Origin of the sequence: Nitrospirillum amazonense, assembly GCF_007828045.1 — a bacterium.
GTDB lineage: Bacteria > Pseudomonadota > Alphaproteobacteria > Azospirillales > Azospirillaceae > Nitrospirillum > Nitrospirillum amazonense_C.
This window is the reverse complement of sequence record NZ_VITN01000021.1, coordinates 1-57,671: the sequence shown is the minus strand read 5'-3', so window position 1 is coordinate 57,671 and position 57,671 is coordinate 1. Positions and strand designations below refer to the sequence as shown.

Here is a 57,671-nt window from a genome sequence, read left to right as displayed (position 1 = left end):
TGATCAACGACAAGCCGGCCGCCCGCGCCATCCAGGACGCGGCCGCCTGCTCCCGCGACGGGCCGCCGGACCAGCACATCGCCCAGGGCAGCAAGACGGTCTTCATCAACGGCAAGCCCGCCGCCCGCATCGCCGACAAGCTGGAGTGCGACGGCTCCATCATGGACGGCTCGCACGACGTCTTCATCGGGCGCGAGCCCGGTACCTACATGTCCATCCATGGCGAGGTGCCGGACTGGGCCAACACGGCGGCCGAATACCTGATGATCGGCGGTTCGCTTCTGGCGCTGGGCGCTGGTGCCGCCGGCGCCTTCATGGCGGAAGGGCTGTGCGGCCTGGCGACCTTCGGCGAGACCACGGTCATCAGCATGGCGGGGGGTTACGCCGGCTCCAAGGTGGGCGGCGCCATCGGCCAGGCGGTGGGCGGAGAGCGGGGACGCATCATCGGCGAAGCCCTGGGCGGTGCGGCCGGCGGCTTTGCCGGCGGCAAGCTGGCCACCCGCTACACCGCCGGCCACCCGGTGGACGTGGCCACGGGCGAGCTGTTCACCCAGGCCACGGATTTCGAGGTGGCGGGCGCCCTGCCCCTGGTGTGGTCGCGCACCTGGATGTCCAGCTCCACCCTGGTGGGGGAACTGGGGTCCGGCTGGCACCACCCGCACGACATGGTGCTGTACCGCTGGATCAACGGCGGCGGCTGGGCCGCGCGCCTGGCCGACGGGCGCCTGGCCTTCTTCACCGACGCGGCCCCCGGCCGCCCCAGCCTGAACGTGGTGGAACGGCTGGTGCTGCATACGGACGGCCAGCGCTATTGGCTGGCCACCTATGGCGGGCTGGCCTACGTCTTCGGCGACCGCGACGATCAGACCGGCCTGCGCCACCTGGCGCACGTCGTCGATCCCAACGACAACGCCATCCTCCTGCGGCGCGGGCCGGGCGGCCGCCTGACCGGCATCCAGGACAGCGCCGGCCGCGCCTTCGCCGTTACCACGGACGAGGCCGGCCGCATCACCGCCGTCGATGGCCCCGACCCCGCCGGCGGCGACCAGCCCCTACGCCTGGTCAGCTACACCTATGACGCCGCCGGCGACCTGGTGGAGGCACGCGACGCCCGGGGCAACGCCTGGCACTACCGCTACGACAACCACCTGCTGGTGGAGGAGACGCGGCGCGGCGGCCTGCGGTTCCAGTTCGTGTGGGACGACGTTGCGCTGGGCCGCCGTGCCCGCTGCGTCGACACCTGGGGCGTGCACCTGTCCGGCGAAGCCGGGCTGTACCGCGCCCGGATGCTCTACGACGTCCAGGCCCACACCACGGTGGTGACCAACGGCCTGGGCGCCGTCACCCGCTATCGCTGGAACAGCCTGGGCCTGGTGGAGGAGGAGGTGAACCCCCTGGGCGGCGTCACCCGCCATCGCTACGACCCCGCCGGCAACCTGTTGGCCCTGACGGGGCCGGACGGCGGCACCCTGCAACTGACCTACGACGCCCTGGGCCGCCTGGTGCAACGGACCGAGATCGACGGCGCCGTCACCCACCTGGCGTATGAGGGCGGGGACATCCCGCCCGACCTGGCGCGGCCTGGCCTGGGGCTGCCCAAGCGGGTGACCCGGGCCGACGGCAGCGAAGACAGCTTCACTTACGACCGGCGCGGCAACCTGGTGACCCACACCGACGCGCTGGGCCATACCACCCGTTATACCCGAGATACCCGTGGCCTGCCGCTGGCCATCCAGGATGCGCTGGGCCTGGTGGCGCGCTTCACCTGGTCCCCCACCGGCGACCTCCTGGCGCAGGGCACGGCGCGGGCCGCCCGCCGCCGCTATGCCCATGACGCGTTGGGCCGGGTGGTGGAGATGCGCCGGGGCGAGGATGCGCCCGTGCGGCTGGAGCGCGACGCCAACGGCAACGTCACCACCGTCCACCGCCCCGACGGCGGCACGGTGACGCTGGAATACGATGCCGAGGATCATGTCACCCAGCATCGCGACCCGCTGGGCCGCGTGACCCGCTGGCGCTATGACGGCCTGCCCTATCCGGTGGAGCGCACCGCCGCCGACGGCTCAGTCTTCCGCTATCATTACGATAGCGAACTGAACCTGGTGGCCCTGCATAACCAGAAGGGAGAACAGTACCGGCTGGACTATGACCTGGCGGGCCGGCTGGTGGGGGAGACTGGCTTCGACGGCCGGCGGCTGGATTATCACCGTGACATGGCCGGCCTGGTCACCGCCGCCGTGGACCAGGGTCGCGTGACGCGCTTCAACCGCGACCCCGCCGGGCGCCTGTTGGAGACGCTGTACGCCGACGGAAACAGCCATCGCTTCGGCTATGATCCGCTGGGCCGGCTGCTGTCCGCCGAGACGCCCGACACCCGCGTGGCCTTCACCTATGACGCCGCCGGACGGCCGACGGCGGAGCGGCAGGGCGACCAGGAAATCCGCTTCCAACGCGACGCCCGAGGCCGGCGTGTCGCCACCATGCTGCCTGATGGGCGGCGGCTGGAGGTGGCCTGGGGCCCGGACAATATGCCGGCGGCCGTGGGGCTGGACGGCAAGGCCCTGGCCCGCTTCGCCCGCGACGCGGCGGGGCGGGAGGTGGAGCGCCTGGCCGGCAACGTCCACCAGATCCAGGCCTTCGACCCCCAGGGCCGCCTGGTCCGCCAGGAGGGCCGGCGACGGCCCAGCGGCGGGAGCGGCGGTGAGGCCGTCTACACCCGCGCCTATGGCTATGACGGCGCGGACACCCTGACCGCCATCGAGGACGCGCGGCGGGGGGTGAAGCGCTATCACTACGACGCCTGCGACCGCCTGCTGTCGGTGGAGGGCACGACCCCCGAGAGCTTCGTCACCGATCCGGCCGGCAACATTCTGGCCTCGGGCCCCGACGCCGCCTTCTGGGGCGGTGAGGCGCGGGGCGACCGGCTGCTGGTGCATGGCGACGCCAAGTTCGAGTACGACGCCTGGGGCAACCGGGTGAAGGAATGGCGCGCGGCCGGCGGTGCCGTGACCGTGGACTACCGCTTTGATGCCGGCAACCGCCTGACGGCGGTGGAGGAGACCAGCCGCCGGGGCACCACCCTAACCCGCTTCGGCTACGACGCCTTCGGCCGCCGCGTGTGGAAGGAAAGCGCACACACGGCCCCCATCCCGGCCAACGACACGGGCGCGGCCCCACCCGCCGCCGCCCAGCGCACCACCTTCCTCTGGGACGGCGACACCCTGCTGGCCGAAAGCGCCCCGGTGGAGGTCAAGGCGGCGGACGCAGCACCGGCACCCGCCGACCCCCTGGCCACCGTCTATGTCTACGAACCCGGCACCTTCCGCCCCCTGGCCCAGTTGCGCCGGGCGGAACCGGGGCAGCGGACCCAGGCCTACCACTACCACCTGGACCATCTGGGCACGCCCCAGGAACTGACCAACGATAATGGCGATGTGGTGTGGGCCGCCGACTACAAGGCCTGGGGCGCGCTCGCCCGCCAGATGGTCGCCACCGTCCCCAACCCCCTGCGCTTCCAGGGCCAGTACCACGACCCCGAAACCGGCCTGCACTACAACCGTCACCGCTACTACGCCCCGGCCCAAGGCTGCTTCATCACCCAGGACCCCATCCGGCTGAGGGGCGGCAGCAACATCGCCGCCTACGCCCCCAACCCGGTGCAGTGGGTGGATCCGATGGGGCTGGCGTGTGGGTTGGACGGCGAAGCGGAGCAGATCGCGGCAGCACGGGCGCGTCAGGCGCAAATGCTAGAAGACGACGTGGGTTACAATATTAGCCCCACGGCCTGGGACCAATATCCTACTATTGGTCGTGCAGGCACTTTCGTCACCGATCAGGAAGGTGCCATGAAGTATTTCGGCGATGTCAGCGGTAAGCAAAGCATCACCATCCCCCGCGCCACTGCTGTGCAAATGGAACAGGATATGGGCCTTAACCCCGGGTCTCTGCAAGACGGCTTCAAGGTCCGCCAAGTGTCGGGGCTACAGGATCTAGCTCCCCGTAGCCCATTGGAAGGTAACGATTATTTCCGCGGCGGTGGGAATCATTTGCCTGGCGGCGCACCGGAAATGGTTGTTAATTCGGTTCCCACCACGGACAATAGCTATGTTTCCACCCTGCTGAACGTGAGTGTCGGGCCATGACCTTCCCCGTTGACAAGATCGTTGTCACCGAAATCGCCGGCAAGCGTGCTGTGGCCAAGGCATCAACAGGGCCGCAGCAACAAGCCCTGTTGAATCTGGGCTTTGCCCAGGCCACGACGGAGTTTGTGCGGCCCATTGCCTCAAATGACGACCGAATCGAGCTGGTGAACGCCCTAATCACCATCGGCGCCCTGTTTTCCGGCGGCCGTGATTGGAGCCCTGAGGAGTTGGTGGCGTATTACAAGGATAATGGTCATGTTAAACAAAGTTACCAGACCATAAATTGGCGATCTAAAAATGAGTACATCATCCGCCAGGCTTAATGTGGCATTACATATGCATTTTGATTGAGTGTTCTGGAGTAGCGGTTAGTCACTATATTCATCTTCGTTTAAGCAAGAACCATGATGATAGAATTCGACCTGCATAAGAGAATATACTTCCAGAATCGGAAGGTCCCAGGTTGGTGCTATTCGCGCCGCTGAGTGATGTCGAAAAGACTTTTGGCCATCCCCAAAAGATTTTGGAACCGGGTACTGATTGGATTGTCTTAAGATAGATATAAAAGCAAATATCAATATCGAGGAAACTAGAGAAGAAATGTTCGATATTAAAACTGGGAATGTGATAATTGAAGAAACCAGCCTTCATAAGGACCAAGAATTAGACGCAATCACGGCTGGAGGAATATCATTCTTCAGGGAATTCGATATTGGGAATGGCTGGGTTCACAAAAACTCAGGTCCCTACATTTTTTACGGGAGAGAAATAATCACCTCAATGGCATTTCTTAAAAACAATCTGATGAGTATAAATATCTATATTGGCGACATAAGTGCAACAGATTCACAACAAATGAAACCGGAGCATGATGCTTTTTAGAAACTATACTCGGAAATCCGACAGAAAACGATAAATATCACCTTATATATAAATACCCATGGGGCGAAATTACCTCCTATTACGACCCTCGAGGGGGCGACTGCGCAATTGCAGTTTCCTGGACCTAATTCGAGAAAAAAAGATCGAGGTCGCGCAACATAAACGATGGAACACGCTGCTCCTTCCTCTCGGGAGCTATGACATCTTCTCAGGCTCACGTTGGATTGGCGATAAGACTTCAGAAAAATATAGTATATTAAATGAAAGCGGGATTAGAGCAATAAGCTGGGCATTTAGTTACTCGTGGAAATAGAGTCAGAATGTGCATAAATGAATGGCGCGCTGACATGACGTAATTCAATTTGATGTGGAGGCTGGTCCTATCGCCCCATGGTTCGGGCAGCCAGGCGGGGCTACGCAGTACCTGTTCCCAACATCGGCAGGTGGGATTGACGGCCTGCTAGCCGCTGGGAAAATTCGACCGATCACGGGGGTGGACTATGAGTAAAGAACGGAAATATATCGCGTTTAACAAATCTGAAGGCTATCCCGCTGGAAAGAAGATATTCTATGAGTGCCTTATTTGCGGAAGCGTAGTGGAATCCGTGCCTCTTCATTTTTCGGAATGCACTTGCGGTAATATTGAGATCGACAGAACCGGAGGCAGATTAACAATTGAAGACCCGGATAAGATGAAAATATTCGAGGATAAATAAAATGAATTTATGAATTTATCGACTGCGGCCTACAGTGTCTATTTGTGAAAATCTCAGCATGCGAGTTATGTGACACCCACTAAGATGTAAATCTATATCAGAAAACACCAACAACTACTTGGATAAATATTGCGTCTTCCGAGGATAATTTTCATAAATCAATTAATGCTGAATACGTGTCGATGTTTTGACGCATAGAGCTTTAATAAAATTGGCACATTAACAGAAAGGACATCCATGACATCGAAGGCAGTGTTGATCGGTGTCGCCATCATCGCCGGCGGCGTGATCGGGTTCGGATATACCCTCATCAAAAGCAGCCATCCCGACGTCGCCACCTTGCGCAAGAACATTACCGGCGGGATGATGGAGCAATGTGCCAAGGCGGCACGCGCCGCGCCGGGGATCAGCGAGCCCCAGGTCCAGGCCTATTGCGGCTGCACCGCCACCAAGCTGGACGCCGCCATGAGCGATGACGAGGTCAAGCATCTGGTGGACCTGGAGAATCAGGGCCAAACGGGCATGCCGCCGGAACTCGCCCCTAAGCTCGACCTCATCTCGAACACTTGTCGCAAGGAAGCGCAAATCTCAGACTGACGCTGACAAAGCGCCCATCCCGACGCCACACCGAGGCAGGGGTATCCATCGTCTGCGCGGCGAGCAGTCCAGCGGAACCGTGGCCGGACTGGTATTCCGGTTATGGTCCTGAGGAAGGCGCCTTGGTCCGGCTGGGCCGGGCCTATTGTCGGCAAGTGTAGAGGCCTTAAATGACATGATCATCGCCAACGCCCACGGTGTGAAAATCATCAAGGAAAACGACACGCTATATGCTCGATATGATCGAGGGGAAATCGTTCCTGAATTTGTGGACGTAGAGATCAACCAGGAGGAGGCTGATAGGATACTGAAAAGTGAAAGGGACGCATATTTCGTGATTATGCAAACCCAGAACGAAAATAGGCGACATGAGAAAGTAGAGGTGTGATGTCCCATGGATCCGCAGGCCACCATAGACGCCGAGCGCGGCACGATTGACCTGGAAAATGGACTATCGCTCCACAAAGGGCTGAGCCACGCCACCACCAAGGCTGCCGGCCTCCCCACCGTTGGAGAGCAGGACATGAAAACCGGCTGGGTGTACCTGTGGATCGGCCCCTACGACGTTGACGGCAACCAGGCCCACTTTTCCCTATCCTTCGCCCAGAGCGCGTTGGACCGGATCAGCTTTTCCTTCGGCCGGAAGGGCGTGCCGATGGAGGAATTAATCCGCATCCACGACGAGTACCTGCTGGGCAAATTCGGGCCGCCCACTGATCGGGAAAAGTGGATTACACGCTATGTTTTTCCCTGGGGCACCCTAGCTTCTTGTTACGACCTCAAGGGCGGCAGCAGTTCCATCATCATGACTTGGACATAAGGGTCCATCAGAAGGAATCGGACGATGAAGGGTACGGACATCGCCGTCAGCCGCGACCATCGCTTCAGCATCGGGGTGGAGCGGGATGGTGGCCGGTTCTATCTGTCCATCCCCGTCAGTAACCGCCTGGTCGATTACGAAGAGCACTATGAGATCAGCCAGGCCGAATTCGATCTCTATCGACAGGATCTATCGACTGCGCTGCTCTTGGTGGACCAGTGCCGGCGCCGCCAAGCCGATAGCCGGCTGATGACGCCACCCGGTGCAGACCGCGGTGTCGCGACGTAAGGGCGGGAAGGCGCCATGGATGGATTGATGACGGTGCGGAAGGGCGAAAGCGTTTCCTGGGTGCGCGAAGATGGTCCCCTCACCCTCTTGGTTCCCGGCGCCGATTCAGCCTACGCGCAGGGCGACCTGTTGTTCGTCCTGACCGCCAACCCAACTGACTTGCCACATAGGTTGAGCGTCTTCGGCCCAGATGGGATGCGGCTGGCGGAACTGCCCTCGCCACCGGGCTATGCCTTCCAATACCTGTCCCGCCACACCGAGGCAGGGGTGTCCATCGTCTGCGCGGCGGGCAATCCAGCGGAACCGTGGCCGGACTGGCATTTCGGTTACGACCCTGAGGAACGCGCCTTGGTCCGGCTGGGCCGGGCCTATTGAGGGACAGGCGCTTCATCGTCCTGAGAGGCCGAAGATGGACTACACCGTGACCACCGTCTCCCGGGGAGGCGTGTATCTGGAAAGCCGCGCCGGCAAGGCGGTGGCGGAGGGTGAGGGCCTCGCGCCCGGCGACCAGTTCCTGCCGGGCTATGTCGTCTACCTGAACGCCATCTTCATGCTGGACGCGGCCGGCGCCCGGCGGCCGGCCACCGGGGTCGAGAAGGAAAACATCGTGAGGGCCATCCAGAGTCATTTCGACATCCGGGGGACGCTCGTTGACTTCGAATAAGGCGGCGGCCATGCCGGACGAGGGGATTATCATCACCGAATTGGCCGGGAAGCGCGCGGTCGCCCGCGCGGTGACGCCCGCTGACTGGGAGGCCCTGGCCCTGTTGGGCTTCCTGTCGCAGGATGGCCAACTGTCGCGCGCCGTGCCCACGGAAGAAAGCAGGATCGCTCTCATCCGCGCACTGATCGACGTCGGCGCCCTGTTCAGCGACGGGCGCGACTGGTGTCCGGCGGAACTGGTCGCCCATTATCGGGAAGCCGGGCACATCCGCCAACCGTTCAGGGTAATATCCTGGAATAGTCCCAGTAGTTTTCGGATCCGCGAAGTGTGACGGCAACGGAACCGTATTTGATTCAAAACATTTAGCTCAAGCCCGCCCGACAAACCCGCCCCATCCGTCCAAAATCCCTGTACACTTGGGATACATAGTACGGAGAGCCGCCGATGCCCATGAGCAAGACCTGGATAACCGCCGCCATCGTCGCCGTCTGTGGCGCGGCCGGGTTTGGGGTCGCCTTCATGCGGTCGTCGTCGCAGCCGTCGCCCTCATCGGATGTGGCCGATTTCCGCGCCGCCATGTCGGCCAACTTCGCCGCCCAATGCTTTCAGGCGGCGCGGTCATCGTCGCCGGCCGAGGTGACGAACGCCAAGCTGCGCAGCTTTTGCGACTGCACCGCCACCCGCGTGAACACGGCGCTGAGCGATGCCGACGTGAAGGTGCTGGCGGAGCAGGAGCGCAAGGGCGTGACCGCCCCGCCGGCCCTGCTGATGGACAAGGCCAAGCCCATCGCCGCCATTTGCCGCAAAGAGGCTGGCCTGACCGGCTGAACCTGACCACCGGCTGAGCCCCAAAGTAAAGGAGGCGCCCCGCAGGACGCCTCCCCTCATACCCAAACGCTGAACGCCATTACCGCGCGGCGGCCGGCAGGGTGGCGTCGGGCAGGTGCACGGTCACCGTGGACGTGATGTCCTGGTAGGACGTGCCGGTCATCACCTTGTAATCACCGCCCTTGATCTTCCAGGCGTGCGCGGCGGTGTCGTAGGTGGCCAGCAGGCGCGGGTCCACGGTCAGGCTCACGCTCTGGCTTTCGCCGGCCTTCAGCGCCACCTTGTGGAAGGCGCCCAGGCGCTTCGGCGCTTCCCAACCGCCGGCGGCCGGGGCCACGTAGACCTGGGCCACGGCCTTGCCGTCCCGCGCGCCGGTGTTGCGCAGGGCCAGGCTGACCCTCAGGCCCTTGCCCTCAGGGGCGGCCGCCAGGTCCGACGTGGCGAAGGTCGTGTAGCTGAGGCCGTAGCCGAAGGGGAACAGCGGCTTCAGGCCCTTCTTCTCATACCATTTGTAGCCGATGGCGGCGCCGTCGATGGTGTAGTCGACGTGCGGATGCTCCGCCTTGTCCTTGCGGTCGCCGTCCACCACCTTGCGCGGCAGTTGGTCGATCGAGGCCGGGAAGCTGACCGGCAGGTGGCCAGAAGGGTTGACCTCGCCGGCCAGCACGCGGGCGATGGCCTCGCCCCCGCTGGTGCCCGGGTACCAGGCATCGACCACGCCGGCCACCTGATCCAGCCAGGGCATGACCACGGGGCCGCCATTCTCCAGCACCACCACCGTCTTCTTGTTGGCGCCGGCCACCGCCTTGATCAGGGCGTCCTGGTCATTGGGCAGGTTGAGATCGATGGCGTCCTGGCCCTCGCCCGTCCACTGGGTGGCGAAGACGATGGCGACGTCGCTGCCGGCGGCCAGCTTGGCGGCGGCCTTGGCGTCCTTGCCGTCGATGTAGGTGATCTTGGCCTGGGTCAAACCTTCCAGCGCCTTCAGGGGCGAGGACGGGTCATAGACCGTGGGGCCGGGAAAGACGGCGGGGCCCTCGTTGGGAATGATCAGGCCGTTGGCCGGGGCGCCGTAGGGGTAGACCTGGGCCGAGCCGCCGCCGGACAACACGCCCACGTCGGCATGGCCGCCGATGATGGCGATGGTCTTGACGGTCTTGGCCAGGGGCAGCACGTCGCCCTGGTTCTTCAGCAGGACGATGCCTTCCTCCGCGTCGGCCTGGGTGACCTTGGCGTGGGCGGCATAGTCGATGGTGGCCGCCTGGTCGCCGTTCAGCGGATGTTCGAACAGGCCGTTGGCGAACATGGCATGCAGCACGCGGCCGGCCATGTCGTCCAGGCGGGCGGCGCTGACATGGCCGTTGTTCACCGCCTCATCCAAGGCGTCCTTGAAATAGGGTGACTTGTCGAAGGGGTAGCCGGACTGCTGGTCCAGGCCGGCATTGGCGGCCGGCGCGGTGGAGTGGGTGGCGCCCCAGTCGGACATGACGAAGCCCTGGAAGCCCCAGTCCTTCTTCAGGACCTGATTCAGCAGCCAGTCGCTCTCGCAGGCGTAGGCGCCATTGACGCGGTTGTAGGAACACATGACGGAGCCGGGCTTGCCCGTCTCCAGCGCGATCTCGAAGGCCAGCAGGTCGGACTGGCGGCCGGCCGCCTCATCCACCTTCACATCGATGAAGTTGCGGCTGGTCTCCTGATCATTGAAGGCATAGTGCTTCAGCGTGGAGATGATGTTGTTGGACTGGATGCCCTTGATGGCATGGCCGACGATGGTGCCGGCCAGCAAGGGATCCTCGCCGCCGTATTCGAAATTGCGGCCGTTGCGCGGCTCACGCATCAGGTTGGTGCCGCCCGCCAGCTGCACGTTGAAGCCGGACCGGCGGGCCTCGTCGCCGATCATGGCGCCGCCGGCGAAAGCCATCTCCGGGTTCCAGGTGGCGGCGGTGGCCAGGCCGGACGGCAGCGCGGTGCGCAGGCGCGGGGTCGGGCTGGCCTGCGTGGCCACGCCGACGCCGGCGTCGGTCTGCGACTGGGCGGGGATGCCGAGCCGTGCGATGCCGGGGATGTAACCAGCGGAATCGGCCATGCCGCCCTCGATGCGCGTGTACGCCTTGGGCTTGAAGTCGGTGGAGAAGTAACCGAACACCAGCTGCAGCTTCTCTTCCCGCGTCATCACCTTCAGCAGGGCGCCGGTGCGCGCCTCGGGCGACTGAGCGGCATCCTGCCAGGGACCAGTGACCGGCGCGGCCGTGGCCGCCGGCGCATCGGCGGCCAGCGCGGGCCTGAATCCGGCATAGGTAAGCGTTGTCATAAGCAACGCAGTCGAGAGCAGCAGGTGATGTTTAACCGACATGGACGTTTCCAATTTTCGTTTAGTCGTCGAAGCGACATCGCCGATGGCGACATCGCTGGCGCGGACCTCCCCGGCGTACCCGGGTGGGTGCGCACCCCCTCTTCATACCAGCCCTGGCCAAATGGGCGAAGGCGATAATTCCGGGATATCGGATATCCCATGACTATTGGCGCGGCGGCCGTACACCCTGGCCCCGGTCCGCCCGCGCTTCCGGTGGGAACGGCTTTGCGGTAGAAGGCCCCACACTCCGCATAGGGGCGCCCCATAGAGGGGACCCATTCCCACCAGGGCCCAAAGCATGACCGGCGACAGCGAGCAGAAGACCACCCTTTACCAATGGATCGGCGGGATGGAACCCGTCGGCCGCCTGGTGGAGGCCTTCTACCATGCCATGGACACCCTGCCGGAGGCGCGCGACCTGCGCGCCATCCATCCGCCGGACCTGACCGAAACCAAACGCGTGCTGACGCTGTATCTGGCGCAATGGATGGGCGGGCCCGGCGACTATTCCGCCGAGCGCGGCCACCCCCGCCTGCGCGCCCGCCACATGGGCTTTTCGGTGGGTGAGGCGGAACGGGACGCCTGGCTGTTGTGCATGAAGCGGGCCTTGGATGAGACCATCCCCGACCCGCGCGGCCGCCAGGCCATCCTGGGCGCCCTGGCCCCGTTGGCCGACTGGATGCGCAACCAGCAGCCGGCGGGCCAGCAGCCGGCGGGCTGACGCTCAGCGGTCCGCGGGCGGCCGCACGGCCAGGTAGACGGTACTCCACAACTGGGCGGCGTTGGCCTCGTCGGCGTCGGCGCCACTGGCGCCGAAGGCCACCGGCTGGTACCGGCCGTCCTGGTAGGCCCACGACCAAAGTTCCGAATTCTGAAGACCGCGCGTGGCCTCGATGGCCCGCCACAGCGCCGCCTGGGCCTGGCGCAGCCTCTCCTTGGTGGCGCGGGGCAGATCCGGACGGCGCGCCTGCCGTTCCAAGCCTGTCGCCATCATCGCCTGCTGCCAGGACCAGACCACGCTGCCGTGATAGGCGTTGCGGGTGAAGCGGGCCTGGACCTCGGGCGGGGCGAAGACGGGGTTGGCCACCACCATGCCGGCGCCGGTCATCAGGCCCGCCGGGAAGGGGCGCATCAGCCCTTGCGCCACCTGGTCCAGGGTGCGGGCGTCGGGCCGGCGGAACAGCAGGCCGAAGCCCTCATCGGAATGCATCACCCGCACCGGCGCGCCGTCGCGGTCCAGGGACAGGGCATGGAACCGCACCGCCCCCCGTCCCAGCGCGGCGGCGGTGTCCGGCACGCCCAGGTCATGGGCGTAGGCCGCCACCTGCGCCTTCGCGCGGCGCTCTGGAATCGTGACGGTGAACAGGGGCGGCGCCTTGGCCCGCCACACCGCCGCCATGCCGGCGGCACGCGACAGCAGGGGGCGGTCGCCCGGGTCCATATAGGGGTCGAGCAAGCCGCTTTTCAGCAACGCGGCGCAGGCCTCCAGCGCGGCCGGCACCAGGACGGCATTGACGTCATAGGCATAGAGGCCGCCGCCCAGGCCGTCATTGCTGTCCCGCCACTGGCCCACCGGCAGGCCGTGCTTCAGGCGGATCATGTTGGAATAGCGCGGCTCACGCGCGAAGGCGGCGGCGTGCAGGATGACATAGCGCAGGTTCTGCACCAGATCGCGCCCCACCGGGCCCACCTGGTCGGTGCGGCCATCGCCGCTGGCCAGGAAAGCGGCCGCCCGTGCCCGGCCCTGGGCATCGTCCAGCAGCCAAGCCCGCGTTACCGCCGGCAGCATGAAGTCGCCGTCCACCATCTTGTAGTCGTAGACCGGGTCATCCGACGCGGTGGCCTCCCGCTTCAGATGGTCCAGGATAGCGAATTCGCCCACATCCTCCTCATGCGCCACCTCGCCGATCAAGGACAGGCGCGCGAAGACGGAGCGCAGGCCCGCCTCCACCGCGTCCCCCTGCAGGGCCGGCATCAGCAGCATGAGGGACATCATGGTGTCCCGCCCGAAATAGGTGTCGAAGCGCCAGGAGCCGGCCAGGAACTTCTCACGGTAGCTCAGGAAGGCCAGGGTGTCGCGGGTCGCCGTGTCTTGGGCTGCCTGGGCATTCAGCAGGGCGTCCACCGGCAGGGGGGTCAGTGGCGTCTCTCCCGTCAGCGCCGTGACGCGCAGGCCGATGGTGCCGTCCGGATCGGCCTTCAGCCCGGTTTCCGTCGCCTGCCCGTGCACCACCTCCACCGTCAGGCGGTAGCCGGCCTTGCCGTCCAGCCGGTCGCGCGCCCAGACGAAGCGTGCGCCATCGCGCACCAGGTCCGGGCTGATACTGTCGGGCACGGTGCGCAGGGCATCGTAATCGCGCAGGACGCGGACGCTGGACAGCACCGCCTGGCGGATGCCCACCGTGCCCGCCGCCAGGCTGGCCTGGAAGGTGATGCCGTGCAGGGGCCGGCCCTGGCCGTCGCTCTCCGTCACCGCTATCGGCGGGGTGGTCAGGGTCCAGTCGCCGGACCCCTGCCCCTGCGGGATGTCCAGCCACAGGCCGGCGCCGCTGTTACCGGCGGGAAAGGCCACGATGATGCGCGGGTCGGCGCCGGAGCGCAGCAACAGGTGGGCCGCCACGTCGCCATCGCGCACGAAGTGGTTGATGTTGCGCCCCTCGATGCGGCCATAGGACAGCGCGCCGGTATCGGCGAACGCGGCGGGCGCCCCCATCAGGGACAGGGCCAAGGCGATGGGGGCGAACAGGCGGGCGAAACGCGGCATGGCGGGCGGCACCTTCAGGCGTCGGGAACGGCGGCGGAAGGTAGATAGTCCGCGAACCGGTTCCGTCGAGGATGCGCCCCCCGGCGGGAGGGGCCTCGGGCGACATACCCCTTGCAGGCCTTCAGGCGGAGGAAGGATTACCCCAGCCCCAGAAATCGGCCGGAATCATCACCTTCCCGGCGTTGAAGATGCCCCGGTCGGCCCCCGGCTCGGCCAGGAAATAAGGTCCGTCCAGATCGACCACGTCGCACAGTTGCGACAGGACGAAGCCGGGGGCGGCCGCCAGGACCGATCCCGCCATGTTGCCCACCATGACGCCCAAGCCCAGGCGCCGGGCCTCCGCCGCCATGGTCAATGCCTCGGTCAGGCCACCGCACTTGTCCAGCTTGATGTTGACGATATCGAAGCGGCGGTACTGCTCGCGCAGTTCCTTCAGGTCCAGGATGCTCTCGTCCGCCGCGACGGCCAAGGGCGCGTCCCAGCCGTCCAGCAGGTGTTCACTGCCCCGGCGCACCGGCTGTTCCAGCAGCGCCACATCCTGGTCCACCAGCATGGCGGCCAGCGGTTCCAGATCCCCGGGCCCGAAGCCCTGATTGGCATCGACCGACAGCCAGACGTCCGGCCGGGCGCGGCGCACGGCGCGCACCCGTTCCGTGTCCGCTGCCAGGTCGCCCTCCAGCTTCAGCTTGATGGAGGTGGCGCTGGTGAAGGCTTCCAGGCGGCGTAGGATCTCCGCCGGGTCGTCGGCCGGCAGGGTGAAGGTCGTGACCTGGGGCCTGGGCTCCGGCACCCCCGCCAGCCGCCACACGGGCGTAGCCTTTTGAAGGGACTCCAGCTCCCACAAGGCGCAGTCCAGCGCGTTGCGGGCACCGCCGGGCGGCAGCAGGGACTGCAGGCCCCGGCGGTCCACCCCGGCCTCAAGGGCATCGCGCACCCGCTCGATCTCCCGCTCCATATGCGGCGGGTCGTCGTTCAGGTAATAGACGCCCGCCGCCTCGCCCCGGCCGAAGTGGGTACCGTCACCCACGGTGACGACCGTGGCGGGCATGGCGTGCAGCATGTAACCGGAGATGCGGAACGGCTCACGCATGCGCATGGCGTCCCGGCGATAGGTGACGGACAGGCTCACCGACTGACACTCCGAGCGGTTCGGGAGGCATGGAGGAAAAGCAGGATGGCGGCCCCGGCCAAGGGGGCGATGACCAGCGTCAACGACTGCCCGATGGCCAGGGGGTCGGCGAAGACATGGTCGGTGACATAGCCGGTCAGGGTGGCGCCGCCGCCCAGGCCCAGCATGATGTTGCCAAACGCGACGAAGGAGACGCTAAGGCCCCGCGCCCGGTTGGGCACGATCTCCTGCACCGCCGTGATGCCGATGGTGCCGGCGGCGCTGGAGAACAGGGTCCATAGGGTGACGGCGGCCAGCACCTGATTGGAGGAGGAGGCCAGCGCCACCAGGGCGAAGGGAAATGCCAGGACGGCGCACAGGGTGGCGACCCAGATGCGGCCGGAGGGGCCATAGCGCTTGACCGCCATGTCGCTGAGGACACCGCCCGCCACCGTCGCCACCACGCCGGCAACGACGACCAGGGAGCCCAGCGCCAAGCCCACCGCGTCCGGCGTCATGGCATAGCGGCGGCTGAGCAGGGCCGGCGCCCAGGCGATCAGGGCGAAGTCGCCCACCGACATGAAGGCGCAGCAGACGATGACCGGGATCAGCACGGTGCGCACCGTCGCCAGCTGGGCGAAGATCTCCCGCAGGGATGTCGCCTCTTTCTCACCCGCCAATGCCTCGCTGCGCCGCGCGGGCTCGCGGATGGGCAGCAGGGCCAGCAGCAGCGGCAGGCCCGCCAGGCCCAGCAGGACCAGGACGGCGCGCCAGGCGGCCAGGCCGTCAAGCAGGGGTATGCCCTGGAAGCCGCCGGCGGCCGCCAGGCCCAGCACGGCCCCGCCGATGGCGATGGCGACACCGCCGCCGATGGTCATGCCCATGACGAAGACACCGGTGGCCAGGCCCCGGCGTTCCGCCGGGAACATGTCGGCGATCATGGACATGGCGGCGGGGGCCAGCGCCGCCTCCCCCACCCCCACGATCAGACGGCCGGCGAACAGCACCCAGAAGGACGGGGCGTAGCCGCACAGCAGCGTGCCGATGCTCCACAGCCCCACGCCGGCGCAGATGACGGCGCGGCGCGGCAGCATGTCGGCCAGGCGGCCCAGCGGCAATCCGGCGATGGAGTAGATCAGGGCGAAGGCCACCCCCTGCAGCACCCCCACCTGGGTGTCGCTGATGCCCAGGTCGGCCCGGATGGGGTCGACCAGCAGGCTCAGGATCTGCCGGTCCGTGTAGGACAGGACGGCCGCCACGCAGAACAGGGCCACCGCCGACCACGCCGCGACAGGGCGCGGCCACGGTTGAAGGTCCCTGTTCGTTATTTTCCCGCTGGGGATCTCCCCGTTGGGAATTTCGTTGTCGGGGGGTGCGATCTGCATGATGGCATCAGCATCACACAGCCCGGCGGGTGTTTCAATATCGGAAACAGCGTGTCAAACCGTTTCCTCGTCCGTGGCCGGCGACAGCTTCCACGCCTTGGCCGCGGATTGGGCCAAACGCTGGATTCCGGGCCCGGCGCAGACCGACAGCACGCGGCATGTCTCCTCGCTCACCCGCACATAGACGTGGCTCATGCCGCTGTCGAAATAGACCGAATCGCCCGCCTCCAGCCGCAACGGCGCATAAAGGTCAGAGTGCAGTTCCATGGCGCCGGACAGGACGTAAAGGTATTCCTCCCCTGAATGGCGCACCATCCCGCCCATCTCCGCCACGCTGCGGGCCCGCACCTCGATGATGATGGGAACCATCAGCTTACCCAGCAGATCCGCCGCCGGATACTGGTGGGCGTGCACATCCGAGGTGGCGCCCGGCGACCGGCCGGCACGGGAAACGCTGCGGCGGCCGCCGGCGGGCGGCGGCTCGGCCTCCGGCCCCGGGCTGCTGACCAATGTGCCGATGTCCACGCCCAGCCCCTGCGCCAGGCGCAGCAGCTTGTCGTAGGTCATCTCCATCTTGCCGTTCTCGAGCTTGGAAAGGGTGGAGAAGGGCATGCCGATGCGGGCCGCCAGGGCGCGCAGCGTCAGCCCCTGCTTGATCCGCGCCGCCCGCAGGGCCAGCGCCGGATGCGCCCGGTCCGGTGCGGATTTGGCCATGCCTTCCCCTCCCTCATTGTCCAAGCCCGTCAGCCCCAACCCCACGTTCACGTTTCCCATCGGCGTTTCCGGGCGTTTCATCATCCAAGGTGCACCAGCCGCCTGGAGAAAACCAGCGTCGTGGCACAGAAGCATTCGTGCTGCAGAAACGCTGTTGCCAAATCTGAAACACATGCCATCATGGGCCCAACATAACGATCAGGGAGATCGGGAAATGAAGCGGGGAACCAGGGCATTCCTCTGCGCGGGCGTGGCGACTTTGGCCATCAGCGCCGGCGCGCGGGCGCAACAGGCACCGGATGCGGGGTCGCCAACGGCGGCACCGGCGGACGCGGCCGACATGCTGGCGGAGATCGTCGTCACGGCACAGAAACGGGTGGAACGCCTGATCGACGTGCCGCAGTCCGTCTCCGCCGTGTCGGCGGAGGCGCTGCAACAGGCCCATGCCGACCGGCTGGACGACTTTTTCACCCGCGTGCCCAGCGCGGCCCTGGTGGAAACCCAGGCGGGCCAGGCGCGGCTGATTCTGCGCGGCATCAACACCGGCGGCGTGGGCGCCACCGTGGCGACCTACGTGGACGAGACGCCCTACGGCTCCGCCACGTCCCTGGCCAACGGCGCCATCCTGACCCCCGACCTGGACCCGTCGGACCTGGAACGGGTGGAGGTGCTACGCGGTCCCCAGGGCACCCTTTACGGCGCCAATTCCTTGGGCGGCCTGGTCAAGTATGTGACGGTGGCGCCCAGCACGGACGCGGTGCACGCGGCCGCGGAACTGAGCACCGAGGATGTGGCCCACGGCGACACCGGCTGGTCCGGCCGGGCCTCGGTCAACGTGCCGCTGGCCGACACCCTGGCCGTGCGGGCCAGCGGCTTCTACCGCCGCGACCCGGGCTTCATCGACGATCAGCATGAGAAGGACATCAATGACGGCCGTACCTATGGCGGCCGCGTCTCCGCCCTGTTCAAGCCCACCGACGCGCTGAGCCTGCGGGCCTCGGTGGTATTGCAGAACCTGGACAGCAACGGCACCAACCAGGTCGACGTCGACCCCCTCACCCTGAAACCGGTGCTGGGCGACTACAGGCAGGCCCGCGTGGTCGCCCAGCCCAGCGATATGCAATACCGCGTCTACAACCTGACCGGCAGTTACGACTTCGGCCCGGTGCAGCTGTTATCCTCCACCAGCTACAGCTCGCTCTACCAAAACGCGCTGGAGGACGCGAGCGGCCTGTACGGCGACTTGTTGACGGGGGCCTTCGGCGTGCCGCTGGGCGCCTCCCAGGTGCAGCAGGTGCAGCAGCGCCGCCTGACGGAGGAAGTGCGCCTGGCCTCCACCGACACCGGGTGGCTGGAATGGACGGTGGGCGGCTTCTACACGCGCGAGCGCAACGCCATCAACCAGATCATCGACGGCGTGGACGGCGCCAGCGGCGCCCACATCGCCGACTTCTCCGGCCTGGCACTGGCCAACCTGGCCTCGCGGTATGAGGAATATGCCGGCTTCGCCAGCGGCACCGTCCACCTCAATGACCAGTTCGACCTGACCTTCGGCGGCCGCTACAGCCACAACGAACAGGACGCGGTGCAGGTCAGCAGCGGCCCGCTGGCCGGCGACTCCGACTACACCGCCCATTCCTCGGACGGGGTGTTCACCTATTCCGTGGCGCCATCGTTCAAGCCCAATGAGGACACCACGATCTATGTCCGGGTGGCCAAGGGCTATCGTCCCGGCGGCCCCAACGTGCTGCCGCCCGGGGCGCCGGACGCCGTCCCCCACCAGTTCGGCGCCGACACCACCACCAATTATGAGATCGGGGTGAAGTCGGAACTGCTGAACCGCAAACTGTCGCTGGAACTGACCGGCTTCTACATCGACTGGGACAACATCCAGCTGTTCAGCTCGGTCGACGACTACGGCGTCAACATCAACGGCGGCACCGCCCGCAGCCAGGGTATCGAGGCCTCGGTCACGATGCAGCCCCTGACCGGCCTGACCGTATCGCTGAACGGTGCCTTCGTCGACGCCACCCTCACCAGCGACGCGCCGCCCCTGGTGGGCGGGCTGAAGGGCGACCGCCTGCCCTACACCGCCCGCTTTTCCTCCACCCTGGCGGTGGAATACCAGCGACCGCTGAGCGAGACGGTGGACGGCATCGCCGGTTTCAGCTGGCGCTACACCGGCGACCGGCTGTCGGCCTTCGACACCAGCTACGGCCAGCGGCATCTCAGCGCCTACAGCCAAGTGGACGCCCATGCCGGCGTCACCTTCGGCGCGTACCGGATCGATGCCTTCGTGCGCAACCTGACCGACAGCCGTGGCATCCTGGATGTCGGCGCGGCCGGGTCGGCCCTGGATGGCAATGTCACCGCGGCCATCGTGCGCCCCCGTTCCTTCGGGGCCACGCTCGGCTATCGTTTCTAAGGCAAGGACAGAACACGATGTGGAAGGTTCGCCTCTTAGCGCTTCTCATGACCGCCCTGGCCCTGCCGGCCACGGCGCAGTCGCCCGCCGACCTCAAGCCGACCCCACCCGCCCAGGTGCCGGCGGCCAGTGAGGCGCCGGCCTCGGCCCCGGCGCCCGCGTCCACGCTGACCAAGGCGGACGTGGACACCTGGCTGGACGGCTACATGCCCTACGCCCTGCAGACCGGCGACATCGCCGGCGCGGTGGTGGTGGTGGTGAAGGACGGCCAGGTGCTGACCCAACGCGGCTTCGGCTATGCCGACGTGAAGGAGAAGAAGCCGGTGGACCCCGCCGGCACCCTGTTCCGCCCGGGCTCCATCTCCAAGCTGTTCACCTGGACGGCGGTGATGCAGCAGGTGCAGGCCGGCAAGCTGGACCTGGACCGGGATGTCAACGACTACCTGGACTACAAGATTCCGCCGGCCTTCGGCAAACCCATCACGCTGCGCCACATCATGACGCACACCCCCGGGTTCGAGGAGACGGCCAAGTACCTGCTGCTGAACGACCCCAAGCTGGCCAAGCCGCTGGGTGAGGCCATGAAGCGCTGGGTGCCCACGCGCATCTACGCACCGGGGCAAATCCCGGCCTATTCCAACTACGGCGCCTCGATGGCGGGCTATATCGTGGAGCGGGTGTCGGGCGAGCCCTTCGCCCAATACATCCAGAACCATATCTTCACGCCCCTGGGCATGCAGCATTCCACCTTCGTCCAGCCGCTGCCGGCCAACCTGGCCGGGGGCATGTCCAAGGGGTACGAGCAGGCGTCCAAGGACCCGCAGCCGTTCGAGATCATCGACATGTCGCCAGCGGGCGCCCTGTCCGCCACGGGGGCCGACATGGCGCAGTTCATGATCGCGCACCTGGCCCACGGCGGCCCGCTGCTGGACAAGGCGACGGCGGAGCAGATGTACGCCAACGCCAACACCCCCTACCCCGGCCTGCCGTCCATGGGGCTGGGCTTCTATCATGAGGACCGCAACGGCCACCGCGTCGTGGGCCATGGCGGCGACACCGACGTCTTCCATTCCGACCTGCACCTGTTCATCGACGACGGCGTCGGCCTCTACATGTCCTTCAACAGCGCCGGGCGCGAAGCTGCCGCCCATGTGCTGCGGGAGCATGTCTTCGTCGACTTCACGGACCGCTATTTCCCCCAGCCCAAGCCCGAGCTGCCCACGGCCCCCACCGCCAAGGAGCATGCCCAGGTCATGGCTGGGCACTATGTCAGCAGCCGCGGTTCCGAGACCAACTTCATGCGCCTGTTCAGCCTGCTGGGCGAGGCCCAGATCGTGGCGAACGACGACGACACCATCACCGTCTCCGCCCTGCTGGACGCCGCCCGGGTGCCCAAGCGCTGGCGCGAGATTGGCCCCTGGCTGTGGCAGGACGCGGAAGGCAAGGAGCGTCTGGCGGCCGTGGTGAAGGACGGCAAGGTGGTCATGTTCTCCATCGGCGCCTACGCCCCCATCATCGAGTTCGTGCCGGCGCCGGGCTCGCTGAATGCCGGCTGGATCACGCCGGTGATGGCGGTGGCGCTGGGCGTGCTGGCCCTGACCGCCCTGTCCTGGCCCGTCGTGGCCCTGGTGCGCCGCCGCTACCGCTACAACCCCGGCATCACCGGCCGGCCGCTGGTTCTGCACCGCGCCACCCGGGCCGCCGCCTGGCTGGTCCTGGTCTTCGTCCTGGGCTGGGGGATCATGCTGTCGGTCATCAACCACGGCGTGGACGCCCTGGACGGCCGGCTGGACATCTGGATGCGCCTGATGCAGCTGGTGTTGCTGGCCACCATCGCCGGCACCGTGGCCGCCCTCTGGAACGCGTACGACATCGCCACCCGGGGCGGCCGCCGGCCCTGGGCCACCGCCTGGGCGGTACTGGTGGCCCTGTCGTTGGTCTTCTTCGTCTGGGCCGCCATCAACGTCAAGCTGCTGACGGCCTCGCTGAACTTCTGAGTGTGTCAGGGCACTGAAGGCCGGCCGGGATCATGGTCCCGGCCGGCTTCTTTTTTGGTTCATCGCTGATTTTCAGGGCGCCGGGGCGGGAACGGACGATGGGTCGCCTTGGTTCGGCGCTTCCTGGCCGGGGCCGGTCCAGACGTCCCCCGGTTCCAGCGCGCGAAAGCGGTCGGCCGCGATGCCCGCCAGCGCCAGCGCCTGGGCCAGTTCCCGCGGCGGGGCCAGGCGTTCCTCATCCGACAGGGGAAAGGTGCCCCAATGCACGGCCAGCCCCTGGCGGGCGCCACAGTCGGCCAGGATGCGCACGGCCTCCGCCGGATCGCAGTGCTGCTGCTTCATGAACCAGCGGGGATCGTAGGCGCCGATGGGCAGTATGGCGACGGTGGGCTCACCATGGTGCCGTCTCACCTGGCGAAAAATGGCGCCGTCGCCATAGCCGGTGTCGCCCGCCACGTAGACCGGGCCCGCCGGCGTGCGCAGCACGAAGCCGCACCACAACGCCATGCGGCGATCACCCAGCCGGCGTGCCGACCAGTGATAGGCGGGATGGAAGCTGGCGGTGACGGCCGGGCCCAGCGCCACCGTGTCGCCCCAGTCGCCGGTTTCCACCGGCAGGGGCCCCACCTCGCGCGCCACCACGCGGTCATTGCCCAGGGGCGCCACGATGCGGGGGCGGTGGGCGGCCCACAGCCGGCGCAGGGTGCCCACGTCCAGATGGTCGTAATGGTTGTGGGTCAGCAGCACGGCGTCGATGGGGGGCAAGTCCTCGAAGGCGACGCCCGGACGGTTCACGCGGCGCGGCCCCAGCCATTGAAAGGGGCTGGCCCGTTCCGACCAGACGGGATCCACCAGCAGGTTCAGTCCCGCCACCTGGATCAGCACGCTGGCGTGACCGACCATGGTGACCGCGAGCCCCGCCACCCGCGCCGCCGGACGTACCTGCCGCCCCGCCACCGCCGTGGGCCATACCGGCCGCTTCCCGCCCCAGCGCCAGCGCAGAATTTCCCCCAGGCTGCGATCGGTCGGGGCTTGGCCGGGATTGAAAAAGCGGACACCGTCGAAATGATCCGTCACAGGACCGGCATAATAGGGATTCCCGGGCATTCGGCGTCCGCATCGTTGGGTGGCAAGAAGCTTCCCTTGTATCGGCACGGGCAGGCCTCGTTTCAAGGCGGCGCCCCTTCATTATTGTGCCATGTCAACGACATCCCCGAGCCGCGACGCCCACAGTCGCGCCACCTGCCGGCCTATTGGGATGCCCCCCGTGAGTCTCGACCCGACCGATCCACCCCCCTTGTCGCCCGTGCTGCTGGCCGGGCTGGCGGCGCGTGTCCTGCCGCCCCTGCCGCTGTTGGGCCGTCCGCTGGCCGGACCCGTGGCCGCGCGCCTGTCACAGATGGCCTTCGACCGCCTGCGGCGGCAACATGAAGCGGTGTTCCAGCGCCTGGCGGTGCTGGGGGAGCGGACCTTCCTGGTTGATCCCAGCGACCTGCCGGTGCGCTTCCTGCTGCGGCCGGCAGGCAATCGGCCCGGCCTGTGGCCCATCGCCGATGGCAGCATCCTACCCCCGGCGGCCGCCACGCTGCGGGCGCCCCTGACGGCGCTGCTGGCCTTGCTGGAGGGGCGTGTCGACGGCGACTCCCTGTTCTTCAGCCGGCAGCTGATGATCGAGGGCGACATGGAGGCGGTGCTGATCCTGCGCAATGCCGTGGACGGCGCCGGCATCGCGCTGGAGCGCGACCTGGCGGCCCGCTTGCCCCGCCGCGTCCTTACCATGGCGCGGCGCTGGTACGGCGATGTCGATGGCCTGCTGCATCTGGTGGCCCGGGCCGCGCATCAGCCCGCCGCCCTGGCGGTGGCGGAGGTTCAGCCATGACGGCCTCTCCCCTTTCCCTCGTCTGCCCCGCCGGAACGCCGGCGGCATTGGACGCGGCGGTGGAGGCGGGCGCCGATGCCGTCTATTGCGGTTTCGCCGACGCCACCAACGCCCGCAACTTCCCCGGGCTGAACTTCAGCCCGGTGGAGATGCGCGCGGCCGCCGCCCGCACCCACAGGGCCGGCCGGTCGCTCTACATCGCCATCAACACCTTCCCCCGGGCGGGGGAAGATGCCACCTGGCACCGCGCTGTGGACAACGCGGCCGAGGCCGGGGCAGACGCGGTCATCCTGGCCGACCTGGGCTTGCTAGCCTATGCCCAGGCCACGCACCCCTCCCTGCGCCTGCACCTGTCGGTCCAGGCCGCCGCCTCCACACCCGAGGCCATCCGCTATCTGGCCCAGACCTTCGGCGTGCAGCGCGTGGTGCTGCCCCGCGTGCTGACCCTGGCGGAAGTGACGGACCTGACGGCGGCGGTGGCGCCGGTGGAAACGGAGGTGTTCGCCTTCGGTGGCATGTGCGTGATGGCGGAGGGGCGTTGCCAGCTGTCCAGCTACGTCACCGGCCAGTCGCCCAACACCCATGGTGTCTGTTCGCCCGCCGGCGCGGTGCAGTTCCGACGCGAGCCCGGCGGCGATGTCACCGCCCGGCTGGGCAGCGTCACCATCGACCGCCACTCTGCTGGATCGCCGGCCGGCTATCCCACCCTGTGCAAGGGCCGGTTCCGCGCCAACGCCACCACCGGATACCTGTTCGAGGAGCCGACATCGCTGAACGCCGCCGACCACCTTCCCGGCCTGATCAAGGCGGGAGTGCGGGCCTTGAAGATCGAGGGGCGGCAGCGGGGCCGCGCCTATGTCGCCCGCGTGGTGGGCGAGTTCCGCCGCGCCATCGACGCGGCCGTGGCCGGCGGCTTCACCGTGCCGGATTTGGCCAGCGAGATGGAAGGCGGCCGCGCCACCGCCGGGGCCTACGACCAGCGCTGGCGCTGAGCGGGGAGGATGATCATGAACCTCGAACGTCCCAAGCTGACCCTGGGCCCTTTGCACTTCCACTGGCCGGCTGCGCGGCGGCGCGACTTCTATGCCCGCATCGCCGATGAGGCGCCGGTCGACACCGTCGTCCTGGGCGAGGTGGTCTGCTCCAAGCGCGCGCCTTTCTTCGACGGCCACATCCCCGAGGTGGCGGAACGCCTGCGGCGGGCCGGCAAGGAGGTGGTGCTGGGCAGCCTGGCGCTGGTCATGCAGGCGCGGGAGCGCCAGGGCGTCATGGAGCTGGCCAATGACAGCGATTTCCTGGTGGAGGCCAACGACCTGACGGCCGTGGCCGCCTGCGCCGGCCGGTCGCACGTCGTGGGGCCCCTGGTGGCCGTCTACAACCCCGGCACCCTGGAACTGATGGCCCGCCAGGGCGCCACCCGGGTGTGCCTGCCGGGGGAGCTGACGGCTGACGCCATCGGGGCATTGGCGGGGGCCGCCACGGCGACGGGCACCCAGCTTGAGGTGCAGGCCTTCGGCCGCCTGCCGCTGGCCATCTCCGCCCGCTGCTACCACGCCCGCGCCCATGGCCTGCACAAGGACGGCTGCCGCTATGTCTGCGAGAAGCACCCTGACGGCATGGACCTGGACACCCTGGACGGCGCGCCCTTCCTGGCGGTGAACGGGGTGCAGACGCTATCCGGGAGCTATCTGGACCTGCTGGGCGATCTAGGCCGACTGCGCGCCCTGGGTGTCAGCCGCTTCCGCCTGTCACCGCAGGATTGCGACATGGTGGCGGTGGCGGAAACCTTCCGTGCGGTGCTGGACGGCATCCTTCCGGTAGCCCCGGCCCGCGACCGCCTGCGCGACCTCTGCCCCAGCCGCCGCTTCAGCAACGGCTTCCTACACGGGGTGGAAGGCATGGCCTATCGGGCGGCGGCAGGCGGCGGCATGGCCTGAGGCCACATTCCGCCTTTTGCCGCGGTCCCAAGCTCCAGACACGGGCTTTCGCGGGTTCCCGTCGAAATGCGGGCGGGACGGAACAGGGCGGACGGGGCAGCGGTTTCCTCAATTCAAAACGGCCAACTTGAGACGGGCGGAAAACGCCCTTCGATCAGTGAGCAAGGAGGAACCCCATGGCTTCTTTCACGCCGCCCCACCCTTCCGCCGAACCGCCCCGCCCACGGCCCCGCACCAAGCTGGAGCAACTGGCGGAGGGCGCCTATCACGGCACGGGCGAGACCCCGCCCCCGCCCAGGCAGGCGCCCCGCACGCCGGGTGCGAAGCTGACCGACCTGCTGACCAGCGCGCCCGTGGCCTACACCGCCTTTGGCGTGGTGCTGGGCTTCATTTTCGGCAGCAGCCGGCGCTGAACGCGACGAGACCCGCGGGAGGGTGCGCCTCCCGCGGGTCCCGTCGGCTTCGGACGCCAGGCGTCGTTAGCTCTTGGCGTAGTGGAACGCCGGCTGGTTCTTCAGCGCGTCCTTGTTGCCGCCCGGCAGTTCGATCTTGTCATCGGTGATCTGCAGGGCGCTGTAAGGCACGGCCACAAGGCGGTCACCGACGCCCAGGAAGCCACCCACCGACAGGATGGCGTAGGGCACGCTGTCCCTGGGCGAGATGATCAGGTCATCGACGGTGCCGACGGTGTCGTTCTGGTCGTTCACCACCTTGGCGCCCACGATCTTGGACGAGCGGTGGCCGGTGGCCACGGTCGCCACATCCACCTTGGTGGAGGCGATGCGCTGGGTGGTGCCCTGCGCCAGGGTCGGGGCGGCGGGCAGGACGACGGCGGTGCCCAGGGCGGACACGCCCAGGGCGGCGGCCAGGAACAGGTTGGCGCGTTTCATGGTAACTCCTCCAGTTGGGGCGGGCCGCTTTTCCCGTATGGCGCATGGCGCCTGGGCGGGCCACCCGGTTGTTGCAAGGCGGTTTTGCTAACCGCTTGAACAACAACCGAAAGGCGCCTGCGGTTCCCGGTACGGGCCGCCGCCCCACAAATGCCCCAGGCGTTAACGGCTGGCATCCACGGGACGTCAGGCGGCGGCCCGGTTCAGCCGCGTCCTGGCCAGCATGCTCAGCCATTCATCCGTGGCCTTTTCCTCGTCCAGGCTGAGGCGCAGCAGCTGGGCGCTGTCGGCCCGGCCCAGCATTTGGGCCCAGGCGACCAGGGTGCCATAGCGCGCGATCTCGTAATGCTCCACAGACTGCGCGGCGGCGACGAGGGCGGCGTCCAGGACGCCCTTGTCGGCGACCTCCCCCACCACGTCGTCGGTCTCATCGATGATGCAGTCGATGGAGGGGCACTTCGCGGCCTCCGGCACGGCACCATGCATCTGGAACACCTGTTCCAGCCTGGCGATCTGCTCCTGCGTTTCACGCGCGTGCGTCTCGAAACCGTGCCGCAGCTCAAGATCCGCCGCGCGCGCGGCCATCTGGGGCAGCGCCTGCGCGATGCGGCGCTCCGCATAGTAAATGTCCTTCAACTGATACACGAACAAATCGTGCAGCGTTCCGATGTCCTTGGTGAACATGCCCATGGCCGTATCCTCCGCGTGCGGGCGGGAGTTTCCCGTCCACCGCCTTGAACACGGATCTGCACGTTTTTGTTCCGAAAGATCACGCCTGCTGCAACTGATGCAGCTTGTCCAGGCGCATGGAGCCGCCAAGACGCGAGCGATGACACGGCGGAGGGGCCGTGTTTCCCCTAGTGACGGGTCCACTGGGTCGTGGATGTCGCGTCGGCACCGGCCGGCAAGGTGGTGGCGCCCAGGGCGACGACACGATTGGGCAGGCCCATCAGGCCGGCAAGCTTGGTGCGCGCCCGGTTCACGCGGCTTTTGATGGTACCCAGGGCGCAGCCGCAGATCTCCGCCGCCTCTTCATAGCTGACGCCGGCCCCGCCCACCAGGATCAGCGCCTCGCGCTGGTCCTCCGGCAGGGCGGCCAGGGCCGCCTTCAACTCACGCCCGGTGATGCCCCATTCCTGCGCCGGCTCCATCATCATACGACCGGTGTGAAAGCCGTCCGGATCGGCCACCTCGCGTTGGCGGCGCTTGGCGATGGAATAGTGGCGGTTACGCAGGATGGTGAACAGCCAGGCGCGCAGGTTCGTACCGGGCGTGAACTGGTCGGCATGCGACCAGGCGCGCACCACGCAATCCTGGACCAGGTCGTCGGTATCGGCGGTGTTGCTGGTCAGCGACCGGGCGAAGGCGCGCAGCGCGGGCAACAGGCGCAACACCTCGTCACGAAATTCCGGATCCCGCTTGTCCCTGTTCAGCGCACCCGCTGATAGGTCGGTCGATAGTAAATCAGATGGCATAATCCGCCCCGTATCAAGATGCTCTCAAGGAAAACGGGATCCTTGAGAATCGGATGGATGAGGTCTTCAGGTTGATTTGAGATCATCGCGGCGCCTTCTGCGGCACGCGGTAAAAGCATAGACCCATAAAACTGCGTCGTGTTCGGATTTTCCGGGAGGGGTCGCACGTCTCTATTGTGTCACGAACACGTATATGTCGTAGGCGGAAGCGCCTATACCAAACGAATTCATTATGGCATGCGCCCTAGCGCGAAAACGTGCATCGAAAGTTTCCAGGGCCCAGGAAACTTTCACGCCGGTCGGCAGGTTCGGAAACCAAATCGCCAGATCCAGATGCCAGATCCAGATAGAGAGGAGCGACGCAGATCATGCCGGCACACAGCAACGCCTCCGCCGACCTCATCACCGAACAGCTACCCTGCCTGCGCCGCTATGCCCGGGCATTGACTGGCAGCGCCATCAGCGGCGACGCCTACGTCCGCATGGTGTTGGAAACGCTGGTGCAGGATGGCGTGGGCATCCTGGGGCCGGACGCCAACCGCGGCACGCTGTTCCATCTGTTCCACCGCATCTATGCTGGCGGGCATCTGGAACTGGGCGACGAAAGCCCCGTCCCCGACACCCTGGGCCCCGGCGCCCTGCTGCGCACCCTGCCCTGCGAACGGCGCGAGGCCTTGCTGCTGACGGCGGTGGAAGGGTTCACAGCCGATGAGACCGCCTGGATCCTGGGCCTGCCGCTGGAGGTGGTGGAGCACCAGATCAACCTGGCCCGCCAGGCCTTCCGTGACGGTCTGCGGTCGGGCGTGGTGATGCTGGAGGACGACATGACCATCCGGCTTCCTCAGGCGGGCGATATGCCATCGCATGCCCACGCTTCCGGTGGCGGATGGGGCGCCGGCTTGCAGTAAATAAGCTCCAGGGGTGGTTGACCGCCGGCGGCTCAATTAAGCTGGCTGGATCGGCGGCGCCTGTTGATAATGATCGTTCCAGCCGGCGGGGGACATGCGGGCGCCAGGGCGCGCCGGCCCAAACAAGGCCCGATCACCAGGGCCGCATCCAGGGGATCCGTCATGACCAAGCAGCCGAAAGCCCCGAATGGCAAGCGATCGCTGCTGACGGCCAGTACCCGCCGGATGCCGCCCGGCCCACAGACTGTGCTGGACCGGGGCCTGCGCGAGATGTTCGAGGATGAGGCGGCGGAGCCCGTGCCCCAACACCTGTTGGACCTGGTCGATAATCTGCATCGGAAAAACCGCAAGCACTAAACCGGTGGCAAGGGGGCCGGCGGCCAAGCCGCCCCTATGCGCGACGCGTGAGAGGCTAGGCGCCTCAGGCGGGCACCGGCGCGACGTTTCGCTGGGGGAAACGATGGCGGCGCATGGCCTCGACGAACAGCGTCAGCGTGTCCTCCAGTGTCTCGCCGGTGATGACCCCCTCTTCCTTCAGCACGGTGGGCAGGTTGGCGGCCGCCAGCACCTGTTCGCCCGTGCCGATGGCGGCGATAGGCTTGCCATGCAGGAAGGCCTCGTTGAGGAAATGGCGGAACAAGCCGCTGGCCTGTAGGGCGCTGGTGCCCGCCCCGCTCGGCACGATCACCGCGTCATAAACCACCGACGGGGCGTTGGGTGCCGCGCGCGTGACGGGCACCAGGATGCCGTCACCGCCCTGCACCATGCCGGCGGCAGGGGCCACCACCTCCACGATCGCCTCCTCATCCATCAGTGTTTCCTGGATGATGGTCAGTTGTTCGGCGCTGACGCCCTTGTCCACCAGCACCGCCACTTTGCGGCCCCGAATGTCTTCCGCCACCCGGTCCATGCTGAGCGCGGGTGAGCGGCCGACCTTAAGATCGGCGTCGGTCTGGCCCGCTGCCGCCGGATGCGCCCGGGCCTCCGGCAACGGAATGCCCGTCCGGGCGGCCACGCGCTGCGCCAATTCCAGCGCGATGTTGCTCAGGATCACGTCCATCACCCTCTGGCGCACCACCATGTCGGTGCACTGGTTCAGCTCGAAGGAGAAGGCGGCGACGATGTGGTCCTTCTCCCACCCCGTCATGCTGTTCCAGAACAGGGTGGCCTGGCTGAAATGGTCACCGAAGCTGTCGCTGCGCACGCGGATTTTGGCGCCGTCCACCTTCTCCGCATAGCTGCGGAAGGCATCGGCGGCCTCGGGCGAATGCATGGGGCAGCCGTGGGCCAGGCCGTTGGGGAAATAGGCGACGCGGCCCCGGTTGATCTGGCGGCGGCCCATGCCGTCGCGCTGGTTGTTGTCCACCCGCTGCAGCGGCCGGTTGATGGGCAGTTCGGCGAAGTTCGGGCCCACGCGGCGCAGCTGGGTATCGAGATAGGAGAACAGGCGCCCCTGCAGCAGCGGATCGTTGGTGAAGTCGATGCCCGGCACCACATGGCCGACGTGAAAGGCCACCTGCTCGGTTTCGGCAAAGAAGTTGCCGGGGTTGGCCGTCAAGGTCATCAGGCCCACCCGGCGCACCGGCACCATCTCTTCCGGGATGATCTTGGTGGGATCCAGGATGTCGATGCCGTACTTGAACTCGTCCTCCTCCTCGATGACCTGCAGGCCCAGTTCCCATTGCGGGAAATCGCCGCGCTCGATGGCATCGAACAGGTCGCGGCGGTGAAAGTCGGGATCCTTGCCGGCGGTCTTCTGCGCCTCGTCCCACACCTGGCTGAAGACGCCCTTCAGCGGCTTCCAATGAAACTTGACAAAGCGCGCCTTCCCCTCGGCATTCACCAGGCGGAAGGTGTGGACGCCGAACCCCTCCATGGTGGCGTAGCTGCGGGGGATGGCCCGGTCGCTCATCACCCACATCAGCATGTGGGCGGACTCCGGGGTCAGCGACACGAAGTCCCAGAAGGTGTCGTGCGCTGACTGGGCCTGTGGAATCTCGTTATGCGGTTCCGGCTTCACCGCATGGATCAGGTCAGGGAACTTGACGGCGTCCTGAATGAAGAAGACGGGCATGTTGTTGCCCACCAGGTCCCAGACGCCCTCCTCCGTATAGAACTTGACGGCGAAGCCGCGCACGTCGCGCACCGTGTCGGCCGATCCACGCGACCCCGCCACGGTGGAAAAGCGCACGAACACAGGCGTTTCCTTGGCCGGGTCCTGGAAGGGCGCGGCGGTGGTGAGGTCGGACAGCGGCTCATACACCTGGAAGATGCCATGGGCGGCAGCACCCCGGGCGTGCACCACCCGCTCCGGGATGCGTTCGTGATCGAAGTGGGTGATCTTTTCCCGCAGATGGAAGTCTTCCATCAACGTCGGCCCCCGGGGTCCGGCGCGCAGGGAATTCTGGTCGTCGCTGACCTTCAGACCCTGGTTGGTGGTCAGCGCCGACCCCGCCTCCTGACTATCCGGGGCCAGGTCACGCTGCTTGGCCGTATCACCGCCGACGAAGGGCACGCTGGGCATCGCGGGTTTGACGGCCGGCTGGGCCATCGCGTCCGGGGTGGGGCTGGGCGTGGGCGGCACGGGGCGCACGGGCGTGTCGTCGTAACGGGTGTCGGACATGGGCTTCCTCTTCGGCGGGACGGCTGTGGCGGGAGGGCGGTCCACGGCTCCAACCACCCGGCTCAGCTCAAGTTCCCCGCGTCCTGGCGCTTTTCCGCCCGGCGCAGCACGGTCAGCACCGCGGCCTCCGCCGGGGACAGCCCCGCCGGCCCGTCCTGGCGCAGGCGCAAACGGAAGCGGCCCGCCAGGTAATCGTCCATGATCACCGGGTGGACATAGCATTGGCGGCAGATGGTGACGGTGTTGCCCAGACGGGCCGCCACCTGTTTCAACGCGGCGGTGACCATGCGCCGGCCATGGGTGGGGCTGGTGGGCGGCGGGCTGTCGTTCAGCGCCAGGGCCATCATGACCGTGCCGGCCCAGGTACGGAAATCCTTGGCCGTGACCCCGTCTTCGCGTGTGGGCCCCTTCCCTTCCGCCGCCTTGCGCAGGTAGGCGTTCACATCGGCGGAGCTGACCTCTCGCCGGTTACCGTCACCGTCCAGATATTGGAAAAGGGGCTGGCCGGGCAGCTCCTGGCAGGCCTTGACGATCCGGGCCACCCGCCGGTCGGTCACCTTCAGCCGCCAGAGCTTGCCGCTCTTGCCCTTGAAGTCGAAGCGCAGGGACGACTTCTCCACGCTGACGTGGGCGGCGCGCAGGGTGGTCAGGCCGTAGCTCTGATTGTCGCGGGCGTAATCGGCGTTGCCCACGCGGATCAGCGTCGTGCCCAGCAGGTGGACGATGGTGGCCAGCACCTTGTCGCGCGGCAAACCGGGCAAGGCCAGATCCCTTGCCACCCGGTCGCGGATTTGCGGCAGGCGGCGGGCGAAATCGATCAGGTGGTGGAACTTGGCCCCCTCCCGCGCCTGGCGGAAGGCGGGGTGGTACATGTACTGCTTGCGCCCCTTGGCGTCGCGGCCGGTAACCTGAAGGTGGCCATGGGTGTCGGCGCAGATCCACACATCCGTCCAGGCGGGCGGGATGACAAGGGCCTTGATGCGGGCCCGTAGCACGGGGTCGCGCACTGTGGCGCCGTCCGGCAGGCAATAGCGGAAGCCCGATCCGGACTTCCTCCGCCGGATGCCGGGATCGCTATCGCTGACATAGACCAGGCCCGCCTCATCGCTCATTCGGCGGCCTCAGGCGCCTTCCTGCGGCACTGGCTCAGATATAGTGCCTGGCCGACGACGGCCGTGGCCAGAATCAAGGCGTTGGTGGTGACGAACACCCAGTTGCCCAGCAGCCAGGAATAGGTGACGAAGCCGATGGAGGTGGCGATCTGCCCCGTGAACAGCCAGGGCGACACCCCCTTGGTCGAGCGCTCGCGCCATTGCGTCCAAATCTGGCACGCCAGGGTCAGGAACAGCAGCAGCGCCGCCAGCCAGCCGATAAGGTCCGCGAAGCCGGGCGTGATCATCCGTTGTAGGCCCCCGCGCCGACCTTCACCCCTAGCACGCGGCAGGCCGCGGCGCCCAGATCCTGCTCCAGCTCAAAATAGCGGGCCCAGGGATCGGCGCGGCGCATCAGGGCCGGGGCATCGGCGGTGGCGTAGAAGTCCGCCCGTTCCACCTTGGCCAACTCCTCCCAGCTGACCGGGCAGGCGATGGGGGTGCCACCGCCGCCGCGCGCGGGCTTGGCCCGGGTCGAGTAGGGAGCGATGGCCGAGGAACCCCGCGTATTGCGAAAATGATCGATGAAAATGCGACCCTGGCGCCGGGCCTTGCTCATGGTGGCGACGTAGGCATCCGGGTTGGCCTCCACCAACTGTTCCGCCACGGCCTTGGCGAAGGCGGCCACCACCGGCCACTGGCGACGTCCGCCGGCGGCGCCGGGACCCAGCGGAGCCACGACATGCACGCCCTTGCCGCCCGTCAGCAGGGGGAAGCTGGCGAGGTCCAGCGCCGCCAGCACATCGCGCATGGCCGCCGCCGCCTTGACCTTGGTGAAGGGTAAGCCGGCGTCGGGGTCCAGGTCGAACACCAGCCGGTCGGGCGATTCAAGCTTCCGCACCGGGCTGCCCCACAGGTGCAGTTCCAGCACGCCCATTTGGGCCGCCGCCCGCAACCCCGCCGCGTCCGTCAGATAGAAATAGTCGATCTGCCTGCCGTCCTTCTCCTTCACCGCCTTGCGCCGCCATGGCGCGGGCGTGCCGGCCCCCGCATGGCGTTGGAAGAAGCAGGCCTGTTCCGTCCCCTCTGGACAGCGCAGCAGGCTCAACAGCCGGCCGGCGGCATAGGGCAGCATGCGCGGCGCCACCGTTTCCAGATAGTCGGCCAAGCGCTGCTTGGTCAGGCCGGAGACGGGGTCCAACACCCGTTCCGGATGGGTCAGAGCGATATCGCCCATGGACAATCCCCCTTCCTTCACGGGTTGCCCCCCGGGTTGTCCCACGGGTTCCGCCTTTTCCAGCACCACGGCCCTGGCTGGCTTGTCGGCGCGCAGGCCCATGAAACGGCCCTGCCGCACCAGCCGGTCGCCGGTAAACCCCGCGAAGGCGATTTCCGCCACCAGCTCAGGCTTCACCCAGCGCGCCTTCCGGGCGATGGCAGGGGGCACGCTGTCGGCCGCCACCGTCGGCGTCTTACGCGCCAAGGCGTGCAGCCTCGCCTCCAACCCCGCCTGGGTGTCGGCGTCGAAGCCGCTACCCACCCGGCCGGCGTAGCGCAGGGCGCCATCCTCGCGCAGGCCCAGCAGCAACGAGGCGAAGGCCCGCCCGTGGGTAGAGGGCGACCAGCCGACGATGACGAATTCCTGACGGTTGCCGCACTTCACCTTCAGCCAGTCGTGGCACCGTCCCGGCTGGTATGGCCCGTTGGCCCGCTTCGCGATGATACCCTCGAATCCCTGTTCGCACAGGGTGGCCAACAGGCCGCCGCCGCCGCCCGTCACGTGGTCGGTGTAGAAGACCGGGCCGGTTTTGCCCGCCTCCCCCAACAGGGCGGCCAGCCGCGCCTTGCGCGCCACCAGCGGCCGAGGTCCCCAGTCGCGCCCAGCCTCCGCCAGCAGATCGAAAACGTAGTAGCTGAGGGCCGCCTGATCGTCCTTCATCGCGCGCTGCAGGGAGTTGAAGTTGCTGAGCCCATTGGTATCCAGGGCCACGATCTCCCCATCCAGCAACACCGGCGGCAGGTCCAGCGCCGCCAGCGCCCGTACGATGGTGGGGAAGCGATCGGTCCAATCCAGGCCGGAGCGGGTGTGGATGCGCACCTCCCGGCCTGACACCGCCACCACGGCGCGATAGCCGTCGAACTTGGCCTCGAACAGCCAATCCGGTCCCTCCGGCGGGCTATCGACCAAAGTGGCCAGCGCCGGCTCGACGAAAGCGGGTGGTGGAATGTGTTTGCGAGACGGCGGCATCTTGGCTGGTGCCTTGGACGGCGCCTCGGACAGATGGTCCAGCACCTCGTCATCGGGGATGTCGCGGCCCATGGCATCCCTCGATCAATGGGTCAGCCGACCGACCAGGGCGCGGGCATCGTCGGGCGCCCGCAGCTTGTCGGTGTTGTCGAAGTAGAGATAGACATCGCGGGGCGCCGGCTGCGGATCGCGGGGCGCCTCGATATAGTCGTCGCGCCCATAATCACCGGCGTCCAGCGGCCGGCCCCCGGCCCAGGCGGCGACTCGCCGCGCCCAGCGATCCAGTTCGTCGGTGCCATAACCGCTGCGGTATAATTCACTGGAGCCGTGCAGGCGGCAGTAGACGAAGTCCGACGTCAAATCCATCAGGCGCGGCCATTCGACCGTGTCGGCGCAGACCAGCGCCACGCCGTGCTGGCGCAGTAGGTCGGTGAAGGCCGGATCGCGAAAACTCTCGTGGCGGATTTCCACGGCATGACGCAAACGGCGATGGGGACCGGGCCGCATCCAGGCACGGGCCTTGAGGTTGTCGTCGTGGCGGTGGGCCAGGTCGGCCGCGTGTTCGGTGTCGTGGGGCAACAGCGCCAAGAAGTCGCCCAGCAGTTGGGCATCGAATTTGAAGCTGGGCGGGAATTGCCACAGCAGGGGTCCCAGCTTATTCCCCAGCCGCAACAGGCCAGAGGCCAGGAAGTTGGCCAGCGGCGCCAGGGGATCCTTCAGCCGGCGGATATGGGTGATATAGCGCGGCGCCTTCACCGCGAAGACGAAGCCGTCGGGCGTCTCCTCATTCCACCGGGCGAACACGTCCGGCGTCTGCAGCCCATAAAAGGTGCCGTTGATCTCGATGCTGCGGAAGACGCCGCTGGCATATTCCAGCGCGCGGCGCTGGGGCAGGCCTTCCGGATAAAAGGCCCCACGCCAGGGGGCGTAGGTCCAGCCGGAGATGCCGATGCGGACGTCCGCCTGGGGCGCCATGATGCCGACGGTCCTTCCTTACCACCACTTGCCCAACCACCAGGCCAGCGCGAAGGCCACGATCACCAAGGCCAGGCTGACCAGCAGGACGGCCAACACGGGCCGGCCGAGGGTGGCCCCCCGCGCCTCCCGCGCGGTCAGGACGACATGGTCTTTCTTACGTTCCATCTTCGGGCCCTCGCTCGCTGCCAGGTCACAGCCAAAGCAACCGCCGGATGCCGCGCAGGGTTCCGTGGCGAGCGGGAACGGGGCGGGCGGGAAGGGGGCGGGCGGGAAGGAGGCGGTGGCGGGCACCAGCGGTGCCGCCGATGTGGACACCCCGACCTGGGTACCATTGATTTCCGCAAGGGCCGCGATATGTCACTCGCTGAGGTCCGACCAGGAAGAAGGAGCAGGCGTGACGCTACTGAGATCAGTGCTGCGCATGGGTACGGCAGCCTGCCACGCCACCCTGGACAGGCACTTCGCCGCGCTGGATGTCAGCCACCTGCCGGATTACATCCATCTGCTGAAAGCCCAGCACCCAGCGTTGCGCGCCGTTGAATTGAGCCTCGAGGCGGCAGGGGTGGAGCTGATCCTGCCCGATTGGCAACAGCGCCGCCGTCGCCACGCGCTGGAGGCGGACCTGGCGGCGCTGAATGCCAGCAACCGCCTATCGGCCGTGCTGGTGGAAGCGCCCCTTATCCGCAGCCGGGCACAGGCCCTGGGCCATCTGTATGTGCTGGAAGGGTCACGGCTGGGCGCCGAGGTGCTGTTGCGCCGGGCGCTGGACGCAGGCGATCCTCTCATTTCCCAAGCGACCCGCTTCCTGGCGCATGGCCGGAATCGCCCCTTCTGGCGCGGCTTCGTGGCCCTGCTCAACAAGGAAGCCGCCGACAGCACTTTCCGAGCCGAGGCCGTGACGGCCGCGGTCGCCTCCTTCGGCCTATTCCTGAAGGCGGCCGAACAGGTCTTGGGCCATTATCAGGCTAGCCGCGGCCGTGGGCAGGTGTCAGAAAAATGAGCCGCGGCCCCATATTTGCCTTAAATTTCCAGCAAATGGCTGGTTCACGGTTCCTTGGACAAATGGGTCTGCCCCATGGTCACGTCACATAGCCCAGGAAACGGCGATATCGCCCCGGACGTACCGCCTGTGCCCCAGCACCTGCTGGACCAATGCGCGCGGGAACCCATCCGCATTCCCGGCGGCATCCAGCCCCACGGCGCGGTGGCGGTGCTGCGGCCGGACGATCTGGTCGTGATCCAGGCCAGCGCGAACCTGGGCGCCATCCTGGACCGCCCCGTCGCCTTCGACGGCAGCCAAACGCTGGGTGACCTGGTGGGCCCGCGCACCGCGTTGGAGAATGACGTCCGCTTCTGGGCCGACGGAACCGATACCACCTTTCTGGAGCAGTACCAGATCGACGGTCGCACCTTCCATGTCAGCGGCCAGCGCACTTCCCAGGGCCTGATCCTCGAATTCGAAGCGTTTGACGAGGACGAGCGCGGGCGCAGTGCCAGCCTCTATCAGCTGCTGCGCGACTTCCTGGACAATTCCGATGGGCTGAAGACCGTGGCGGATCTCAGCGCCGGTGTTGCGGCGGAAGTGCAGACCCTGACCGGCTTCCACCGCGTCCTGATCTATCGCTTCGATGAGGACTGGAACGGCACCGTCATCGCGGAAAAGGGGGACGGCACCCTGCCCTCCTACCTCGATCTGCGCTTCCCGGCCTCCGACATTCCGGCCCAGGCACGGGAATTATACCGCACGAACCGCCTGCGCCTGATCCCGACCGCCACGTACACGCCCGAACCGCTGATACCCGCTCTGTGCCCCACAGACGGCGCGCCGCTGGACATGAGTTTCGTGGCGTTGCGCAGCGTCTCGCCCGTGCATCTGGAATACATGCGCAACATGGGCACGGCGGCCTCGCTGTCCATCTCCATCGTCATCGACGGGCAGTTGTGGGGCCTGATCTCCTGCCATCATGCCCAGCCGCGCCACGTCGGCCCCCCGATCCGCGCCGCCTGCGACTTCCTGGGCCGCATCGTGGCGCAGCAGATCGCGGCCCGCGAGCGGGCCGCCGAGATCGACGAACGGCTGCAGCTGAAAAACATCGAGACGGAACTGGTGGCCCACCTGGCGCGGGCGCCTGGTTTCCAGGCCGGCCTGGTTGACTGCGCCAGCCAGTGGCTGGCCCTCACCAACAGCGCCGGGGCGGCCGTCGTCACCAACGGTGTCGTCCTGGCCGCCGGCAAGGCACCACCCATCGATAGCATCCTGGCCCTGGTCGAGTGGCTGCGAAACCGGAACGTCGACCAAATCTACGCCACCAGCACCCTGAGCGCGGACTGGCCGCCGGGCAAGGACATCGCCGGTGTCGCCAGTGGCGTCATCGCCATCCCCATCTCGCGCCTCCATGCCAGCTTCATCCTATGGTTCCGGCCGGAAGTGGTGCAGACCGTACGCTGGGGTGGCGACCCCCGCGCGGCCAAGGCCACGGACACCGCGGGCCGCCTGCATCCGCGCCTGTCGTTCGAGGCCTGGAAGCAGGAGGTGCGCGAGCGCGCCCAGCCCTGGCGGTCGGCCGAACTGCTGAGCGCCGCCGACTTCCGCGGCGCCATCATCAACTTCGTCCTGCAACGGGCGGAGGAGCGCGCCCAGCTGACGGAGGAACTACAGCGCTCGAACAAGGAGTTGGAGGCCTTCTCCTACTCCATCTCCCACGACCTGCGGGCGCCTTTCCGCCACATCGCGGGCTATGCCGAACTGCTGGGCGAGGAGGAGCCCGATCTGAAAGCCCTGTCGCGTCACTACCTGGACGGTATCATCGCCGCGGCCCTGTCGGCGGGTGAACTGGTGGATGACCTGCTGCATTTCTCTCAGCTGGGCCGCACCAGCCTGAAGATGACCCGCATCGACATGGCCAAGGTGATGGCGGAAATCCGGCGCAGCCTGGCCATCACCGAAGGGCAGCGCCCGGTTGAATGGGAAATCGGCGTCCTGCCCCCCGCCTGGGGCGACACCACCTTGGTGCGCCAAGCCCTGTTCAACCTGGTCGACAACGCCTTGAAATACAGCCGGGACGCCACCCCGCCCCGCATCAGGGTCTGGGGCCAGGACCGGCCCGACCATGTGCTGTACTGCGTGGAGGACAACGGCGTCGGCTTCGACATGAACTATGCCGGCAAGCTGTTCCAGGTGTTCCAGCGCCTGCACCGGCAAGAGGACTTCGAGGGCACCGGCATCGGCCTGGCATTGACGAAACGCATCATCGACCGACATGGCGGCACGCTGGAAGCCAAAGGTGCCGTCGGCCAAGGCGCCGCCTTCAGCTTCACCCTACCTAAGCGCCAGACAGGAGGAAACCGTGGCCACGCTTAGACCCATCCTTCTCGTCGAGGACAATCCCGCCGACGTGGAACTGACCCTGGCCGCGCTGAGGAAAACCCAGCTGGCCAACGAAATCGTCGTCGTCCGCGACGGTGTGGAGGCGCTGGAGTACATCTTCAGCGAGGGCCAGTTCGCGGATCGCGAGCCAGGCGCCCCGGCCGTCGTGCTGCTGGACCTGAAACTGCCCAAGGTGGATGGCCTGGAGGTTCTGGAAAAGGTGAAATCACACCCCCGGCATCGCGCCACCCCCATCGTCATGCTGACGTCCTCCCGCGAGGAGAGCGACGTGGTGCGCAGCTATCACTACGGGGTCAATTCCTTCGTGGTGAAGCCGGTGGACTTCAAGGCCTTTTTCGAGGCCATCCGCGACCTAGGTATCTTTTGGGCGGTGCTGAACGAGCCCGTGCCTGGAGATTTTTAGTGTCGCCACCCGCGGAAAAGCCTGTCGCCCTGCTGTTGGTGGAAGACAGCGACATCGATGCGGAACTGATCGCCCACCAGTTCCGCAAGATCGATCAGCCCTTGATCCTGACGCGCGTGGCCGTGCGGGGGGACTATGAGGCGGCCCTGGCCGGGGGCGGTTTCGACATCATCCTGTCCGACTATTCCCTGCCCGGCTTCAACGGCCTGGCGGCGCTGGAACTGGCCCGCACCCGTGACCCGGCGGTGCCTTTCATCTTCATCTCCGGCGTCATTGGCGAGGAGTTCGCGACCGAAGCCCTGCGCGCCGGCGCCACCGACTATGTGACCAAGCGTAACCTGGCCCGCATTCCCATGGTGGTGACCCGCGCCCTGCGCGAAGCGGAAGACCGCCGCCAGGCGCGGCGATCGGCCCAGGCCCTGCGGGAAAGCGAGCAGCGCTTCCGGTCCATGGCGGACAACACGCCCGCCCTGATCTGGTCGTCCGACGCCGAAGGCCGCATCATCTTCGCCAACCGCCGCTTTGAAACGGAATTCGGCATTCCACCGGCGCGCATGGAGGCGGAGGGTTGGGCCGCCCTGATCCATGAGGATGACTGGCCGACGCTCAGTGCCGTGCGCCGGGCGCTGTTCGTGGGGCGCACCCCCTTCTTGGATGACATGCGCGTGCGCAAGGCCACGGGCGAGGTGCGCTGGCTGCGCTGTGAAAGCAGCCCGCGGTTCGACGACGCCGGCACCTTCCTGGGCTTCCTGGGCTGCGCCATCGACATCACCGAGACCAAGCTGGCCCGCGACGCGCTGGAGGCGGAGGTGGCGGCGCGCACGGAGGAGCTGCGCGTCAAGGAAGAGGCGCTGCGCCAGTCGCACAAGATGGAGGCCATCGGGCAGCTGACCGGCGGCATCGCCCATGATTTCAACAACATGCTGGCCGGCATCGTCGGTGCCGCCGACCTGATCCAGAAGCGGGTGCGCGACGCCCGTTTCGACAGCATCGGCCGCTATGTCGATAACATCCTGTCCTCCGCCCACCGGGCGGCGGGCCTGACCCACCGCCTGCTGGCCTTCGCCCGGCGCCAGACCCTGGATCTGAAGCCCGCCGACATCAACCAGCTGGTGAGCTCGCTGGACGACCTGCTGCGCCGGACCCTGGGCCAGGGCATCGACCTGCAGATCTCCCTGGCGCCCGGGGTGTGGCCGGCCATCACGGACGCCAACCAGTTCGAGAGCGCCATCCTGAACCTGGCCATCAACGCCCGCGACGCCATGACGGCGGGGGGGCGCCTGACCATCCAGACCAGCAACGTCACCATCGGCGAAGGGGACGAGCGGGCGTCCGCCGACCTGCTGCCCGGCGACTACGTCCTGACCTGTGTCACCGACACCGGCACCGGCATGGCGCCCGAGGTGCTGGAGAAGGCGTTCGACCCCTTCTTCACCACCAAGCCCATCGGCCACGGCACGGGCCTGGGCCTCTCCATGATCTATGGTTTCGCCCGCCAGGTCGGGGGGCATGTCACGCTGGCATCCACCCCGGGCAAGGGAACCACCATCTGCCTGTACATGCCGCGTGACCGCAACACCCCGGCCACGGCGGAGGCACCGAGGCCGAACCTGCCGGAAGCCACGCCCAAGGGGCGGGGCACCGTGCTGGTGGTGGAGGATGAACTGGTGGTGCGCATGGTGGTGATCGACATTCTGGAGGAGCATGGCTACGGCGTCATCGAGGCCGAAACGGCCGCCGACGCCCTGCCCCACCTGGAAGGGCCCGGGGCCATCGATCTGCTGCTGACCGATGTCGGCCTGCCCGGCATGAACGGGCGCGCGCTGGCGCATGAAGCCCGCCGCCTGCGGCCCGGCCTCAAGATCCTGTTCGCCACCGGCTACGCCGAGGGCGCCAGCCAGCGCTCCGCCTTTGTGGGCGAGGGCATGGACTACATCGCCAAGCCCTTCGACCTCGACGAACTGGGGCGGAAGATCCGGGCGCTGACGGTGGGGTGACATCCCCTAAATAAGCCAATGGCCGGCGGCATGCCAAAGCGATGGCGCTTGCCTTTGGCGGCCGCCACCCTTTCTTCTTGCGGGTCCCAACCTCCGGAAAGAAGCCTTCGCATGCTGACCCTGTATCGCCTGGACAAAGGCAACCTGAAGCGGCGGGATCCGAATGCCGACTGCCTGGCCGACGACCTGTGGATCGACATGATCGCTCCCACCAAGGAGGAGGAAGCGGCGGTCGAAGCGGCGCTGGGGGTGGAGATCCCCACCCGGGAAGAGATGCGGGAGATCGAGACCAGTGCCCAGGTGTACAAATCCGGCGACGCCCTGGTGATGACGGTTAGGGTGCTGACCCGTCAAGCGCCATTGGGCCCTGCCCTGGCCGACGCCACCTTCATCCTGACGCCCCAGCATCTGGTGACGGTGCGCTACCTGGACAGCACGCCCCTTCCGCACCTTCTCCACCCGGGTGGACCAGGGCAACGACGTGCCCACCGACCCCGAGGCCATCCTGCTGGGCATCCTGACCGCCATCGTCAGCCGCGTCGCCGACGTGCTGGAAGAGGTGAAGGATGGGTTGGACACCCTCTCCCGCTCCGTCTTCAGCCAGGGCGGGGAACAATCGCCCAGCATCATCGACGCCGACCTGCAGAACGCGCTGAAGCGCATCGGCCGCAGCGGCGACCTGGCATCCCGCGTGCGGGAGAGCCTGCACAGCCTGGCCCGCACCGTTTCCTTCCTCAAGGCGGCGGAGAAGGCCACGCCCATCGCCCCGGAAATCAAGCTGATCCTGAACACGCTGAACGGCGATATCCAGTCGCTGCTGGACTACAACCTCTACCTGGCGCAGACGACGCAGTTCCTGCTGGATTCAACCCTGGGCCTGATCAACATCCAGCAGAACGCCATCATCAAGATCTTCAGCGTGGCGGCCGTCATCTTCCTGCCGCCGACGCTGATCGCCTCCATCTACGGCATGAACTTCAAGCACATGCCGGAATTGGACCTGGTCTTCGGCTATCCCGGCGCGCTGTGCCTGATGGTCATCTCCGCCATCCTGCCCTACTGGTATTTCCGCCGCCGGGGCTGGCTGTGACAATCAGCCGGCCTTAACGGGGGTTTCCGGCACAGGCGTCAGCACCGGCCGGCCCTCGGCCCAAGCCACCAGATTGTCCACCACCAGCTGACCCATCGCCTGACGGGTATGGGTGGTGGCGGAACCGACGTGAGGCAGCAGCACGGCGTTGTCGAGGCCCAACAGCGCCGGAGGTACCTGGGGCTCCTGCGCGAACACGTCCAGACCGGCCCCCAGGATGGTGCCATCGCTCAGCGCGGTGATCAGCGCCTGCTCGTCCACCACCGTGCCGCGGGCGATGTTGATGAGGATGCCATTGGGGCCCAGGGCTTTCAGCACTGCCGCGTCCACCAGGTGGCGCGTCTCCGATCCGCCTGGGGTCACTACCACCAGCACATCCACCGCCCGGGCCAGCTCGACAGGCGTCGCGTGGTAGGTCAGATCCACATCCGCCTGCCGGTGACGGCCGTGATAGTGCACCGGCACATCACAGGCGGCCAAGCGCCCCGCGATGGCCTTGCCGATGCGGCCCAGGCCCAGGATGCCGGCCGTGCGGCCCCGCAGCGTGGGTGTCAGGGGGAAGGACCTTTCCAACCAGCGGCCGGCGCGCAGGTAGCGTTCAGCCTGGGGCAGGCGGCGAACGGCCATCAACGTCAGGGCCAAGGCCGTATCCGCCACCTCCTCCGTCAGCACGTCGGGCGTGTTGGTGACCGTGATGCCGTGGGTTCCGGCCCATTGGGCGTCGATGCTGTCGTAGCCCACGCCGAAGCTGGATACACAGCCCAACCGGGGCAAGCGCCTCATCAGGTCGGCGGTGATGGCCGCCCCGCCGCCGGCGGCGATGGCGCGGATGCGGGGGGCCACCTCGGCCAATAGGGCCTCAGCATCCGCCGCCAGCCAGAGCTTGTGCACACGGAAGGCTTGGTCCAGCTGCTCCATGACAAAGGGCATCATGGGCGCGGGCATGAGCAGGTCGATATCAAAGCGAGGTGCCATTCTGCCAAGGTCCTCTTGCCGTTCCGGGACGGGCCCCCAATTTGCTGGGGTGGGTTGCCGCCAGCATAGGCCGTCCCTTGGCCGCTTGTCTGCCCTTGCCTGCCACCGGGAGTCGGCAGGGCGCCCGCGGCAGGCGTGTTCGCATGATGGCGGGCCGGGGGTGGAGGGGTGTACAGTGATGTGGGCGAGCCGGCGACGGTTTTCCCGGCAGCCCTGTGATGGCGCTCTTTGCCATTGGCGCGGACATGGGTTATGGTTTGAGAATGATTTGCATCTGCGGCGCTTAGCCTCCCCTGGCGTTGGGGTGGAAGCGGCCGGGAGACTGATGATGTCGTTGATGGATGCCATTGCCGGAACGATGGACCACACGCCGGAATTCGGCCCCGGCGAGCATTTGCTGGTGTGGGCCTTGCGGCGCATGGTCAAGGGCAAGGACTACGGTCCCCTGGTGGGCCGGGAGTTCGCCGACACCTGCGGCGAGGATGGGCGGGAGGTGCTGGCCACCCTGCACACTTTCCTGTTGGCCCTGATCCATACCTGCCGTCGGGAACTGTCCATCGGCCATCCGGGCTGCCCCAGCCTGACGGCGGATGAACGCCAGGTGCTGCAGTTGGTCGCCGCCGCCCAGAACGGCAAGGAGGCGCAATTCGACGCCCAACTGCGCTGGTTGGCCATGGACGAGGATCGCCCCGCCCTGGCCATGACGGCGCGGGCCCTGGCTTTCGCGTTGAGGCACAACCAGCTGACCCTGACCCTTCCCGCCGCGCAGCTGCCGACCACATGCGAGCGGGAGGCACTGAGCGCCTAAACCGCGCCTGTTATCGTAGTGTGCGTGCATTGAACGGATGGTGTAGACGCCCCCCCTTTCCCCGGCATCGCGGATGCGGCGTAGGCTGCAGGTTGGCCATTCAGGCGCGGTTCATCGCTTGAGCAGTCCGGGATTAGTCTAAAGACGCCCACGGCGATAACTGAATCGCTTTGACAGTGTTGGCGGTGCGGCGGTGTGACTCGGGGGCGTGGGGTTCCGGTGCCGAGCGGCGCGTGGTATTGAAGGGCATGATCGACCGGCGCGGGATTTTGCAGCGATGGGAGGCTGACGGCTCGAAGCGTGACGAGCCGGGCCGACGGGTGTTTGCCGCGAGCGAGGCTCGTGCTGCGGGTTGGGGCGGTCTGGCAGCGGTTTCGCAGATCCATGAGCCGGGCGGGCAATGTCTGGGACAACGCCGCCATGGAAAGCTTCTTCTCCTCGCTCAAAACCGAGCCGGCTTGGGGCTGGTCGAGCGTCCGGGCTTCCAGAAGCTGGTCGGCGCCGTCTTCTGTATCGAGGCGTCACGCCTGGCTTTCGATCACCCATGCGCTGGAGATCGAGTTTCTAAAGGGGGCGCTGAAGCACGGATGCTCCAGCGAAAGCGGGACTATCTCGCATTCAAGGAACAACAAGCCCAATCACCGGTCAATTCCGCAGCTTGAAGCTATCCACGCCAAGGGGCGCACTCCACATGTTTCATTATCCCTGGAAAATCTTTGACTAAGAATTACCTGGCAGCGACATCACCGGCTAATCAGATTATGCTGAATCGTGGAGCAGAAGCATCCGGGCTAAAATTGTACGTGGCCCCTAGGCCACGGACGTGCTAAAGCATTAGCAGCTTTTTTGGACAGTGTAAGGCGATGATCAAACGTCAACGGAGCGAAGATTCCTTGCTGCCCCAGCCAAGAGAAATAGTTTATTCGCTGCCGCATAGAATATACACGCACATGCCTTGCAGAAGTGGCGCCTATATCTCTCAAAACGCCTAGAGTCTCCGAGTATTATATATACACCTGATCCTCAACGTAGGTACCTTCTAAAATGTCACCGACCCCAAATAGCGATTTTCGATTTGAGTTCTCTTTGGGCGGCAATGGAATTGCGCTACTGCGTAATGGCTGGTCTTGGCCGGAGAACAACTATACCTGGGCCATATCAACAAGTTCGGAAATCGCTATGCCGAAAATGGAATTCCCAGGCGACACTGTCTGGGAATTCCATGTGGCGCCGTGCGTGAAAAAGCCCTATCGCACTCTTCAGCGTCTAAAAATTTACGTTAACGACTTTCTCGTAATTAGCTGTGAAGTTGACCGTTCAGTACTGGTTAAATTTACCTTGCCAAAAGAGGTTCTGAATCGGGTTGGTGAAAACTGGGTGCGACTTTGGCATCCGGACTCATTACAGCCATCCACCATCATGAAATCTAATGATGCCAGAGATATATCAATATGGCTGAAAAGTATTGTTGTTAGAACGGCGTGCAAGTCTGAATCTCTCCATAATTCATCGGATGAACACTCATTTCATTGGGAAGGAAAAACAGAGGGTCATCCCTCAGCGCATCTTGGCCGCGGCTGGGCGAGAGAGGACACCCCGCGAGGAGTCCGCTTGTGGATGGTGGGAGATGACTCGGAGGTCTGTTTGCCGCCCTTATCCAAAAAACTGACCGGCAAATTGTCAATGGACATTTCCCCCTTTATATTGCTCCCATATCGAACCGTTCAACGTCTCAGCATCGAGATTAATGGGCACCGGGTTGATCAGCTGGATTTATCGACGAAACGGAACGTTACCATTCTGTTTCCCTCAGCCTTACTATCCGAAACCGAACAAAATTTGGTTCGTTTCCATCATCCTGATTATATCATCCCAGATGACGTGGTGGGCAATTCTGATCGCCGTGAAGTGGCCACGTTCCTGGAAAATCTTTATATCGATTTTTCGAGGGAAACTCGGCATGACGAGGCCGAAGCCGACATCTCATTGCGGGACTTAATGCTTCGCTTTGAGAGCCTTGGACAGAATTGTGAGTTCGGGCTAGTTCAACGCCGCGCCGGTGCGGACCCTCTTGGTTTGTTCCGGTGGTCATCGACGGCCATTTCTTCAATCCTTCGTGGTATCAAAAGTGAATTCAAAGATATCGGTGCAGCCGACTCCATAGTCGTAGAAACTGCACCATCTCGTGAATTTATGGTCCGCGAAAAGACGTATGGTCTTTTCTACCACACATGGATATTCGAAGGACAGGCTAACGCCGAAGAAATCCGGGCAAGAGAAACAAAGAAACTTTTATTTCTTGCCCGCAAATTCATGACGGATTTGGAGGATGGAGAAAAAGTGCTCCTCTATAAGCATGATCCGAGATTGAATGATGCGCAGTTAATGGAACTAAAAGATGGAATCAGAAATGTTAGCAATAACCCAATACTTGTTGTTTCGATCGCAAATAATGAACCGCCTGGATTAGTGGTCGACGTAGGCGATAATGTTTACCTCGCTTATATGGACCGATTCGCACCTAGTCAGAATGCATATGACTTTTCTTTTAACTGTTGGGTGCAGATTTGCCTGCAAACTGTGGCAATGATTGAGGCGCGAAAATCTGGGTGTGTGGTCCCTGAATGAGCTAATGCGGATCAATCTTGAAGATTGATCGGTCTTTGGTTCAGGCCTCGCAGATCACCTTGTAGGGGGTTCGCCAGCAGAGCCTTCAGGTGTTTGGCGAAGTTGTAGGCGGTGACGAAGGCCAGGACATGGGCTTTCAGGCTTTCCAGAACACGCTCGATCGTCAAGCGGGCAATCCCTGTGATCTGCGAAACCGCTGCCAGATCGCCCCAACCCGCAGCACGAGCCTCGCTCGCGGCAAAATCCCGCGCCGGTCAATCATGCCCTTCAATACCACGCGCCGCTCGGCATCGGAACCCCACGCCCCCGAGTCACACAGCCGCACCGCCAACACTGTCAAAGCGATTCAGTTATCGCCGTGGCGCCCTAAGTCAAAACGACTCTAGCAGAATTCTTTTCCCTGACAACCCGGACCAGATCGCCGACATTTCGCAGGCTATCAAGCTCGCGGGTATGGAACTTGAAACCAAATTGGGACTCAACGGCAATAATGATTTCGATCTGCTTGAAGGAGTCCCAGCCAGCCACGTCCTTCGCCGATAGCTCAGGAGCCAGGACGATGTCGTCTCGCATGAAGACGTCCTCGAATATAGGCATCAAAGCGGCATAAATAGCTTCGTCCTGCATCATCTACTCCGAAACGATGGTTATCGCCGTCGGCTTGGGCGAAAAATTTTGAATGTCCAACACACTGCGACTCCCTTGTTCATCGGCATGAACGATGGTGAAGCCCAGGTTCTGATAATGCTCCCTTACCATGCCATTCTTCGCGGTGGCAATGTAGTCCCCGACTAGACGGCGAGCCCCGAGGGCACGAGCACGGTCGGCGATCAAGTTCAAGGTAATGACCTCCACCTGACGCCCTAGCACCCGGCAGCTCATCAACCAAGTGTCGATGACGAAGTCCGCCCCCTCAAGGCGACCGATAACGATGCCAATGATGCCGTTATCGCCGAAGCGATCGGTGAGGCGGAGTTGCAGCCCCACGGCGGTACCATCCTCCATGACGCCCTGCACCTGGGTCTCGGTGTAACGACGGGTGGTTAAGTTGAATTGGTTGGTCTTGTTGATCAGCTGCACAATGCGCTGTAGACCGATCCGGTCGAAATCGCGGGGGATCAAGCGCATTTCCAAGCCGGCCAGATACGAGGCCATATCCATGGCCTGAGACCGGAAAGATTCCCGCTGCTGATTGCCCACATACTGGGTGGTGCGGGCTAGGTCGTCCTTTGTCACCACCAGTCCCTCAAAATAGCCGGCTGTCGCCAGGATTTTGGGAAAATACGTGGGGTCATCCGAAACCTCGGGCACCGCCACCATGGGCAGTTCCTGGCGCACGAAGTTACGCTCAAATGGATTGTCATCGACGAACACGATGCTGTCAATGCCGATGTTAAGTTCCTTGGCAATGCGCCTCAGGTTCGTAACCTTGTCCGTCCAGTTAGCTACGAAACAGGCGATGTCCAGCGTTCGCAGGATCATGTCGGGGTGGCGCTCAAACGGCTCCCTCGCGTTTTTCTCGTCATTCTTGGAACATACAGCTAGAATGACGCCCCGGCGTGACAAATCGCGGACATAGGTTTGGAAGGCGACATAGGCCTCTCCAAGGGCGCTGCCTTGGCCCAGGGTGATGCCTTCAAGCCCGTCATCGCCGATGACGCCGCCCCATAGGGTATTGTCGAGATCCAGGGCTAGACACTTAAACGACCGCCCCTGCTCCGCCGCCACTAAGCGTGCGACCAAGTCCCCATAGAATGGCGCTGCGGTCAGCGCCACCTCCTGCCTCGAACGATGCCAGAGGGTCTCGCTGTGCCAAGCGCCCAGACCATGTTCGACCACCCGAGCATCCACTGCCAGGATGTGTGCACCCTCCTCATCCGCGATAGCCCGCAAACGGTCATTGATGTAGGTAACACCCCAGGCACGGGAGCCGGGCAGGCGATGCTCGTTGTTTCCCAGCATGGATGGAAACACCGGCAAGCACGCCTGTTGGACTACTATACCTTCGAATATGCGGCGCGCTAGACGCCAACAGTGCCGCACCTCTTCCAGGGTGGCATTCAGAGCGCTACGGGCCTCTGACGCGCTTTGGCCGATGCGTAAACCGCTGGTCAGCGTCGCCGCGTCCAAGGCGAACAACACCACAGTGGGGCGGAAGGCATATAGGGCGGATCCTTCTTCCTCCAGTTCCTGACGGTACTGTCCATAGTCGTTCTCATAAACCGTGATATGCAAGCCACGGCGCAGGCCACCCACACGGATGCTGGCCTGCAAATGCGCCAACGTGGAACTGCCGAGGATGGCGAGCCTAATGGGCTTGCCGGTGATTCCGGTTGGAACCTCCTCCCCCCAGCGACGACGAACAATCTCGTCCAAGGCATTGGTCTGGAAGAAATCCAAACGGAAATTCGCCAAGTCTACGGCTTGCGCCCAAGACGCCTCCGCATTCTTGCTAAAATCCTTCAAAGCCCCCCGCCAACCACTAGTCTCTGGAAGCCAAGACAAGTCAGTCATAACACCGCCCAGTAATTTTAGAGCAAGAACCGCCTTCGGATTCAGGACCTCACCCAAAAGAGGCAATTGCCACGAAGATCAATAAAAAACAAGCCTCATAATTAGATTATGAAAATATTTCTCAATTGCCGCCGCGCATCCGTCCACACCAAACAATTGTCAGTAATAATTTACCAGAATTAAAGAAAGAAAATTATGGAATGTCGTTCCAACAAACACACTACGAGTATTAAAATAGTATTATACCGTGGATTATACTTAAAAAGTGTATTCTAATATGATTATATTATACAATAATAACCATTATAAATCATACTTCGGATAAATAAGCTTAATATATGAAATATATACGACTATACAATGTGAAGTGTTAGGTGGTATTGTTGATTTTTTCATTTCATGAAACCAGCGTATTCCAGGCTATGATATCTTTTAGACATCGTTATTGCAGCTAGAGCGTTTTCCCCTCCATCAGAATCGATATGGATTGAACGAACCCGCTGGCGCGGAAATGGTGCTGGTATTGTCGTATGAGGTCTCCGGTCTGAGGATTGTGGTTGTCGAAGCCGCATCCCCAGACGGGAGGTATCCCGATGGCCGAGTTGAGCCCTCTACGCCGGCGTATGATCGAGGACATGACGGTCCGCAATCTGTCGCCGGCGACGCAACGATCCTACGTGCACGCCGTGTCGAAGTTCAGCCGGTATTTTGGGCGTTCGCCGGACCGGTTGGGTCTTGAGGACGTCCGTGCCTTCCAAGTGCATCTGGTCGCCACGGGGATATCGTGGCCGGCGCTGAACCAGACGGTCTGCGCCCTGCGGTTCTTCTACGGCGTGACGCTGGGGCATGGCGACCTTCCCGAACGCATTCCGTATGCCCGCGAGCCCCGCAAGCTGCCGGTGGTGTTGAGCGCGGACGAGGTGGTGCATTTCCTGGAAGCGGTGCCGAGCCTGAAGAGCCGGACGGCGTAGACGACGGCCTACGCGGCGGGTTTGCGTGCGTCGGAGGCGGTGAGCCTGAAGGTCGGGGATATTGACGCCGGCCGGATGGTCATCCGGGTCGAGCACGGCAAGGGTGGCAAGGACCGCTACGTCTGGCGCTTGGCCCGGCCAGAACATTGGCTGTTTCCCGGCCGGGACGAGAGCCGGCCAATGGACGTGCAGGTGCTCCATTCGGCCTGCCGTTCCGCCCGTGCCGCCGCCGGGCTGGCCAAGCGCGTGACGGTCCACACGCTCCGGCACAGTTTCGCCACCCATCTGCTGGGGGATGGCACGGACATCCGGATCATCCAGGTGCTGCTGGGCCACAGCAACCTGTCGAGCACGGCGCGCTACACCCGGGTCTCCAACGGCCTCATCCGGCGCACCGAGAGCCCGCTCGACCGCCTGAAGCTGGAGGTCGTGCCTCCTGCCTGAGCCGGCATCGCCATGCCGGCCGGACTGGAGGTGGCGGACGTCTTTCGCCGCCACGGCGACGCCTATCGCCGAGCGCACGACGGCCATATCGGTCGCGTCGAGCGCCGGGTGATGGGTGCGATCGAAGCATGCCGCACGGCGACGCTGGGCGGCCATGCCGAAGCCTACCCCGCGTGTGGCCTGGTGCGGTGCGCCTACAATTCCTGCCGCAACCGGCACTGTCCGAAGTGCCAGGGTGCTGCACGGGCGGAATGGCTTGCCGCCCGACAGGCCGACCTGCTGCCGGTGCCCTACTTCCATGTCCTGTTCACGCTGCCAGCACCCGTGGCGGAGATCGCGTTCCAGAACAAGGCGGTGGTCTACGCCATCCTGTTCAAGGCCGCCGCGGAGACCCTCCGGCAGCAGCCCAGTCCAATGGCCAAACAGAGGGGCAGATCACCAAGCTCAAACTCGTCAAACGCCAGATGTACGGTCGCGGGAAGCTCGACCTGCTCCAGGCCGCGTCATCGGCGCCGGATGATCTGGCCATCACCAAAATTGCGTCAGAGCCAAGGTTCGGTGCTGATTGACATCAGGCTGCAAAACACAGGCATCGCGCCAATATGGGCTGGCAAAATGGCCAAACTACAGTTATCATCAATTTAGGTAATGTTGTTCCATTTCATAAATTCCGTTGCGCGACGCGGGATCGGCTGCGTTGTGTCCCTACCCATTGTTGCGCTGTTAACGTAGATGCGTGTGATTTGGTAGTGCGGCGAAATAGGGGAAATGCTGCGATTATTTTATTTCGACCTTCATCAGCGCAATAGATTTCAGTGCGCCTTACTCCAGGGATTTTCGTAAAAATGCCTAATGTCACAAATGATGACCTGGTCCTGATTGGCAAATTTCAACTTGAACAGAATCCAAAACACCATGGCCACCTCGAATACTACGGTGACGGGGTTACTGTTGGCGGATGGGCAGTTTTGCCAGATAATCTTCATTCTTTTGATGTTTTTCACGGCGATGTCTTGCTTGGCAGCATACATCCAAATGGGGAGCGCAAGGATGTCGAGGCGGCCTTCCCCGACTTGCCCAACGCCCTCAAGTCAGGCTTCAAAACCGAAGTTAGCTTGGCCGGCGTGGCGCCAGAATCACGCCACGGGGCGGTGCTATCCTTCCGCATGCGCCGATCCGGCAAAGTCATTCATGAAACGTCAGTTACCCTTGTCAAGGGACTGCCCACCGGGGAATTCCATCTAGATAATGCCCGGTTCGACAAGGGGGCTATACAAACCGCCACCACCAATGTCCACCTAGTGGGATGGGTCGTGGCGCAGGAGGCGATTCGGGCCGTTTCAGCCCATCTAGGTGATGATTCCGTCATGCCGGTGCAATTCGGCATTCCCCGCGCCGACGTCTTGGCGGTACGGCGATCCAATCCAAACGGTCTCAACACCGGCTTTTCCCTCTTCATTCCGGAGTTACCGGAAGGGATTCATGTGCTTAAGTTCCGGATCGAATTGAAGACTGGTCACGTGCTGGAACGTGACTACACCATGAAGGCGTCGCGCTCGACAGAAGACAATCGCACCGTGCCTGTCCGGACTTATGCCGAACGTCGCTTCTGGGAGCTTACTGCCGACCGAGATTTGGCGAAGGGCGGCGCGGAGCCCGGAACAACCAATATCCGGGCATTATGGGCAATCGTCGTGTCGGGACGCCCAAGTGAATCTGTCCCTTCCAAGGACAACGCGGAAATAGAAGTGACGTTGGCTTCCTTACAGCGCGTGCCCCTTCATGGCTGGGATGTCCAGATCCTGGTTCCAGCAGAACTCGACACGGCCGGTGACTTGGCCGAGCGGATGGCGACCGCCGATGGCCATCTAGTTTACCGCGACATCGAGCGCTTACAGTCCCTACTGTCCAGCTTGGCGAGCCGGCACACCGGTGCGACTTTTGTCAGCTTCCTCGCACCGGGAGAGACCATTGATCCCATCGCTCCTGCCGTGTTGGCGACGCAAGGTCACTGCGATGAAGTAGACCTGTTATATTGGGACGAGCGAGCCACGATTGCGGGGCGACCCAGCCTTCTGCGCAAGACACCAGGCGCCCCGTTCGTCACCGCGTTCCATATGAATTTCATCGGCCGGGGATGGGCGACACGGCTGACCAAGGCTACTTTGGCCACCCTCGCCGCCGGTGGGCTGGAGCGGTTCATCGCCGGCCATCCTCTGGAACTCTTCTATCATAAGCCTCACCGCTGCCTCCACGTGCCCGAATCCCTCTCCATCACGCAGTACCTGCGTGATTTGCGGGACTTGTCGCCTGTGGAGCGCGAAGCGCGGGCGCGTATTCTGGCTGATATCACACCTCGCTATGGCACCGTCCTGCCGTTGGAACCCTACGAGGACTTCAGGGGCACCGGACCAGCTCCCCTGCGCTTAGCGGCCGACCTAGAGGCCGTAGCTCCCCTGGTTTCCATCATCATACCCACCAAAGGAGTTCGCGGACGGGTTTTCAAGTGCCTTGAGGACCTGCGGCACCGCACCAGCTACAAAGCCATCGAAGTCATCGTCTTGGATCATATCGACTTCAAGCCAGAGACCTTGGAAGACAAGCACCGTCTGCGCGATTTGGCGGACATCGTCGTCCCGGTTGTCGGCCCCTTCAACTGGTCACGGTTCAATAACATGGCCACCGCGCTGTCCAGCGGTGACGTATTCATATTCCTGAACGACGATGTGGAAGTAGTCGATGAGGATTGGATTGAGCAGCTCCTGGCTTATCTGAACCTGCCGGCCGTCGGGGTGGTGGGGCCGCGTTTGCTGTTGGCCGGCAATCGCATGGTGCAGTCCGCCGGCGTGTCGCTGATGAGTCAGGCCGGCTGGGCCCGCAATGACTTCGCCTTCAGCGCCGCCGACTATCCGCTGACGGGCGGCGTAAATCAGGTGCCGCGCAATTGCACGTCGCTTCTGGGCGCCGCCATCGCGGTCCCGCGCGACCTGTTCCTGTCCATGGGTGGCTTCGAGGAAGGCCTGGCGCTGACCTTCAATGATCTTGACTTCCACATGCGGGTGCGTGACCGGGGCCTCCAGGTGGCCGTCGTCCCGCAAGCCGAGTTGATGCATCATGAGAAGACCTCACGTGCCGAACTGGTGGAAAGTGAGATGGAGCCCCTGTATTGGGAACGCTGGGGCGCCCGCCATGCCGCCGGGGATCCTTATTGGCACCCGACCCTGGAACGCGAGAGCGGTATCTACAGAGTAGATCCCGAGCCGGTGGAAGCGATCTGGTCGGCCGGTATCGTCGGTGTGCGTGATGAGGTGCGTCGCATGCTGCTGCTGCGCATGGACCATGTCGGCGATTTTATTTTGACCCTCCCCGCATTTCGGCAGCTGCGTGATGCCTTCCCCAAGGCAACCATAGAAGTGGTGGTAGGGGCCTGGAATCGGGATTTGGCTGTCCAGTCCGGCTTGTTCGACGTGGTCCATGTCTTCAATCTGTATGCCGCTCGGTCGGGCGATGGACGGGCAATGGACTCGGACGCGGCCGCGGAGGAATTATCTGCCCTCTTCCACGGTCAGTCCTACGATCTGGCTATGGATTTCCGCGCCGATGGCGATACGCGCTTCCTTTTGAAACATATTTCCGCGCCCATACGCGCGGGTTATTCCCAAGGCGTCAGCTACCCCTGGCTGGACGTGTCCGTGGAATGGGAAGGCAATCTGCAACAATGGCGCAAGAGCGCCAACGGCGCGATACAGATGCGGCGTCTGGTTTCAGCATTGGAATTGGCTTTCCCCGAGACAGCGCCAGCCTCCCTCTCCTTCTGGGGCAGCGATCAGGTGGCATTACCCGCGGGCGGAGAATACCGCCTTGTCGTCCTCCATCCCTTCGCTGGCAACGATATCAAGATGTGGCCCGCCGCCCATTGGACAGGCCTGGTATCTATGATGATAACGGCCGGCTTCACTCCGGAAATCATTGGCACACCGGCTGAAAGGGCCAGTTATGCCAGCATGGTTGATGATCTCGTGGCAGCGGGAGCGAAGGATCGCATCGGGCAATTCACGTTGCCCGAACTTGTCGTCTATATTGGCGGCGCGGACTGCTTTGTGGGATCGGACAGCGGCCCCAAGCATATCGCCGCCTCTACCGGCATTCCGACGGTGGCGATCCAGTCCGGCTTCGTCGACCCCGTAACTTGGTCCCCTTTCAACGCTTTGGGCGTCAGCGTTGTCAAACGCGTGTCTTGCGCCCCTTGTTATTTGGACGATGTCCACTTGTGTGGTCGCAACCATGATTGTATGCGCAAGATTTTCCCAGCTCACGTTTTTCGGCATATGACAACTTTGATAGGTCGGGGCCGGAATCTGAATCAGCAGCCCGTTCACGCGCCGGCGACGCGAGCGGTTCGTTCACGTCGATCCTTGGCCTCCTGACATAGTCATGACTACCATGAATTCAAGCAAGCGAAGGGAACTCACCGTGACGACCGCCGGTACGCCTCGGGCCAAGAAAAAGATCGTAGGTGACACGGCGACGCCCCCTGTGCCCTCGCTGCAGGTGGTTGAGTCGATGACATCGACTGCAGGCGTGTCGAAAGCCAAAAAGGCAAGAACGGGGTCCTTGGCGGTTTCAGCCGTCCAAGCGGCACCCGCCAAAGATGCGAAAGCGAAACGCCCCGCATCACTGGGCGGGGCCAAGATCATTGTGGACAGCAAAGTGACCACACAGGCGCCCGCGATCAATCAGCCGCAAGCGTCGCCATCCGCCACGCCGACCAACGCAACGAAGCGTGTCCGTAAAGCGAAGGCGCCCAAGAGGGACAATCCGCTCGCCATCCCCCCCGCCACTGGCGCTTCCAATCCGCCTCTGGGTGAAACCGCGCCGGAAATCCCCGAGGCGCGTCGCTCTGCTCAACGCCGCTCTCGCTCCTCGGATGCTGATTCAGCGGCATCAAGTAGCGCTTTCCAAAACCAACAGATTCGAAATCTGTGGAACAATTTCCGTCGCGTGGATGATTTCGCCAATGGCCTCGTCCTGGAAGTCACTCAGTTGCGTCATCAGTTGGAGGCGACGGAAAAAAGCCGCGTTTCGGAATCCCGCAAGGTGCGGGAACTTCAGTCTGAATTAGCGGTGCTGCGTGAACGTCCGGATACAGCTGAGCTGAACCGGGCTTTAACCGAAACGGAGAGCTGGAGGCAGAACTACCAGATGCTCACGCATCAGTTCGGCCAAGTTACGGCTCAGCTTGAGGAACTGCGCCATGCTGCGGCCGAACTGGAGAGGCTACAGGGCAATCAAGCCAAACTGGAGCAGGCGCAACAAATGCTGGCCAGGGCAGCGGACGGCCTTGCCCCTCTTGGGTTGGCTAACAACTTACAGAAATGGCATGACGCCGATGGCGGCAATCGTTTTGGCAAAGAAGCCTGGGCTTTCTACCGTGTCTCAGCAGCCTCCTTGACGTGCCCGTCACTGTTGAATATCGACCTTCAACTCCAGCGCCTCGTGCCGTTTTACGAATCTTCTGGCTTGAGCGGCGTGGTAGAGAAGGTCGCGCCAATCGGGGACAGCTATCAATGCACCGGCTGGGCGACAACTCGCATGGTACCTAACATCGCTTCGCTGGTGGCGGTGTTCGACGATAGCGGCTGTCTCGGGTACAACTATCCCAGCCTATGCCGTCAGGATGTGGCTTCAGCCCTGAGCGGTTGCAATCCTGACTGCGGTTTCCAGATCACATTTCTACGTCAGAACAAGGGCCCGCTTCGGGTCTATTTAATAGTACTGCTGGAGGGCCAAGCACCGTTTGCATTGTTGCTTCCGTTTATGGCCTGAAGCGTTGAACTGCAGAAGGCTGCCTTCCAATAGCACTTTACTTGGTGCCCGCCACGAAATCGTGGCGGGCACCTGCTCATTCGGCGGCCGTAACGTAGCCGCCGAATGAATGGGGAGCGCGAGTTCCACCCGTTGGAAAGCCTGGACTCAACATGTGATACCAGCTTGCGGTAACTGAGACTCCTGCCGGGGATTCCCAAGGCCGTGCAAATATGAGTCACTCTGGCAACTCGTTGGAGGTTTGCCATGGCAGTGCCTGTCCCGCTTCGCCCGGATTACGATAGCGCAAGTCTTCGTTCCCTTGCCCGCCGCTCAGAGGACGCGGACCAGACGCGGCGTCTGCTGGCCCTGGCCGTGATCTATGACGGGGGCAGCCGGAGTGAGCGACTGTCTGTTTCGTCAAGTGGGCTGCTGCCGGATTGGATGACACCGGGATAAGGTGTTGATCCAACCGGAGGACGAAACTTGGAGCGCAAACAGTACAGCCGTGAATTCAAGATCGAAGCGGTGAAGCTTATCGAAGAACGGGGTGTCAGCGTGGCGCAGGCTGCGCGGGATCTTGGGGTTCACGCGACCATGCTGCGCAAATGGGCGCGGGCTCTCGGCCGGGCTGGCAAGGATGCCTTTCCCGGCCACGGCCAGCGGACGGCGGAGCAAGAGGAGATCGACCGTCTTCGGCGGGAGGTTACCCGGCTGAAGGCGGAGCGTGACATCCTAAAAAAAGCGGCGGCCTACTTCGCGAAGGAGAGCCTATGAGGTTCGCCTTCATCGCGAAGCACCGGGGAATTTGGCCGGTCGCGTGGATGTGCGAGGCGCTCGGTGTCAATCGGCGGCGTAACGGGACCCCGTATCGGCGCCCAATAGGGACCCCAGTGATGAGCTGGCAATCGGGTTGTCCCGGTAGCGCATAGGAGG

The 57,671-nt window shown here is 64.6% G+C and carries 49 protein-coding genes and 5 pseudogenes (1 of these 54 running past the window's edge); 35 read left to right on the top strand and 19 right to left on the bottom strand.

The features are described from left to right. From FBZ89_RS24490 to FBZ89_RS24440, 12 genes are all read left to right on the top strand, one after another. On the top strand, nt 1-4,142 hold the 3' portion of the coding sequence (locus FBZ89_RS24490; RefSeq protein WP_145753004.1) for an RHS repeat-associated core domain-containing protein. The gene continues 277 nt to the left of window position 1, outside the view; only the last 4,142 of its 4,419 coding nucleotides appear in the window; its start codon lies beyond the left edge, outside the window; it ends in the stop codon at nt 4,140-4,142. Beyond that, on the top strand, nt 4,139-4,465 hold the full coding sequence (locus FBZ89_RS24485) for a hypothetical protein (RefSeq protein ID WP_145753002.1): 327 nt from the start codon (nt 4,139-4,141) through the stop codon (nt 4,463-4,465). The genes FBZ89_RS24490 and FBZ89_RS24485 overlap by 4 nt, the downstream gene beginning before the upstream one ends. A gap of 277 nt (nt 4,466-4,742) precedes the next feature. After that, nucleotides 4,743-5,024, top strand: coding sequence for a hypothetical protein (locus FBZ89_RS24480; RefSeq protein ID WP_145753000.1), 282 nt, complete (start codon nt 4,743-4,745; stop codon nt 5,022-5,024). Nucleotides 5,025-5,391: 367 nt separating this feature from the next. Then, a complete protein-coding gene (locus FBZ89_RS32090; RefSeq protein ID WP_186457557.1) occupies nt 5,392-5,532 on the top strand; it encodes a glycohydrolase toxin TNT-related protein in 141 nt (46 codons plus the stop codon). A 445-nt stretch (nt 5,533-5,977) separates the two neighbouring features. Continuing rightward, nucleotides 5,978-6,337 (top strand): hypothetical protein, encoded by a 360-nt coding sequence (locus FBZ89_RS24470; RefSeq protein WP_145752998.1) that lies wholly within the window; start codon nt 5,978-5,980, stop codon nt 6,335-6,337. A 175-nt stretch (nt 6,338-6,512) separates the two neighbouring features. Further along, nucleotides 6,513-6,725, top strand: coding sequence for a hypothetical protein (locus FBZ89_RS24465; RefSeq protein ID WP_145752996.1), 213 nt, complete (start codon nt 6,513-6,515; stop codon nt 6,723-6,725). Nucleotides 6,726-6,731: 6 nt separating this feature from the next. After that, nucleotides 6,732-7,157, top strand: a complete 426-nt coding sequence (locus tag FBZ89_RS24460) for a class I SAM-dependent methyltransferase (RefSeq protein WP_145752994.1) — start codon at nt 6,732-6,734, stop codon at nt 7,155-7,157. A gap of 24 nt (nt 7,158-7,181) precedes the next feature. Beyond that, a complete protein-coding gene (locus tag FBZ89_RS24455) occupies nt 7,182-7,445 on the top strand; it encodes a hypothetical protein (RefSeq protein ID WP_145752992.1) in 264 nt (87 codons plus the stop codon). Between the two features lie 27 nt (nt 7,446-7,472). Then, the gene (locus tag FBZ89_RS31015; RefSeq protein WP_186457556.1) at nt 7,473-7,820 is read left to right on the top strand and encodes a hypothetical protein; all 348 of its coding nucleotides are present in this window, start codon (nt 7,473-7,475) and stop codon (nt 7,818-7,820) included. Nucleotides 7,821-7,854: 34 nt separating this feature from the next. After that, nucleotides 7,855-8,109, top strand: coding sequence for an Imm74 family immunity protein (locus FBZ89_RS31010; RefSeq protein WP_186457555.1), 255 nt, complete (start codon nt 7,855-7,857; stop codon nt 8,107-8,109). 10 nt (nt 8,110-8,119) lie between these two features. Further along, nucleotides 8,120-8,440, top strand: a complete 321-nt coding sequence (locus tag FBZ89_RS24445) for a hypothetical protein (RefSeq protein WP_145752988.1) — start codon at nt 8,120-8,122, stop codon at nt 8,438-8,440. A gap of 113 nt (nt 8,441-8,553) precedes the next feature. Continuing rightward, nucleotides 8,554-8,937: a hypothetical protein gene (locus FBZ89_RS24440; protein ID WP_145752986.1), complete on the top strand. Its 384-nt coding sequence runs from the start codon at nt 8,554-8,556 to the stop codon at nt 8,935-8,937. A 79-nt stretch (nt 8,938-9,016) separates the two neighbouring features. Here FBZ89_RS24440 and FBZ89_RS24435 read toward each other — a convergent pair whose 3' ends face one another. After that, the gene (locus tag FBZ89_RS24435; RefSeq protein WP_211115351.1) at nt 9,017-11,290 is read right to left on the bottom strand and encodes a glycoside hydrolase family 3 C-terminal domain-containing protein; all 2,274 of its coding nucleotides are present in this window, start codon (nt 11,288-11,290) and stop codon (nt 9,017-9,019) included. Nucleotides 11,291-11,588: 298 nt separating this feature from the next. On the opposite strand from FBZ89_RS24435, the gene FBZ89_RS24430 reads away from it, so the two are divergent. Then, complete coding sequence (locus FBZ89_RS24430) at nt 11,589-12,011, top strand: group II truncated hemoglobin (RefSeq protein WP_145752984.1); 423 nt, start codon at nt 11,589-11,591, stop codon at nt 12,009-12,011. A 3-nt stretch (nt 12,012-12,014) separates the two neighbouring features. On the opposite strand, the gene FBZ89_RS24425 is transcribed toward FBZ89_RS24430, so the two are convergent. From FBZ89_RS24425 to FBZ89_RS24410, 4 genes are all read right to left on the bottom strand, one after another. Beyond that, nucleotides 12,015-14,054, bottom strand: a complete 2,040-nt coding sequence (locus tag FBZ89_RS24425; protein WP_145752982.1) for a hypothetical protein — start codon at nt 14,052-14,054, stop codon at nt 12,015-12,017. A 121-nt stretch (nt 14,055-14,175) separates the two neighbouring features. After that, nucleotides 14,176-15,183: a dipeptide epimerase gene (locus FBZ89_RS24420; RefSeq protein ID WP_145752980.1), complete on the bottom strand. Its 1,008-nt coding sequence runs from the start codon at nt 15,181-15,183 to the stop codon at nt 14,176-14,178. After that, the gene (locus FBZ89_RS24415) at nt 15,180-16,436 is read right to left on the bottom strand and encodes an MFS transporter (RefSeq protein WP_186457554.1); all 1,257 of its coding nucleotides are present in this window, start codon (nt 16,434-16,436) and stop codon (nt 15,180-15,182) included. The genes FBZ89_RS24420 and FBZ89_RS24415 overlap by 4 nt, the downstream gene beginning before the upstream one ends. A gap of 165 nt (nt 16,437-16,601) precedes the next feature. Continuing rightward, on the bottom strand, nt 16,602-17,261 hold the full coding sequence (locus tag FBZ89_RS24410) for a helix-turn-helix domain-containing protein (protein ID WP_211115350.1): 660 nt from the start codon (nt 17,259-17,261) through the stop codon (nt 16,602-16,604). A gap of 214 nt (nt 17,262-17,475) precedes the next feature. On the opposite strand from FBZ89_RS24410, the gene FBZ89_RS24405 reads away from it, so the two are divergent. Next, nucleotides 17,476-19,686, top strand: a complete 2,211-nt coding sequence (locus tag FBZ89_RS24405; protein WP_186457553.1) for a TonB-dependent receptor — start codon at nt 17,476-17,478, stop codon at nt 19,684-19,686. Nucleotides 19,687-19,703: 17 nt separating this feature from the next. Further along, a complete protein-coding gene (locus tag FBZ89_RS24400; RefSeq protein WP_246172540.1) occupies nt 19,704-21,683 on the top strand; it encodes a serine hydrolase domain-containing protein in 1,980 nt (659 codons plus the stop codon). 72 nt (nt 21,684-21,755) lie between these two features. Here FBZ89_RS24400 and FBZ89_RS24395 read toward each other — a convergent pair whose 3' ends face one another. Beyond that, complete coding sequence (locus FBZ89_RS24395) at nt 21,756-22,790, bottom strand: MBL fold metallo-hydrolase (protein ID WP_145752973.1); 1,035 nt, start codon at nt 22,788-22,790, stop codon at nt 21,756-21,758. Between the two features lie 160 nt (nt 22,791-22,950). On the opposite strand from FBZ89_RS24395, the gene ubiT reads away from it, so the two are divergent. The 4 genes from ubiT to FBZ89_RS24375 all read left to right on the top strand — a co-directional run bounded on the left by ubiT (nt 22,951) and on the right by FBZ89_RS24375 (nt 25,912). Beyond that, a complete protein-coding gene (gene ubiT / locus FBZ89_RS24390; RefSeq protein ID WP_186457552.1) occupies nt 22,951-23,562 on the top strand; it encodes a ubiquinone anaerobic biosynthesis accessory factor UbiT in 612 nt (203 codons plus the stop codon). Continuing rightward, nucleotides 23,559-24,554, top strand: a complete 996-nt coding sequence (ubiU, locus tag FBZ89_RS24385; protein ID WP_145752969.1) for a ubiquinone anaerobic biosynthesis protein UbiU — start codon at nt 23,559-23,561, stop codon at nt 24,552-24,554. The genes ubiT and ubiU overlap by 4 nt, the downstream gene beginning before the upstream one ends. Nucleotides 24,555-24,569: 15 nt before the next feature. Next, a complete protein-coding gene (ubiV, locus tag FBZ89_RS24380; protein ID WP_145752967.1) occupies nt 24,570-25,499 on the top strand; it encodes a ubiquinone anaerobic biosynthesis protein UbiV in 930 nt (309 codons plus the stop codon). A 176-nt stretch (nt 25,500-25,675) separates the two neighbouring features. Then, nucleotides 25,676-25,912, top strand: coding sequence for a hypothetical protein (locus tag FBZ89_RS24375; RefSeq protein ID WP_145752966.1), 237 nt, complete (start codon nt 25,676-25,678; stop codon nt 25,910-25,912). Nucleotides 25,913-25,978: 66 nt separating this feature from the next. On the opposite strand, the gene FBZ89_RS24370 is transcribed toward FBZ89_RS24375, so the two are convergent. The 3 genes from FBZ89_RS24370 to FBZ89_RS24360 form a co-directional block, all read right to left on the bottom strand. Beyond that, the gene (locus tag FBZ89_RS24370; protein ID WP_145752964.1) at nt 25,979-26,389 is read right to left on the bottom strand and encodes a PRC-barrel domain-containing protein; all 411 of its coding nucleotides are present in this window, start codon (nt 26,387-26,389) and stop codon (nt 25,979-25,981) included. 186 nt (nt 26,390-26,575) lie between these two features. Beyond that, nucleotides 26,576-27,079, bottom strand: coding sequence for a YciE/YciF ferroxidase family protein (locus tag FBZ89_RS24365; protein WP_145752963.1), 504 nt, complete (start codon nt 27,077-27,079; stop codon nt 26,576-26,578). A gap of 167 nt (nt 27,080-27,246) precedes the next feature. After that, the gene (locus FBZ89_RS24360) at nt 27,247-27,864 is read right to left on the bottom strand and encodes a sigma-70 family RNA polymerase sigma factor (protein WP_145752962.1); all 618 of its coding nucleotides are present in this window, start codon (nt 27,862-27,864) and stop codon (nt 27,247-27,249) included. A 368-nt stretch (nt 27,865-28,232) separates the two neighbouring features. Between FBZ89_RS24360 and FBZ89_RS24355 the strand changes: the two genes are divergently transcribed. Both FBZ89_RS24355 and FBZ89_RS24350 read left to right on the top strand, forming a co-directional pair. Beyond that, the gene (locus FBZ89_RS24355; RefSeq protein ID WP_145752961.1) at nt 28,233-28,772 is read left to right on the top strand and encodes a sigma factor-like helix-turn-helix DNA-binding protein; all 540 of its coding nucleotides are present in this window, start codon (nt 28,233-28,235) and stop codon (nt 28,770-28,772) included. A gap of 162 nt (nt 28,773-28,934) precedes the next feature. Continuing rightward, nucleotides 28,935-29,129 (top strand): NepR family anti-sigma factor, encoded by a 195-nt coding sequence (locus tag FBZ89_RS24350; RefSeq protein WP_145752960.1) that lies wholly within the window; start codon nt 28,935-28,937, stop codon nt 29,127-29,129. 64 nt (nt 29,130-29,193) lie between these two features. On the opposite strand, the gene FBZ89_RS24345 is transcribed toward FBZ89_RS24350, so the two are convergent. From FBZ89_RS24345 to FBZ89_RS31005, 6 genes are all read right to left on the bottom strand, one after another. Further along, on the bottom strand, nt 29,194-31,395 hold the full coding sequence (locus tag FBZ89_RS24345) for a catalase (protein ID WP_246172538.1): 2,202 nt from the start codon (nt 31,393-31,395) through the stop codon (nt 29,194-29,196). 62 nt (nt 31,396-31,457) lie between these two features. Then, on the bottom strand, nt 31,458-32,507 hold the full coding sequence (locus FBZ89_RS24340) for a DNA topoisomerase IB (protein WP_145752959.1): 1,050 nt from the start codon (nt 32,505-32,507) through the stop codon (nt 31,458-31,460). After that, the gene (locus FBZ89_RS24335; protein ID WP_145752958.1) at nt 32,504-32,794 is read right to left on the bottom strand and encodes a PQ-loop domain-containing transporter; all 291 of its coding nucleotides are present in this window, start codon (nt 32,792-32,794) and stop codon (nt 32,504-32,506) included. Before FBZ89_RS24335 ends, FBZ89_RS24340 begins: the two co-directional genes overlap by 4 nt. After that, nucleotides 32,791-34,806: a DNA ligase D gene (ligD, locus tag FBZ89_RS24330; protein ID WP_145752957.1), complete on the bottom strand. Its 2,016-nt coding sequence runs from the start codon at nt 34,804-34,806 to the stop codon at nt 32,791-32,793. The genes FBZ89_RS24335 and ligD overlap by 4 nt, the downstream gene beginning before the upstream one ends. A 12-nt stretch (nt 34,807-34,818) precedes the next feature. Beyond that, the gene (locus tag FBZ89_RS24325) at nt 34,819-35,709 is read right to left on the bottom strand and encodes a DUF72 domain-containing protein (protein ID WP_145752956.1); all 891 of its coding nucleotides are present in this window, start codon (nt 35,707-35,709) and stop codon (nt 34,819-34,821) included. Between the two features lie 18 nt (nt 35,710-35,727). Further along, a complete protein-coding gene (locus FBZ89_RS31005) occupies nt 35,728-35,877 on the bottom strand; it encodes a hypothetical protein (protein WP_157999499.1) in 150 nt (49 codons plus the stop codon). A gap of 115 nt (nt 35,878-35,992) precedes the next feature. Here FBZ89_RS31005 and FBZ89_RS24315 point away from each other — a divergent pair, with 115 nt between their 5' ends. From FBZ89_RS24315 to FBZ89_RS24295, 5 genes and pseudogenes are all read left to right on the top strand, one after another. Beyond that, nucleotides 35,993-36,712, top strand: a complete 720-nt coding sequence (locus FBZ89_RS24315) for a biliverdin-producing heme oxygenase (protein ID WP_186457551.1) — start codon at nt 35,993-35,995, stop codon at nt 36,710-36,712. A 75-nt stretch (nt 36,713-36,787) separates the two neighbouring features. Further along, nucleotides 36,788-39,073 (top strand): ATP-binding protein, encoded by a 2,286-nt coding sequence (locus FBZ89_RS24310; RefSeq protein WP_145752953.1) that lies wholly within the window; start codon nt 36,788-36,790, stop codon nt 39,071-39,073. Next, nucleotides 39,060-39,503 (top strand): response regulator, encoded by a 444-nt coding sequence (locus tag FBZ89_RS24305; protein WP_145752952.1) that lies wholly within the window; start codon nt 39,060-39,062, stop codon nt 39,501-39,503. The genes FBZ89_RS24310 and FBZ89_RS24305 overlap by 14 nt, the downstream gene beginning before the upstream one ends. After that, a complete protein-coding gene (locus tag FBZ89_RS24300; protein ID WP_186457550.1) occupies nt 39,503-41,500 on the top strand; it encodes a response regulator in 1,998 nt (665 codons plus the stop codon). Before FBZ89_RS24305 ends, FBZ89_RS24300 begins: the two co-directional genes overlap by 1 nt. Before the next feature lie 454 nt (nt 41,501-41,954). Beyond that, nucleotides 41,955-42,590 (top strand): annotated as a pseudogene (locus FBZ89_RS24295) (CorA family divalent cation transporter); the annotation flags it as partial. Between the two features lie 3 nt (nt 42,591-42,593). Here the strand turns inward: FBZ89_RS24295 and FBZ89_RS24290 are convergent. Further along, nucleotides 42,594-43,565 (bottom strand): 2-hydroxyacid dehydrogenase, encoded by a 972-nt coding sequence (locus FBZ89_RS24290; RefSeq protein ID WP_145752949.1) that lies wholly within the window; start codon nt 43,563-43,565, stop codon nt 42,594-42,596. A gap of 337 nt (nt 43,566-43,902) precedes the next feature. Here FBZ89_RS24290 and FBZ89_RS24285 point away from each other — a divergent pair, with 337 nt between their 5' ends. The 3 genes from FBZ89_RS24285 to FBZ89_RS24275 all read left to right on the top strand — a co-directional run bounded on the left by FBZ89_RS24285 (nt 43,903) and on the right by FBZ89_RS24275 (nt 47,001). Continuing rightward, nucleotides 43,903-44,373 (top strand): hypothetical protein, encoded by a 471-nt coding sequence (locus tag FBZ89_RS24285; RefSeq protein ID WP_145752948.1) that lies wholly within the window; start codon nt 43,903-43,905, stop codon nt 44,371-44,373. 248 nt (nt 44,374-44,621) lie between these two features. Beyond that, on the top strand, nt 44,622-45,035 hold the full coding sequence (locus FBZ89_RS24280; RefSeq protein ID WP_186457560.1) for a hypothetical protein: 414 nt from the start codon (nt 44,622-44,624) through the stop codon (nt 45,033-45,035). Between the two features lie 382 nt (nt 45,036-45,417). Further along, nucleotides 45,418-47,001, top strand: coding sequence for a hypothetical protein (locus tag FBZ89_RS24275; RefSeq protein WP_145752946.1), 1,584 nt, complete (start codon nt 45,418-45,420; stop codon nt 46,999-47,001). 1 nt (nt 47,002) lies between these two features. On the opposite strand, the pseudogene FBZ89_RS24270 reads toward FBZ89_RS24275, so the two are convergent. The 3 genes and pseudogenes from FBZ89_RS24270 to FBZ89_RS24260 form a co-directional block, all read right to left on the bottom strand. Next, nucleotides 47,003-47,150 (bottom strand): annotated as a pseudogene (locus tag FBZ89_RS24270) (IS481 family transposase); the annotation flags it as partial. A 217-nt stretch (nt 47,151-47,367) separates the two neighbouring features. After that, a complete protein-coding gene (locus FBZ89_RS24265) occupies nt 47,368-47,631 on the bottom strand; it encodes an acyl carrier protein (RefSeq protein WP_246172534.1) in 264 nt (87 codons plus the stop codon). After that, nucleotides 47,632-49,401 (bottom strand): HAD-IIIC family phosphatase, encoded by a 1,770-nt coding sequence (locus FBZ89_RS24260; RefSeq protein WP_186457549.1) that lies wholly within the window; start codon nt 49,399-49,401, stop codon nt 47,632-47,634. 707 nt (nt 49,402-50,108) lie between these two features. On the opposite strand from FBZ89_RS24260, the gene FBZ89_RS31645 reads away from it, so the two are divergent. The 6 genes and pseudogenes from FBZ89_RS31645 to FBZ89_RS24230 all read left to right on the top strand — a co-directional run. After that, nucleotides 50,109-50,486, top strand: coding sequence for a site-specific integrase (locus FBZ89_RS31645; protein WP_246172533.1), 378 nt, complete (start codon nt 50,109-50,111; stop codon nt 50,484-50,486). An 18-nt stretch (nt 50,487-50,504) separates the two neighbouring features. Continuing rightward, nucleotides 50,505-50,930 (top strand): annotated as a pseudogene (locus tag FBZ89_RS31640) (tyrosine-type recombinase/integrase); the annotation flags it as partial. A 12-nt stretch (nt 50,931-50,942) separates the two neighbouring features. Then, nucleotides 50,943-51,329, top strand: a pseudogene (locus FBZ89_RS24250) (IS91 family transposase); the annotation flags it as partial. 446 nt (nt 51,330-51,775) lie between these two features. Beyond that, a complete protein-coding gene (locus FBZ89_RS24240) occupies nt 51,776-55,357 on the top strand; it encodes a glycosyltransferase family 9 protein (protein WP_145752944.1) in 3,582 nt (1,193 codons plus the stop codon). Between the two features lie 46 nt (nt 55,358-55,403). Continuing rightward, nucleotides 55,404-56,756 (top strand): HlyD family secretion protein, encoded by a 1,353-nt coding sequence (locus FBZ89_RS24235; protein ID WP_145752943.1) that lies wholly within the window; start codon nt 55,404-55,406, stop codon nt 56,754-56,756. Nucleotides 56,757-57,221: 465 nt separating this feature from the next. After that, nucleotides 57,222-57,586, top strand: a pseudogene (locus tag FBZ89_RS24230) (transposase); the annotation flags it as partial. Nucleotides 57,587-57,671 lie beyond the last annotated feature (85 nt).

Coding starts and splice junctions, on each gene's coding strand:
- FBZ89_RS24485 (WP_145753002.1), top strand. CDS start 4,139: ATGACCTTCCCCGTTGACAAGATCGTTGTCACCGAAATCGCCGGCAAG.
- FBZ89_RS24480 (WP_145753000.1), top strand. CDS start 4,743: ATGTTCGATATTAAAACTGGGAATGTGATAATTGAAGAAACCAGCCTT.
- FBZ89_RS24470 (WP_145752998.1), top strand. CDS start 5,978: ATGACATCGAAGGCAGTGTTGATCGGTGTCGCCATCATCGCCGGCGGC.
- FBZ89_RS24465 (WP_145752996.1), top strand. CDS start 6,513: ATGATCATCGCCAACGCCCACGGTGTGAAAATCATCAAGGAAAACGAC.
- FBZ89_RS24460 (WP_145752994.1), top strand. CDS start 6,732: ATGGATCCGCAGGCCACCATAGACGCCGAGCGCGGCACGATTGACCTG.
- FBZ89_RS24455 (WP_145752992.1), top strand. CDS start 7,182: ATGAAGGGTACGGACATCGCCGTCAGCCGCGACCATCGCTTCAGCATC.
- FBZ89_RS31015 (WP_186457556.1), top strand. CDS start 7,473: ATGACGGTGCGGAAGGGCGAAAGCGTTTCCTGGGTGCGCGAAGATGGT.
- FBZ89_RS31010 (WP_186457555.1), top strand. CDS start 7,855: ATGGACTACACCGTGACCACCGTCTCCCGGGGAGGCGTGTATCTGGAA.
- FBZ89_RS24445 (WP_145752988.1), top strand. CDS start 8,120: ATGCCGGACGAGGGGATTATCATCACCGAATTGGCCGGGAAGCGCGCG.
- FBZ89_RS24440 (WP_145752986.1), top strand. CDS start 8,554: ATGCCCATGAGCAAGACCTGGATAACCGCCGCCATCGTCGCCGTCTGT.
- FBZ89_RS24435 (WP_211115351.1), bottom strand. CDS start 11,290: ATGTCGGTTAAACATCACCTGCTGCTCTCGACTGCGTTGCTTATGACA.
- FBZ89_RS24430 (WP_145752984.1), top strand. CDS start 11,589: ATGACCGGCGACAGCGAGCAGAAGACCACCCTTTACCAATGGATCGGC.
- FBZ89_RS24425 (WP_145752982.1), bottom strand. CDS start 14,054: ATGCCGCGTTTCGCCCGCCTGTTCGCCCCCATCGCCTTGGCCCTGTCC.
- FBZ89_RS24410 (WP_211115350.1), bottom strand. CDS start 17,261: ATGGCCAAATCCGCACCGGACCGGGCGCATCCGGCGCTGGCCCTGCGG.
- FBZ89_RS24405 (WP_186457553.1), top strand. CDS start 17,476: ATGAAGCGGGGAACCAGGGCATTCCTCTGCGCGGGCGTGGCGACTTTG.
- FBZ89_RS24400 (WP_246172540.1), top strand. CDS start 19,704: ATGTGGAAGGTTCGCCTCTTAGCGCTTCTCATGACCGCCCTGGCCCTG.
- FBZ89_RS24395 (WP_145752973.1), bottom strand. CDS start 22,790: ATGCCCGGGAATCCCTATTATGCCGGTCCTGTGACGGATCATTTCGAC.
- ubiU (WP_145752969.1), top strand. CDS start 23,559: ATGACGGCCTCTCCCCTTTCCCTCGTCTGCCCCGCCGGAACGCCGGCG.
- ubiV (WP_145752967.1), top strand. CDS start 24,570: ATGAACCTCGAACGTCCCAAGCTGACCCTGGGCCCTTTGCACTTCCAC.
- FBZ89_RS24375 (WP_145752966.1), top strand. CDS start 25,676: ATGGCTTCTTTCACGCCGCCCCACCCTTCCGCCGAACCGCCCCGCCCA.
- FBZ89_RS24370 (WP_145752964.1), bottom strand. CDS start 26,389: ATGAAACGCGCCAACCTGTTCCTGGCCGCCGCCCTGGGCGTGTCCGCC.
- FBZ89_RS24365 (WP_145752963.1), bottom strand. CDS start 27,079: ATGGGCATGTTCACCAAGGACATCGGAACGCTGCACGATTTGTTCGTG.
- FBZ89_RS24360 (WP_145752962.1), bottom strand. CDS start 27,864: ATGCCATCTGATTTACTATCGACCGACCTATCAGCGGGTGCGCTGAAC.
- FBZ89_RS24355 (WP_145752961.1), top strand. CDS start 28,233: ATGCCGGCACACAGCAACGCCTCCGCCGACCTCATCACCGAACAGCTA.
- FBZ89_RS24350 (WP_145752960.1), top strand. CDS start 28,935: ATGACCAAGCAGCCGAAAGCCCCGAATGGCAAGCGATCGCTGCTGACG.
- FBZ89_RS24345 (WP_246172538.1), bottom strand. CDS start 31,395: ATGTCCGACACCCGTTACGACGACACGCCCGTGCGCCCCGTGCCGCCC.
- FBZ89_RS24340 (WP_145752959.1), bottom strand. CDS start 32,507: ATGAGCGATGAGGCGGGCCTGGTCTATGTCAGCGATAGCGATCCCGGC.
- FBZ89_RS24335 (WP_145752958.1), bottom strand. CDS start 32,794: ATGATCACGCCCGGCTTCGCGGACCTTATCGGCTGGCTGGCGGCGCTG.
- ligD (WP_145752957.1), bottom strand. CDS start 34,806: ATGGGCCGCGACATCCCCGATGACGAGGTGCTGGACCATCTGTCCGAG.
- FBZ89_RS24325 (WP_145752956.1), bottom strand. CDS start 35,709: ATGGCGCCCCAGGCGGACGTCCGCATCGGCATCTCCGGCTGGACCTAC.
- FBZ89_RS31005 (WP_157999499.1), bottom strand. CDS start 35,877: ATGGAACGTAAGAAAGACCATGTCGTCCTGACCGCGCGGGAGGCGCGG.
- FBZ89_RS24310 (WP_145752953.1), top strand. CDS start 36,788: ATGGTCACGTCACATAGCCCAGGAAACGGCGATATCGCCCCGGACGTA.
- FBZ89_RS24290 (WP_145752949.1), bottom strand. CDS start 43,565: ATGGCACCTCGCTTTGATATCGACCTGCTCATGCCCGCGCCCATGATG.
- FBZ89_RS24285 (WP_145752948.1), top strand. CDS start 43,903: ATGGATGCCATTGCCGGAACGATGGACCACACGCCGGAATTCGGCCCC.
- FBZ89_RS24280 (WP_186457560.1), top strand. CDS start 44,622: ATGATCGACCGGCGCGGGATTTTGCAGCGATGGGAGGCTGACGGCTCG.
- FBZ89_RS24275 (WP_145752946.1), top strand. CDS start 45,418: ATGTCACCGACCCCAAATAGCGATTTTCGATTTGAGTTCTCTTTGGGC.
- FBZ89_RS24265 (WP_246172534.1), bottom strand. CDS start 47,631: ATGATGCAGGACGAAGCTATTTATGCCGCTTTGATGCCTATATTCGAG.
- FBZ89_RS31645 (WP_246172533.1), top strand. CDS start 50,109: ATGGCCGAGTTGAGCCCTCTACGCCGGCGTATGATCGAGGACATGACG.
- FBZ89_RS24240 (WP_145752944.1), top strand. CDS start 51,776: ATGCCTAATGTCACAAATGATGACCTGGTCCTGATTGGCAAATTTCAA.